At 45.3% G+C, this 57,671-nt stretch carries 44 protein-coding genes, 1 tRNA gene and 1 pseudogene (1 of these 46 only partly in view); 13 read left to right on the forward strand and 33 right to left on the reverse strand.

Annotated elements, in window-relative coordinates:
* A pseudogene (locus tag H8S64_RS19790) lies at positions 1-457 on the reverse strand (alpha-L-fucosidase) (its annotated part extends 977 nt beyond the left edge of the window); the annotation flags it as partial.
* 111 nt (positions 458-568) lie between these two features.
* On the opposite strand from H8S64_RS19790, the gene H8S64_RS19795 reads away from it, so the two are divergent.
* From H8S64_RS19795 to H8S64_RS19805, 3 genes are all read left to right on the forward strand, one after another.
* Entirely contained in the window at positions 569-1,627 is a 1,059-nt protein-coding gene (locus tag H8S64_RS19795; protein WP_186978412.1) for a class I fructose-bisphosphate aldolase, read from the forward strand.
* An 86-nt stretch (positions 1,628-1,713) separates the two neighbouring features.
* Positions 1,714-2,979: a putative DNA modification/repair radical SAM protein gene (locus tag H8S64_RS19800; protein WP_186978413.1), complete on the forward strand. Its 1,266-nt coding sequence runs from the start codon at positions 1,714-1,716 to the stop codon at positions 2,977-2,979.
* 122 nt (positions 2,980-3,101) lie between these two features.
* Positions 3,102-3,869: a TIGR03915 family putative DNA repair protein gene (locus tag H8S64_RS19805; RefSeq protein WP_186978414.1), complete on the forward strand. Its 768-nt coding sequence runs from the start codon at positions 3,102-3,104 to the stop codon at positions 3,867-3,869.
* A 157-nt stretch (positions 3,870-4,026) separates the two neighbouring features.
* Here H8S64_RS19805 and H8S64_RS19810 read toward each other — a convergent pair whose 3' ends face one another.
* The 17 genes from H8S64_RS19810 to H8S64_RS19890 all read right to left on the reverse strand — a co-directional run bounded on the left by H8S64_RS19810 (position 4,027) and on the right by H8S64_RS19890 (position 31,514).
* On the reverse strand, positions 4,027-5,220 hold the full coding sequence (locus H8S64_RS19810; protein WP_186978415.1) for a DUF4272 domain-containing protein: 1,194 nt from the start codon (positions 5,218-5,220) through the stop codon (positions 4,027-4,029).
* Positions 5,221-5,517: 297 nt separating this feature from the next.
* Positions 5,518-7,797, reverse strand: a complete 2,280-nt coding sequence (locus H8S64_RS19815) for a GH92 family glycosyl hydrolase (protein ID WP_186978416.1) — start codon at positions 7,795-7,797, stop codon at positions 5,518-5,520.
* Between the two features lie 45 nt (positions 7,798-7,842).
* Entirely contained in the window at positions 7,843-8,583 is a 741-nt protein-coding gene (locus H8S64_RS19820) for a basic secretory protein-like protein (protein WP_436231471.1), read from the reverse strand.
* A gap of 35 nt (positions 8,584-8,618) precedes the next feature.
* Positions 8,619-10,946, reverse strand: a complete 2,328-nt coding sequence (locus tag H8S64_RS19825; protein WP_186978418.1) for a GH92 family glycosyl hydrolase — start codon at positions 10,944-10,946, stop codon at positions 8,619-8,621.
* A 127-nt stretch (positions 10,947-11,073) separates the two neighbouring features.
* Positions 11,074-13,659: a zinc-dependent metalloprotease gene (locus tag H8S64_RS19830; RefSeq protein WP_186978419.1), complete on the reverse strand. Its 2,586-nt coding sequence runs from the start codon at positions 13,657-13,659 to the stop codon at positions 11,074-11,076.
* 32 nt (positions 13,660-13,691) lie between these two features.
* Complete coding sequence (locus H8S64_RS19835) at positions 13,692-16,301, reverse strand: zinc-dependent metalloprotease (RefSeq protein ID WP_186978420.1); 2,610 nt, start codon at positions 16,299-16,301, stop codon at positions 13,692-13,694.
* A gap of 202 nt (positions 16,302-16,503) precedes the next feature.
* Positions 16,504-18,033, reverse strand: a complete 1,530-nt coding sequence (locus H8S64_RS19840) for a PKD-like family lipoprotein (protein WP_176555139.1) — start codon at positions 18,031-18,033, stop codon at positions 16,504-16,506.
* Between the two features lie 20 nt (positions 18,034-18,053).
* Positions 18,054-18,737 (reverse strand): DUF4843 domain-containing protein, encoded by a 684-nt coding sequence (locus tag H8S64_RS19845; RefSeq protein ID WP_186978421.1) that lies wholly within the window; start codon positions 18,735-18,737, stop codon positions 18,054-18,056.
* A gap of 17 nt (positions 18,738-18,754) precedes the next feature.
* Positions 18,755-20,221 carry a RagB/SusD family nutrient uptake outer membrane protein gene (locus tag H8S64_RS19850; protein WP_186978422.1) on the reverse strand — a complete coding sequence of 489 codons (1,467 nt, stop codon included), beginning with the start codon at positions 20,219-20,221 and terminating at the stop codon, positions 18,755-18,757.
* A gap of 11 nt (positions 20,222-20,232) precedes the next feature.
* Positions 20,233-23,631, reverse strand: a complete 3,399-nt coding sequence (locus H8S64_RS19855) for a SusC/RagA family TonB-linked outer membrane protein (RefSeq protein ID WP_255469639.1) — start codon at positions 23,629-23,631, stop codon at positions 20,233-20,235.
* A gap of 99 nt (positions 23,632-23,730) precedes the next feature.
* A complete protein-coding gene (locus tag H8S64_RS19860) occupies positions 23,731-24,891 on the reverse strand; it encodes a FecR domain-containing protein (RefSeq protein WP_186978424.1) in 1,161 nt (386 codons plus the stop codon).
* Positions 24,892-24,983: 92 nt separating this feature from the next.
* A complete protein-coding gene (locus H8S64_RS19865) occupies positions 24,984-25,562 on the reverse strand; it encodes an RNA polymerase sigma-70 factor (RefSeq protein ID WP_186978425.1) in 579 nt (192 codons plus the stop codon).
* Between the two features lie 125 nt (positions 25,563-25,687).
* Positions 25,688-26,746: an ABC transporter permease gene (locus H8S64_RS19870; protein ID WP_186978503.1), complete on the reverse strand. Its 1,059-nt coding sequence runs from the start codon at positions 26,744-26,746 to the stop codon at positions 25,688-25,690.
* A gap of 15 nt (positions 26,747-26,761) precedes the next feature.
* A complete protein-coding gene (locus H8S64_RS19875) occupies positions 26,762-27,862 on the reverse strand; it encodes an ABC transporter permease (protein WP_186978426.1) in 1,101 nt (366 codons plus the stop codon).
* A 10-nt stretch (positions 27,863-27,872) separates the two neighbouring features.
* Positions 27,873-29,333, reverse strand: coding sequence for an ATP-binding cassette domain-containing protein (locus H8S64_RS19880; RefSeq protein ID WP_186978427.1), 1,461 nt, complete (start codon positions 29,331-29,333; stop codon positions 27,873-27,875).
* Between the two features lie 2 nt (positions 29,334-29,335).
* On the reverse strand, positions 29,336-30,226 hold the full coding sequence (locus H8S64_RS19885; protein ID WP_186978428.1) for an HlyD family secretion protein: 891 nt from the start codon (positions 30,224-30,226) through the stop codon (positions 29,336-29,338).
* A 31-nt stretch (positions 30,227-30,257) separates the two neighbouring features.
* Positions 30,258-31,514: a TolC family protein gene (locus tag H8S64_RS19890; RefSeq protein ID WP_186978429.1), complete on the reverse strand. Its 1,257-nt coding sequence runs from the start codon at positions 31,512-31,514 to the stop codon at positions 30,258-30,260.
* A 161-nt stretch (positions 31,515-31,675) separates the two neighbouring features.
* Here H8S64_RS19890 and H8S64_RS19895 point away from each other — a divergent pair, with 161 nt between their 5' ends.
* Positions 31,676-32,581 carry an AraC family transcriptional regulator gene (locus H8S64_RS19895; RefSeq protein WP_186978430.1) on the forward strand — a complete coding sequence of 302 codons (906 nt, stop codon included), beginning with the start codon at positions 31,676-31,678 and terminating at the stop codon, positions 32,579-32,581.
* Between the two features lie 322 nt (positions 32,582-32,903).
* Here H8S64_RS19895 and H8S64_RS19900 read toward each other — a convergent pair whose 3' ends face one another.
* The 4 genes from H8S64_RS19900 to H8S64_RS19915 form a co-directional block, all read right to left on the reverse strand.
* Positions 32,904-33,812, reverse strand: a complete 909-nt coding sequence (locus tag H8S64_RS19900) for an Rpn family recombination-promoting nuclease/putative transposase (protein ID WP_186978431.1) — start codon at positions 33,810-33,812, stop codon at positions 32,904-32,906.
* 76 nt (positions 33,813-33,888) lie between these two features.
* Positions 33,889-34,263 (reverse strand): VOC family protein, encoded by a 375-nt coding sequence (locus H8S64_RS19905; protein WP_099293854.1) that lies wholly within the window; start codon positions 34,261-34,263, stop codon positions 33,889-33,891.
* A gap of 66 nt (positions 34,264-34,329) precedes the next feature.
* The gene (locus H8S64_RS19910; protein ID WP_186978432.1) at positions 34,330-35,052 is read right to left on the reverse strand and encodes an MBL fold metallo-hydrolase; all 723 of its coding nucleotides are present in this window, start codon (positions 35,050-35,052) and stop codon (positions 34,330-34,332) included.
* A 27-nt stretch (positions 35,053-35,079) separates the two neighbouring features.
* Positions 35,080-36,354: a uracil-xanthine permease family protein gene (locus tag H8S64_RS19915; protein WP_186978433.1), complete on the reverse strand. Its 1,275-nt coding sequence runs from the start codon at positions 36,352-36,354 to the stop codon at positions 35,080-35,082.
* Positions 36,355-36,513: 159 nt separating this feature from the next.
* Between H8S64_RS19915 and H8S64_RS19920 the strand changes: the two genes are divergently transcribed.
* From H8S64_RS19920 to rsgA, 8 genes are all read left to right on the forward strand, one after another.
* Positions 36,514-36,660, forward strand: a complete 147-nt coding sequence (locus H8S64_RS19920) for a hypothetical protein (RefSeq protein ID WP_176555142.1) — start codon at positions 36,514-36,516, stop codon at positions 36,658-36,660.
* A gap of 10 nt (positions 36,661-36,670) precedes the next feature.
* Complete coding sequence (locus H8S64_RS19925; protein ID WP_186978434.1) at positions 36,671-37,033, forward strand: hypothetical protein; 363 nt, start codon at positions 36,671-36,673, stop codon at positions 37,031-37,033.
* 6 nt (positions 37,034-37,039) lie between these two features.
* Positions 37,040-37,582: an RNA polymerase sigma factor gene (locus H8S64_RS19930; RefSeq protein ID WP_186978435.1), complete on the forward strand. Its 543-nt coding sequence runs from the start codon at positions 37,040-37,042 to the stop codon at positions 37,580-37,582.
* Positions 37,583-37,714: 132 nt separating this feature from the next.
* Positions 37,715-38,350 (forward strand): flavodoxin family protein, encoded by a 636-nt coding sequence (locus H8S64_RS19935; RefSeq protein WP_186978436.1) that lies wholly within the window; start codon positions 37,715-37,717, stop codon positions 38,348-38,350.
* 2 nt (positions 38,351-38,352) lie between these two features.
* Entirely contained in the window at positions 38,353-39,087 is a 735-nt protein-coding gene (locus H8S64_RS19940; protein ID WP_186978437.1) for a class I SAM-dependent methyltransferase, read from the forward strand.
* Between the two features lie 73 nt (positions 39,088-39,160).
* Positions 39,161-40,087 carry a DUF1848 domain-containing protein gene (locus tag H8S64_RS19945; RefSeq protein WP_186978438.1) on the forward strand — a complete coding sequence of 309 codons (927 nt, stop codon included), beginning with the start codon at positions 39,161-39,163 and terminating at the stop codon, positions 40,085-40,087.
* Positions 40,088-40,433: 346 nt separating this feature from the next.
* Positions 40,434-41,213 carry a class I SAM-dependent methyltransferase gene (locus H8S64_RS19950; RefSeq protein ID WP_186978439.1) on the forward strand — a complete coding sequence of 260 codons (780 nt, stop codon included), beginning with the start codon at positions 40,434-40,436 and terminating at the stop codon, positions 41,211-41,213.
* Positions 41,210-42,220 (forward strand): ribosome small subunit-dependent GTPase A, encoded by a 1,011-nt coding sequence (gene rsgA / locus H8S64_RS19955; RefSeq protein ID WP_186978440.1) that lies wholly within the window; start codon positions 41,210-41,212, stop codon positions 42,218-42,220. The genes H8S64_RS19950 and rsgA overlap by 4 nt, the downstream gene beginning before the upstream one ends.
* Before the next feature lie 142 nt (positions 42,221-42,362).
* On the opposite strand, the gene H8S64_RS19960 is transcribed toward rsgA, so the two are convergent.
* From H8S64_RS19960 to H8S64_RS20005, 10 genes are all read right to left on the reverse strand, one after another.
* Positions 42,363-43,205, reverse strand: a complete 843-nt coding sequence (locus H8S64_RS19960) for an aldo/keto reductase (RefSeq protein ID WP_186978441.1) — start codon at positions 43,203-43,205, stop codon at positions 42,363-42,365.
* A 1,065-nt stretch (positions 43,206-44,270) separates the two neighbouring features.
* Positions 44,271-44,681 carry a hypothetical protein gene (locus tag H8S64_RS19965; protein ID WP_186978442.1) on the reverse strand — a complete coding sequence of 137 codons (411 nt, stop codon included), beginning with the start codon at positions 44,679-44,681 and terminating at the stop codon, positions 44,271-44,273.
* A 10-nt stretch (positions 44,682-44,691) separates the two neighbouring features.
* The gene (locus H8S64_RS19970) at positions 44,692-45,306 is read right to left on the reverse strand and encodes a fasciclin domain-containing protein (RefSeq protein ID WP_186978443.1); all 615 of its coding nucleotides are present in this window, start codon (positions 45,304-45,306) and stop codon (positions 44,692-44,694) included.
* A 7-nt stretch (positions 45,307-45,313) separates the two neighbouring features.
* A complete protein-coding gene (locus H8S64_RS19975; protein WP_186978444.1) occupies positions 45,314-46,837 on the reverse strand; it encodes a RagB/SusD family nutrient uptake outer membrane protein in 1,524 nt (507 codons plus the stop codon).
* 2 nt (positions 46,838-46,839) lie between these two features.
* Positions 46,840-50,160 carry a SusC/RagA family TonB-linked outer membrane protein gene (locus tag H8S64_RS19980; RefSeq protein ID WP_186978445.1) on the reverse strand — a complete coding sequence of 1,107 codons (3,321 nt, stop codon included), beginning with the start codon at positions 50,158-50,160 and terminating at the stop codon, positions 46,840-46,842.
* 85 nt (positions 50,161-50,245) lie between these two features.
* Positions 50,246-50,713 carry a hypothetical protein gene (locus H8S64_RS19985; RefSeq protein ID WP_186978446.1) on the reverse strand — a complete coding sequence of 156 codons (468 nt, stop codon included), beginning with the start codon at positions 50,711-50,713 and terminating at the stop codon, positions 50,246-50,248.
* A gap of 985 nt (positions 50,714-51,698) precedes the next feature.
* The gene (locus tag H8S64_RS19990) at positions 51,699-53,060 is read right to left on the reverse strand and encodes an ATP-binding protein (protein ID WP_186978447.1); all 1,362 of its coding nucleotides are present in this window, start codon (positions 53,058-53,060) and stop codon (positions 51,699-51,701) included.
* A 59-nt stretch (positions 53,061-53,119) separates the two neighbouring features.
* Entirely contained in the window at positions 53,120-53,629 is a 510-nt protein-coding gene (locus tag H8S64_RS19995; RefSeq protein WP_186978448.1) for a hypothetical protein, read from the reverse strand.
* 257 nt (positions 53,630-53,886) lie between these two features.
* Positions 53,887-54,804, reverse strand: coding sequence for a hypothetical protein (locus H8S64_RS20000; protein ID WP_186978449.1), 918 nt, complete (start codon positions 54,802-54,804; stop codon positions 53,887-53,889).
* A gap of 1,250 nt (positions 54,805-56,054) precedes the next feature.
* On the reverse strand, positions 56,055-56,414 hold the full coding sequence (locus H8S64_RS20005; RefSeq protein ID WP_186978450.1) for a winged helix-turn-helix transcriptional regulator: 360 nt from the start codon (positions 56,412-56,414) through the stop codon (positions 56,055-56,057).
* 223 nt (positions 56,415-56,637) lie between these two features.
* On the opposite strand from H8S64_RS20005, the gene H8S64_RS20010 reads away from it, so the two are divergent.
* Entirely contained in the window at positions 56,638-57,510 is an 873-nt protein-coding gene (locus tag H8S64_RS20010; RefSeq protein ID WP_255469643.1) for an arginase family protein, read from the forward strand.
* 62 nt (positions 57,511-57,572) lie between these two features.
* On the opposite strand, the gene H8S64_RS20015 is transcribed toward H8S64_RS20010, so the two are convergent.
* Positions 57,573-57,645, reverse strand: a tRNA-Lys gene (locus tag H8S64_RS20015).
* Between the last annotated feature and the right edge of the window lie 26 nt (positions 57,646-57,671).

The raw sequence follows: 57,671 nt of genomic DNA on the forward strand, positions 1-57,671 counted from the left end.
CACAGGCTTTCTTCACCTCTTTGACCACGTCCCCTTTTCCGTTTTTCCACGGGGAAGAAGCCACCGAATGTCGGGTTGTCTTCGTGGGCCACAAGCAAAAACCGTCATGATGTTTCGCGGTAATGATCACCAGTTTGAAGCCACCCGCTTTCAATACCCGCACCCATTGGTCCGCATCCAGAGCCACGGGATTAAACATCGCGGGGAACTCTTTACCGTCCCCCCACTCCTGTCCCGTGAAGGTATTCATCCCGAAATGGATAAAAGCGGTCATCTCTAATTGTTGCCACGCCAATTGCTTTTTCGAGGGAATCAGCCGTGACGCCATATCCACTTTCTCTTCCAAGGTTGCCTGCCCCGGGAAACATACCTGTTTCTCGTAAAACTTCCCTTTCTGCGCCCCCGCCGGTAAAATACACGTGCATAATAACACCCCCAGTATATAGAATGATTTCACCATGATTATCAATGTTAATTAATGAATGTAAAAATAAACTTTTTTTCTCATTCAGACAACATATTCTCCCACTTTTACGTTTCATAGGGAGTAACGTAAAAATTTTACCGTATGAACACAAACAAAATAACTGAAATCCTTGGAGATCAAAGTGAATTTCTTCTAAATCACTCTTGCAGGACAATTGACAAGTCATTGATTCACGCCCCGTCGCCAACCACAATCGACGATATATGGGTACCTTCCGACAGAAATACCCGCACGTTAAACAGCCTGCAATCCATTCTGGGACACGGACGTCTGGCAAACACGGGATACGTGTCCATTCTACCCGTGGATCAAGGCATCGAACATTCGGCAGGTGCATCATTTGCCCCGAACCCGCTCTACTTCGATCCCGAGAATATCATAAGACTCGCCATTGAAGGTGGCTGCAACGCAGTTGCTTCAACATATGGCGTACTCGGCTCGGTAGCCCGCAAATACGCTCACAAGATACCTTTTATCGTGAAAATCAACCACAACGAACTTCTGACTTACCCGAACCAATATGACCAAACCTTGTACGGCACGGTAGAAGAAGCTTGGAACATGGGTGCCGCCGCCGTGGGTGCCACGATATACTTCGGTTCCCCGGAAAGCAGGCGTCAGATACTGGAAATCTCGGAAGCCTTCGCTCACGCCCATGAATTAGGCATGACCACCATCCTCTGGTGTTACCTGCGAAACGAACACTTCAAGAAAGACGGCACGGATTATCACTCTGCGGCAGACCTTACCGGACAAGCCAATCATTTAGGAGCCACGATACAAGCCGACATCGTGAAACAGAAGCTCCCCACGGTCAACGGTGGCTTTACCGCTTTAAAATTCGGGAAAACGGACGAATGCGTATATTCCCGCCTCACGTCTTCCCACCCGATAGACTTGTGCCGTTATCAGGTAGCGAACAGCTACATGGGACGGGTCGGTTTAATCAATTCCGGCGGAGAATCCAAAGGTGCATCCGATCTGAAAGAAGCCGTGATAACAGCCGTCATTAACAAGCGAGCCGGCGGCATGGGACTTATCAGCGGTAGAAAGGCTTTCCAGAAACCGATGAAAGAGGGCGTAGAATTATTGAACGCCATTCAAGATGTGTATCTGGACAAAACGATTACTTTGGCATAGAAAAACTAAAAGATAAAATCCCTTTCATCCATCCGGACAAGTATTTTTTATTCTATCTTTGTGAGGAAGACTAAACCCCGTTCGACATGGATGAAAGTGTACTCAACAAGCTCAAAATCCTCGCTGAATCAGCGAAGTACGATGTTTCATGTGCATCCAGCGGAACTTCCCGTTCTCACAAAAAAGGACAAATCGGAAGTGCCGAGGGATGGGGTATATGCCATAGTTTCGCGGAAGACGGACGCTGTATTTCGTTGCTCAAAATCATGCTCACGAATAACTGCATATACGATTGTGCTTACTGTATAAACCGCAGGAGTAATGATTTGCCGCGGGCTACTTTTTCCGTGACGGAGTTGGTCAACTTGACGATAGAGTTTTATCGACGGAATTATATCGAGGGACTATTTCTCAGTTCCGGAGTCGTTCGTAACCCGGACTATACCATGGAACGATTGGTTCGGGTGGTGAAAGACCTCCGGCAAGTGTACAAATTCAACGGGTACATCCACATGAAAAGTATCCCCGGTGCCAGTCAGGAACTGGTGAACGAGGCGGGGTTATACGCCGACCGGATGAGTGTGAATATCGAGATTCCAAACGAGCAGAGCCTGCAACTTCTCGCCCCGGAAAAAGACTTCCAGAGCGTATTCACTCCCATGCGCTTTATTCAGCAAGGGATGTTGCAAAGTGCAGAGGACAGAAAGAAGTACCGACATGCACCCCGTTTTGTTCCGGCAGGACAGAGCACGCAAATGATCATCGGCGCCACACCCGACAAGGATAAAGATATACTCGGGCTTACTTCCGCCCTGTACAAGCGCCCCAGCATGAAACGGGTTTATTATTCGGGATTCGTGCCCGTCAACGCGTACGATCATCGGTTACCGGCTCTGAAACAGCCGCCCCTTGTTCGGGAAAACCGATTGTATCAAGCCGATTGGCTGCTTCGTTTCTACCATTTCAAGGTGGAAGAAATCGTGGATGATTCCTATCCCGATCTTGACTTGGAGATTGATCCCAAACTGGCATGGGCGTTACGTCATCCCGAAGCCTTTCCCGTGGACGTCAACCGGGCAGACTACGAGATGCTGCTCCGGGTCCCGGGGCTTGGCGTGAAGTCTGCTAAAATGATTGTCACGGCACGCCGTTATTCCCGTTTAGGGATGGCTCAACTCAAGCAGATAGGCGTCGTGTTGAAAAAAGCACAATATTTCATCACCTGCCACGAATTGCCAACCAAAACCGTCAATGAATTAAAACCGGAGAATGTTAGACGTATCCTAACCCAAAGGGCAACCCGGAAAATCGACGACGGGCAACTGATTATTCCATTCGACTTTGTCAATTGAAATCTTATTAATTTATGATTTATGGTTTACGATTAAAAAAACTTGGCAGATAGAAAAGGAAGAAGCGTTAGCTTGTGTGGCTGGAATCTTAAATCAAAAATCACTAAATCTAAAATTGACACATGGTTATTTTCATCTACGATAAGACATTTGAAGGGTTGCTGACCACGGTTTTTGACGCGTATAGTTACAAAAAGTATCCGGATGTCTTGCTCGGGGAAGGTGAAACGCTACCGCTATTTTATGACAAAAGTTTCACGGTAACGACGGACACGGAAAGGAGTGAACGGGTATGGAAAGGACTGCAAAAGAAATTGTCAGCCCCAGCCCTTTCTCAACTCACAACGTGCTGGTTATCGGAACTGCCGGGGATTGATCTTTTGTTATTCCGCTATATACGCAAGGCGATAGACGCACCGCGCTCCATTGAACTTAACTTCGGCGATCCGGATGTATTGGAACTGTCCAAAGTATTCAAGCAAGTGAAAAACGAACGCCTCCGGGTTATCCAGTTCCTGCGTTTCCAAAAAGCCGCGGACGGCACGTACTTCGCCGCCTTGAAACCCTTGTATAATGTTCTCTCGTTGGTTATCCCTTACTTGCAAGACCGTTTTGCCGACCAGCAATGGTTACTCTATGACCTAAAACGAGAGTACGGTTACTACTATGATCTAACCACGGTCACGGAAGTACATTTCGAACAAAAAGAGGGACATCTTCTCACCGGGTTCCTCGACGAGAGCATCATGGACCAAGACGAAAAGCTCTTTCAGCAACTTTGGCAAACCTACTTTAAAACGATCGCTATCAAAGAGCGCCTCAATCCGAAACTACACCGTCAGAATCTCCCCGTCCGCTTTTGGAAATACTTGACTGAAAAAAGAAAATAAACATCCAACACCTTAAACACCCAAAACGCTAATGGCAAGGGAACCATTCCAAGCCTTTTCCAGAAGTACTGTCGTTCATGAACCGTTGTTCAACCGCTCTTGAACCGTTTCCAAACGTCTATAAAACGACAGGACAACAAAATATGCTGGAAGTTTGTCAAGTTGTCGGTCGAATATCATCCCAATCCGCACCCCCATTCGCTCCTATCAACCAGTTAAACGCGTAATGACGTTCCATCACTATTCCACCGTCCAATGAAGCAGGCATTTCTTTCCCATTGATACGGGCATCCACGCATGCCCAATCATAACGCAATGTCAAGTCAGCCTCATCCAGAATCTCCTCTTTACCCCGTGTTTCGCCTAACCCTAAAATAGTCCCTTTCTCTTGGTTATCAAAGAAAAACCGGGCTATAAACGGGACATCACAAATCTCCGAGGGATAGGACAACTCCGCGCTCCCTAGTGCCCACAATAGCACGGCACAACACTCGTACCGCCACAAGAATTGAATACAGTCATGCTGTTCCGGTGAAGGATTTTCAAGATAAGTTTTCTCCAAGGGAGTCAGTTCGTCCATAATATGATAACTTTCATCTATTTTCTGCACGAAACTCAATCCTTCCTCTCGATCGGGATTCTCGGACAACATTACCTCCGAATACAATGCCACGGCAAACAACGCTGTCGCCCTATGGGCTATTTCTTCCGGGGTACGAATAACTGCTTCACTGTCCAATACCTCGCAAGGCAAATGCTCTATATAAGGTACACCTTCCTCTTCCAAACGGACAATAGAACGCTCTCTACGATACTGATCCACATCCGTGGGTGCCGAACGTCCGACTTCCAACAAATCGGAGTTTGCCACCGGACGAAAAGTCTCGTACTCACTCTCGCCTCGTGCCGAAAAAAGCAGTTTACCCTTACTGTCATACAGGCTCATGCTTGGGTAAAGCACGAAACCGTTTATATCTGCCGCAACATCAAAAATAGTATTCACGATATAATTCGTCCGCTCCCGATTATCATCAACCTCGAACTCTATACCCACGACACAATTGAAACAATTGACCTGACGAAGTACTTCTTCCTTGATAGCGGTCAATTCGGTTTCCGCCTGCGCAAAAAAATTCGCCATCCCGTTCGTGTGTTCTGCCACCCGCTCCGCCTCGTCCTTGGTCTGCATCATTGAACAACGAATCACCGAATCGTCCTGCAACACAAACATCCAGCGATTATTGTCGGGCGTGAACATTTTAGTTACCTCACGGAACCGCTTTTCCATAGATTGTGCCACCCGGTCGAAATCACCGATTACCGTGTAAAGAGTCAAATTTGCTTTCTCCATAAAATCGTTTTATAATTCATACAAATATAGAAACTCCTTTCGAGAAAGCAATATTCTCTATTTTCCGGGGCAAACGCGTCAAAACGCTTTTTGCCCCGCCCAGTTCATAAAGTTGAGCTTTCAGCTCATAAAGTTTATAAAGTTCATAAAGTAACGGGCGTCCTTCGGACAAGGTTTACCGGCAGCTATGCTGCCGTGGACAAAGCGCCCGTTAGGGGTCATAAACCTTATAAACTTTATAGACTTTATAAACTTTTGACTAAAAAGGCAAAAAGCGTTTTGACGCGTTTGCCCTGCCTATTTTTCCAAAGAAAAAGAGTAAGGGAAATCCGTATCACCGGTTCCTCTCGACTTATTCGGGCGTTCACTCATACGGAACTCTATCCGTCCGCCACCATGCAAGTCTTTATGTGTGACGTAATTCTTCGTGTAAACTCGTTTATTCAATTTCATCCGGTCGATATAGCGACGCATATCGTCTGTCCCCGGGGCAACAATCTCCATCTTTTTCCCGTTCTCGAAATGAATCGTAGCTTTCGGGAAAAGCGGTGTACCCAGCACGTATTGCTCCGAACCCGGACAGACGGGATAAAAACCAAGCGCCGAGAACACGTACCATGCCGATGTCTGCCCGTTATCCTCGTCCCCGCAATAACCGTCCGGTCCGGGCGTGTACATCCGGTTCATCACTTCCCGCAGCCAGTACTGCGCTTTCCAAGGTTGTCCGGCATAATTATACAAGTATATCATGTGCTGTATAGGTTGATTCCCATGAGCGTAATTCCCCATGTTCATGACGGTCATTTCCCGGATTTCATGAATTACTCCCCCGTAATAACTCTCGTCAAACAGGGGCGGCACGGCAAAAACAGAGTCCAGCATCTGCACGAAAGACTCTTTTCCTCCCATTAAATCAATCAACCCTTGAGGGTCGTGGAATACCGACCACGTGTAATGCCAACTATTCCCCTCCGTGAAAGCGTCACCCCATTTCAGGGGAGAGAAGGGCGTCATAAAAGTGCCATCCTGATTCTTTCCCCGCATTAACTTGGTTGCGGGGTCGAATAAATGTTTATAATTCATCGCCCGTCGGGCAAATCGTTCCACTTCCTCTGCCGGACGCTCTAACTTCTTTGCTAATTGACAAATACACCAATCATCATAAACATATTCCAATGTACGCGCGGCACTCTCGTTTATCCCCACGTCGTAAGGCACGTATCCCAATGTATTATAATACTCGTGTCCAAAACGTCCCGTGGAAGAGGTTTTCGGGTGCACGTGTTCCGTGCCGTGTATCAGCCCCTCGTACAGTGTTTTCACCTCAGCCACCCGCACGCCTTTCAAATAAGCATCCACGAGCACAGAAGCCGAATTATTCCCGACCATACATCCCCGGTGTCCCGGGCTTGCCCATTCCGGGAAAAAGCCGCTTTCCTTGTAAGTATTAATTAATCCCTCCTGTATTTCCTTGTTCCGGGAAGGATAAACCAGATTCAACAAGGGAAACAGACAACGGAATGTATCCCAAAATCCCGTATCCGTGTACAAATATCCCGGCAACACCTCTCCATTATATGGACTGTAATGCACCGTGTTGCCCTCCGCATCTATTTCATAAAACTTACGGGGAAAAAGTACCGAACGGTAGAGGCAAGAATAAAACACCCGGTATTGGTCCAACGAACCTCCTTCTACCTGAATAGCTCCTAACACTTTATTCCATGCCGCTTTACCCCGCCCGACCAAGGTTTCGAAATCGTCGTTTCCCAACTCTTTCAAGTTTATTTCAGCCTGTTCCGGGCTTATAAATGAAGATGCCACGCGGGCGTGAACCTTCTCCCCTTTTTTTGTCCGGAAGCCAATCACGCTTCCCACGTGATGGGATTGCTGTACTGAATCGTCACTCAATTTCCCGTCGACAAACGTGTGTTTATACTCGAATGGTTTATCAAATTCTATCACGAAGTAATTCTTGAAATTCTCCGGCACACCGCCACTATTTCGAGTAGTGTATCCCACGATCTTGTTATCTCCCTCGATACAGACAAATGAACCTCGGTCAAAAGCATCGACAACAATATACGAATGTTCGTTCTCCGGAAAAGTAAAGCGGAAAAGAGCCGCCCGTTCTGTCGTCGTGAACTCCGTCACCACATCGTGCTCGGCAAGATAAACCTTGTAATAATAAGGTTTCGCCACTTCCCCCTTATGCGAGAACCAACTGGCACGCCGCTCCTGCTCGAACTCCGGTTTCCCGACCACGGGCATCAGCGAGAATTGACCGTAATCATTAATCCATGGACTCGGCTGATGCGTCTGTTTGAATCCCCGTATCTTGTTTGCCGTGTAGACATAAGCCCAACCGTCGCCCATTTTCCCCGTCTGGGGCATCCAGAAATTCATTCCCCACGGACGGGCAATCGCCGGGTAAGTGTTCCCTGCCGACAACTCGAACGTGGACTGTGTACCCATAAGCGGATTCACGTACTCCACGGGCTCAAAAACAGTTTGAGCTCGCGCAGGAATACCCACGCCGAGCCACAAACAAACTAAAACACAAACATAATATCTCATAAACACAACGTATTATATTACACCTCCCCAGTTTCTTGTACGCCTCTACTTATCTCCCATCGCGATCATGTATTCTTCCCAAAGCCGGTCTATGTCATATCCCTCCCCGAAAGCATATTGAATCGCACCTTGAAAAGACCAAGGAATGACGTGCAAAGTACTGCGGTTAAATTTACGCAAAAAACCCGAATCTTTCGTCTGCGTCAACCAAGCCAAAAAGAAACCTGTCGTACGATACCCGTCCATGTAATGTCCTCCCTTAGGGCGGTCGTCCAAAGTGAAACCGCCATTCACGTAACGCACGGCATCCGCCATCCCCTCGATGAAAGCCCAAAAAGTCTTGTTTGTCCCGTAAGTTCCTATCCCTTGCGGTTCCAACTGAAACCCGTGTGTCAATTCATGCCAGAGTACTCCCCGATTTTCCCGCACCAACGCATCCATGTTTCCCTTGTAACTTTTCTCCACCCAATCCGTGCTGTAAGTAATCGTGATCGAGGGCGGATTACCGCTTTTCGCCGATATTCCGTCATAAGACTTTAATATATAAGTAATCCATCTCACTCCCGGAATACTATCCGCTGGTGAAAAATAGAGTGTATTCAATACTTGTCGGGCGCATTCCTGTATAAATTGTTCGGGATGGGGAACGATGCGGGCGTATAATTCAGCCCCTTCCGTTTCCGGCGACAAATTCCGGAACTCCACTTGTCCCACGTCATAGGCAGACCAATCCACAACTTCTCCCGCTTTCGGGCTATTCTTTTTGCATCCGCAGGAACTTGCCATTCCCAAGATACACCAACATATGATTATCTTTATATTCATCGTGTCAAGGAATAAGGTTTATTATCTTCCGTGTAAATCCTATTTCGGTTGGGACGATTACTCATCTCAAACTCCAACACCCCTCCCGCCATGATATCCCGTTGGGTTATATAAGCCTTATCATATGGTTTCCCGTTCAACCGGACAGCTTTCACGTATCGGTTTTTGTCATCCACTTTCGGCGCACGCACCTCAAACGTGTTGCCATTCTCCAAACGTATTTTCATGTAGGGCAGGTAAGGTGCACCCAACACGTATTGATCCGTCCCGGGACAGACAGGATAAAATCCTAAAGCCGAGAAGATATACCAAGCAGACATCTGACCGCAATCGTCGTTACCGCATAACCCGTCGATTTTATTCCTGTACATACGGTTCATCACTTCCCGCACCCGGAACTGCGTCTTCCAAGGTTGAGAAGTCCAAGCGTACAAATACAACACGTGATGGCTGGGTTCATTCCCGTGCACGTAATTCCCCATTAACCCCTCTTCCGTGATGTCCTCCGTATCGGCATAATATTTTTCCGGAAGATGCATCGTGAACAAGCTATCCAACCGTTCGGCAAAACGCTTTTCCCCTCCCGTCAAACGAATCAACCCGTTTACATCGTGCGGCACGTGCAACGAGTAATTCCACGAATTACCCTCGATAAATCCTTCACCATGCGTACCCAACGGATCGAACGGCTCTTTCCAGCTCCCGTCGGATAAGCGGGGACGTGCAAATCCCAAACGTTCGTCAAACAGATTACGGTAATTCATCGCCCGGCTTTCGTATTCGTGAGCCATATTCTCGTTCCCCGCCGCCTTCGCCGTCCGATATATCGCCCAATCGTCATACGCGTTCTCCAGCGTGATGGAAGCACCATTCCCGTCTTTATCCACGGGCACGTACCCCTTTTCCACGTATTCACGGGTATGTTGGTAATACGGAATATTCGAACTGTTCTTCATCGCCTCCAATACCAACGCCGTATCCAGCTCGATACCTTTCGCCACGGCATCCGCCACGACGGCAACCCCGTGATAAGCGATCATACACCAGTTCTCGTTACCCATATGCGACCACACGGGCAAAGCCTTGTGTACACTCTGCCGGTAATGCTCCAACATGGACATCACCATATCCCGGTTCCGCTCCCGGTTGATCACATTAAACAACGGGTGCAAAGCCCGATAGGTATCCCACAAAGAAAAAACGGTATAATTGGTAAAACCTTCCGCCTGATGAATCATGTGATCCACACCCCGGTACTGTCCATCCGCGTCCATGTAAACAGACGGATTTATCATCGTGTGGTACAACGAGGTATATAACATACACAACTCGTCATGACTTCCTCGAGCCTCAATCACCGAAAGCTCCTTGTTCCATTTCTCTCCGGCACGTGCCGCCAACGTTTCAAAGTCAACACCTGCCGCTTCCACCTGTAAGTTTTTCAACGCACCTTCCGTGCTCACGCACGAAAGAGCCACCTTAACCTCCAGTTCCGAGCTATCGTGTAAGTCGAAATCAAAATATGCCACAATGCCCCTACCGCCCATTTCCGGGAAATTGTGTTTCTCATCAAACCGACGCCAAAAACCTTTATAGTCCACCTCCTCGAAATTCTCGTGCCCGTAATTCCGTATCGGTTTGGAGAACGTTATCGCGAAATAGGTGTAATTCGTCCGAGCCCATCCCCTCGTGATCCGGTATCCTGTTAATAAGGTATCATTTTCCACCCGGAGATTCGCCCACAATACCTTCCCGTCATAATTATATATTCCGTGCAACAAATCCACTATCACATGACCTTCTTCCACTCCTGATGGGTAAGTATATTTGTGAATCCCCACCCGTTCAGTCGCTGTCAGCTGCACTTTCACGTCATAATCCTGCAACATCACCTCGTAATAGCCGGGTAAGGCTTTTTCCTGATCGTGCGAAAACCGGGAACGATACCCCTCTTCCGGCTGTTCCGCCGTACCGGGAATTAATTTCAATTCCCCGACTGTCGGCATCAAAAGCACATCACCTAAATCCGAATGTCCCGTCCCGCTCAAATGCGTGTGACTGAACCCGACAATCGTCGGATCATCATACTGGTATCCGGCACAATATCGATAAGTATCTTTCCGGTAAACGCCATCAATATTATGCGGCACGTTCTCCGTATCGGGACTTAACTGTACCGCACCATACGGAACGCAAGCCCCCGGGAAAGTATGTCCCATGCTTTTCGTCCCGATAAAAGGATTCACGTAATCCACCGGACTTTTCTTTTCTTCTTCATTTACCAGCATCGTTCCCAGACACAATAAAAGTACATTCAATTTCATCTTATCAGCATTAATTAAAATTTCCTGTTACCCGACTACTCTAAAAAGACACTCGAATACCCTCAAAGGGTGAAAAAAAGTTGCAATATTTCTGACATATTGCAACTCTCTTTTTAAACAATTTTCTCTAACGAATACCTTCTACATCCAAAGCCTGTCTGATTTTATAATGTAAATACTCGTAATAGTCCTTCATTTCTCCCGTGCTTGTTTTCATGGCATTATTCACCATACCATCGATTTTCAGCAACATTTGGTAAAAGACATGAGAACGTGACAATGTATTTACCTTAATCCCCTCTTGTGCATAGAATCCACTGATATTTTCTACTTGCATCCGCTCCATCTTTTCACAAAGAATAGGGTCATAAACTTGTCTGCCACTGCTTATTCCCTGTGCCAACGCTTTCGTGTGTGCATCCAGTTTCGCGGCATCTTCCGTTACCGTCGAAGAAGCAATCACAGCAGCCAAGAAAGCCATCTGGAAATCCCTTTCCAACGGATCCAATTTTCTACGTTTTATGGTACCCTCCCACACCATCCGGTACAATTCATCCATGTACTCGTCTGCGGTATATCCCCCGCTTGCCTTACGGGAACTCATAATAACCATATACCAACGAGAAAATAACAATCCAAAAATATCCATCCGTTTTTGCTGCACGGCGGAAGAGTTCACCCGCAGGTCATGTCTTAATTCTTGATTATCCAACCATTCCAAATCTTTAGCCTGTGCCAACAAGAAATTAATGGCTTCCCGTTGTTTGGCTTTAGGAACAACCGCATAATGCTGTACATTCTCATCGCTATTACCTTCGTTGATATACATACCGCCGATATAAGATGCAATCCGGTTCAACCCATCCATATACCGTCCTTGCATAAAACCATACAACTTATTCTGGAGTTCCAGTGTTTTATCCTCTTCGGCAAACCATTCACGACAATGAGCCATCGACTTTTTCAGATTCTTTATCAGATATTCCCCCGCTTTAACATGATCGTTCCCCAAATCCTCACTCAATATTCGGGGATCGTAAACATTCGAGGTAAAAGGGGTATGCCCGTATGTTTTAGCTATATCCAGACGGGATTCTTTAATCCAACGATCCAAAGTATCGCATTCCTCGTCCGCGTTCTTCACCCCTCGAATCGGTTTATACAACCATTCTATGGCGTAATAATCGTATTCCCCCAGCTTGTCTTGTACCAGCATCACGCCATTTTTCACGTCTTCTTCCTGAGCGACATAATTATACGGCACCATATCCATTATCGAGGGTGACAACCCGTGTTCTCTCGTGAAAGTCGCAGAACGCAACGAATCAACCGGGTAAACAGAAGATGCCCGCAAATTGGATCTCAATCCCAAACACGAACCGATCTCCCGAATCATCAGACTCTTTATCAATTGTCCCATCACCTCCTCTGACAAAACAGCTTTACGTGCTTCCGGGTCTGCCGCCATCGTGTATAGAAGCCTGTCCCGATGTAGTATGAACAAAAAATGATGATGTAAATACAACGACGCATTAAGAATCTCACCGCTCCGGTTATCCACCAGCATAGATTGTTGGGGACGATACATATTCGGAGAGGTCGGAGAATAACGAATCACAGAATGCTGAATATTCCCCGCATCAAAATCCGAAGTTCCGGGAAAAGGAACAGCACGCAGTACATTTTTAAACCCGATACGTTCGAAAGCCTTATTCCACTCTTCAATACCCGCACGAACATATTTCGTCCAACTTTCCGGCATCAACGTATCCAAGTAAAAAACGATCGGCTTTTTCGGTTCCACGACCTGCCCGGCCCAATAAGCGACCTCGTCACTCGGCTCCACTCGCCAACGTCTGGCTAGATGCTTCTTTGTCAATATTGATTTTTCTTTCCCGATTTCGGGAATTGTCACGAAACTTACCCCAATCCTAGAATCAGCATAACGAGGTGTCATTTTATCTTCGGGCAGAACCACCAACATTTTATTAAATGTTACGGAAACTTTTATATTCTGTCTTGTTACAGAGCCTACCACGATATGATCCACATCATACCCCGATTCACAAACCACGGTAACGCTCCGTCCATCCGCCTTGACCTCTTGAAACAAATTCCGGTTCGCTTTATACTTTTGATTCCGCCCGACGAATCCCCATACAGAATTGGCAGCCTGAGAGGAAAACGGATTCGTGAACGCCGTATGCTCCAAGAAAAAAGATGTCATATTCAACACCACGGCACGATTGTCCGGCGTGTAAGTCTCTATTTTAAACGTAGCGTACACCCCCGGCATAAAAGATTTCTCTAAAGCACTCTCCATGTTAGCATCTCCACTACCGTTACAGACAGGAGCACCTTGCCGCAAACGAGCCTGCACGTAATTTCCCTCTTTCGTGAACACGAACACTTGAGGAGTCCCGGCAAATTGCCCGACAACCCCCTCTCCGTTATCACTCGTGTTCTCTATCGACGAAGCAAATAACATATCCTTGCCCAACAAATCCAAGGGAAACTCCACGTATACATTTCCCCCCGCGTAATGAATCGTCATTACACCCTTTGCAGTCTTTACACTCTTACCATCAAAGAGTTTCTGATAAGCCGAATTTTTATTCTTACCCGTATCCTTCTTCTCCCGCACCATCCCGCTGCCCTCGAACGGACACAGAACTATCAAAAGAAGAAACACTATATATATGATATTTTTCATGACAACTAGTTTACTGTTAATAATCACCCGTCTCAGTTATTCTTAAAAACCTTCTCCAATTTATAAACCAACAACTGATAATGCAATCGAGTATCTTCTGTTGCCGTATTCATCCGGCTTTTCAATAAAGCCAAGGTCTTTTTCAACATCAAGAAACAATCCGTCCCGATAGAAACATTCGGTCTGTTCAAGTTCGTCGTTCTACCGAAACCGCTAATTTCCTCCGGAGCGAAACAACATCCCCTACGCGCGAACATACCCAGATATTCGTCAGGCAACTCGCCATAAATATTCCGGCTATTCTCTTGCACGTAATCCATAACCTCAATCATCCCGTCACGGGAGAACGCGAAAGGCGAGCCGCCCATTCCTTTCACTTCCACGCCGGAAGCAGACACCAAAAACGATAAATACTTGATTTGTAATCGTTTTTCAATCTCAGACAGAGAATTTCTCTTCTTGGTAGGAGCCATGATAAATTCATATAAATCATTCATATACTCCCGAGTAGAATAAGCCTCCTCTTTCGACTGTTCCATGCACACGGCTAACGCATTCAACCGGGACAATAGTCCCCTGAAAATAGCATTTTCCATATCTCCCGAAATATCGCTCATCAACGGTAGACCATCCTTGAAATCCTTCGCATCAATCCAAGCCATCTCTTTCAACTGATCCAACAAAAACACCAAAGCCTCCTTTTGTCTGGCTTTAGGAACTAAAGCATAAGCAGGTATCGGATCCCCGGCATATTTTTCATTCAAGTAAATACCGCCGATATTAAAAATAACATTATTCAAATACCTGAAATACTGCATTACAATCTCGTTATAAATCTGTTGGCGAAACGCATAATCTTTATCTTCTGCCCCTACCCATTCATTCAGGTTTGCCAAAATATATTTCAAATTCTTTATCCCATACGCAGATGATTTCATCGGATCATCTCCCAAGTCTTCCTCGAAAGAACTCGGATCCCAACGAGAATTTATCTGCTGTCTTCCATAGCGATATACAGGATCGCCCGCTTTCTCGCCAATCCAACGATCCAGAACAGGCACTTCCTCGTCCGTGGTCTTCTCGTCCAACAAAGGCGTGTACAACCATTTTATCGTGAAATAATCATACAAACCCAAATGAGGCGGCGTCAACTTCACACCCCTCTCCTTATCTCCCGGTTGTGCCACGTAATTGTTCCGGGCATAATCCATGATTGAATGAGTTGTCCCGTATTTTTGCGTGTAAGAAGGCGAACGCAAAGAATCTGTGGGGATTGCGGCAGAAGCACTCATGTTATGCATAAAACCCAGACAATGACCTACCTCGTGCGCAATAGCGTAACGGATGCTCTCACCCAATAATTCTTCCGGCAACTGCATCCGCCGCACGTCAGCATCCGCCTGAGCCGTCTGCACGAATCGCCAATTTTGAATCAATTGAGCTATATTGTGATAAAAATAAACCGAAGCATTGATAATCTCTCCCGTCCGGGGATCTGTCCACGAGGGTCCCATGGCGTTAGGTGTCCACGAGGGAGAATAGCGTACACAAGAATATTTCAGATTTTCCGGATCAAATTCCGGATCATTCTTCGGGAAATCCTTGGCTATAATCGCATTTTTCAAACCGATCTTTTCGAAGGCTTTCTGCCATTCTTCTACCCCTTGCTTGATGTATTTCTTCCAACTCTCCGGGAATGCGTTATCCACGTAAAACACAATCGATTTCTTCACATCCGTCAATTGTCCGGCACGATAAGCCGCCTCATCCACAGGTTCAAGTCGCCAACGATTAGCATAATAACGAAAATCGACACCACTCTTTTTTGAATTAAATTCATATTTTGCCTGATAGAATATAGCAATACGGGGATCCGCCATACGGGGACGCATCGGTTCTTCCGGCAACAAAATAAAGCTACGTGTCATCACCGCGGTAAAAGGCACTTTCTGAAACAATACCCGCTCTTGATTCCGCACGGTAACCAAATAACTCAAAGAAGAGCGTATGCTAAAATTATCCTCGAAAGCCTTAATTTCCCCGATAAATGAATTTTTCTTCACAAACTCCTTGTCCACGCGACGCCTGCCACTATTGATCGGTGCGAACTGGGAAAAGGGAGATAATCCCTCGTTATCACTCAATAAAAAATCGGTCAAATCCAGCACAACTGCCGTACTGTCTTCCGAGTACACCTTCACCGGAAGATTCAAAATAATAGCCGGCTTAAAACTCTCTTCCAAACGTTTCCTTATACCCTCCTCCGTGGTATAATATATCGCACTCACCTCCCGCAAGCTAATTATCGAGTCTTGGCGGGTAAACACCACGTGCAGCGGTTCTTTAGGTTTCTCTCCCACGCTCCCGAAATCATTATTCGTGATTTCGCTAATCGTCGAACCAAGCAACATCTCTTTCCCCAACAAATTCAACGGTAACTCGAAATAGATCTTCCCGTCCATTTTGTGCAACGTGATTAAACCTCGCTTTGTTTCGCACGACTTTCCCTTAAAAAAGCGTTGGTAAGCACTTTCCGTTTTTACCTCTTTAGTCGCTTGTTTCTTCTTCCGCCCTTTACCCTCTGCCGACACAACACTCAAAGAAAGAAATATAAATACAAATACAATTGATTTCAATATCATAACTTCAATATTTAAACATCCCAATTAATTTTTGATTCTCCCGTTTGTACCACAATTCCATTTATATTCCAAATCTCTTTCTATACAACAATCCCTTCCGATATAGAAATGCTATTCAGATAAAAAGTATAAATAACTGTGTTACAACAGCGGAGTAGTTTTCTAAAATCGGTTTACCCGATTTTAGAAAACTATACTGCAATTACATATCCCGACCTGATAATTTATACTTGTAAATCACATCGGCAATCCGACCGAAACCGCCCTGTTCATACAGCACGACAGGCTCACCCGCTTTCAATACTGAATCTTCAACGTTAAACAGGATGAACGTCCCGTCTTCCAGTCCTACCCCCAGCTCCTTATTCCCTTCGGCAGGGTGCATCGCCATAATGGCACGTCCGTTCAAAGAGGTATAATGATATGATTTCCCGGTACTCAGATCGTAATAATACAACTCGTCATTATTCACTCCCCCGGAGAAAAAAATGTAGGTACGATTTCTCAATATCCTGAAAATACTTCTATCCGTCACGTATCCATCCGTCTTGCCGGAGAACGTCTGACATTTATCCAACGCATCCAACGTAATTACCCCCAACGCGTTGGCTGCAATCCCGAATGTTTCCACTTTCCAATCGTCCCCGTCCCGTAAAATCAAGGCATACTTCGTACTTCCTTGCATGGTGCCACCGTAAGCCGCACCATATACCAACTCATAATCACCCAAATTATTCACCGGAATAAAACCGGCAGGATAAGTCCCCGTGTACTGCAACTCCCTGTACTCTTCTGCCGTCGTGTAATAGGCACTTCTCACGTGAATCAGCCGCCCGTTCAACTCGTCATACAAAAGAAAATGCTTGAGATACTGGTGTGCCGTTTCAATAATCTGTCCGATTTTATACCCTTTATTAATATATACCGGAACATTATTGTAAGCCGCGGAGTGATACCCCATACTCTTCGGGTCGTTGAAGAAACGGGTATAAATTTTCCCATCCTCACTCAACACGATATTCATGTAGAACGGGTAAAATGCGGATACCAATTTAAAATTCTCCGGGGGATTTCCTCCCACGAACTCCTCACGGGTCAATACCTCTTTCTCGTTCGTGTTACCATTCAATTCCACGGGTCCCTGCCCGCCATTCTGAATAACCAGCAACTCCGACCATTTACAATAATTAGTCGCATTCCAAAAGAAATGCTGAACCAATTTCACCGGTTCCGAACCCATATCCTCCCCGTTTGCCTCCCGGTACAAATCATAATAAGCATGATACTCTTCATCTTGGGAAACACTAGGTAAATTTATATGCCCCAGTTTTGATACCCCGCCTTCTTCATACAGGATAGAGAACCCCGATTGATACACCGTCGCCGCAACAATGGACATCGTGCCACTATACACTTTCCCATTACGGTTATCCTTCAAGGCTAACCGGCAGGCATACGTTTTTGCTTGCTCCGGGGTAAATTCCAAAACCCGCTCCGTGGAAACGACCTCATAATCAACCCGCCACTCGTACGAGAAATCCGTGGAGTCACCTTCACCAAACCGGATTTTAGGCTCAACCTTCACTTCATCATGCACAAAACAATTCACCGTGTAAGTTTCAAACGAAACCTTCGCGTCTCGTATCGCCTCGTATTTATAATTACCTTCGTCTTTGATACAGGAAAACAATCCTACCATCATCAACAAAGACAGATATATTACATTTTTCATTTTCATATTCTATCGATTTATTATCCAATTACTGTTACCGTCATGGCTTTACCATCTACATCCAGCACGACTTCATCCTTGTCTTCCATCTCACGCAAATAATACTTTAACTGTAACGCATAAGCCCTTCTCGTTGAAGCATCCAGATTAGTCCAATCTCCCTCCCCGGTCACCTTAATCAACAATTGATACTTCGGAATCGAATAAGTACCGAGAAAAGACTTCTCTACATCCCCATCCCACCATTCCGGTATCGACACCTCACTACTCAAATTAATAATCTTGTATTGATAACTGTATTCCCCCGCTAAAACATCCGCCCCGTTCCCCCGGATAGCCAACACGATTCGCACGCGAGCATCCCCGGGGTTATTCAATACCAACGAAATCGTGTCTTTCACGTGTTCCTTACGAAAAACATAATACTCCGGAAGTACGATATGTTCATCCGTTGCCGTGGACAAGTCTTTATCCAGCTCGACAACAAACGACCGGTCTTCCAAAAACAGATTTCCCAGCATTTCCACTTCTACCGGAATCTCAATCTGCTCCGCATTCCCGTAAAAGAAAAACGAAATATCCATCGAATCCCGGTAAGTATCCGAAAACTGGATATAATTCACGGTATCATACATCGGAATATTCTCCTTTGAACACGCTCCCAACAGGAATACACTTAAAATAAATACATATATCTTTTTCATAACTCGTCTTTTAAAATCTAAAACACCTTTTCATCGTCCGGCAAAGGCAACACGAACGAATTTCCCAACGTGACAGATTCACTTCCGCTCAACACCGGATGGTTCAAACGTTTAAACATAAAAAAAGTCTGTCCTTCAGCGAGATACTCTTTCATTCCTTCCCAGATTAACTCCTCCTTGAAAGTGCTGGCGGACACGCTTTCCGGGATATTACGCTTACACCCGCGTCCTCCCCGCACCTCCTCCAGATACTTCACGGCAGCAGCATTACCGGCAGCAGAACCATACGTTGTTTCTGCAAGGATATAGCATATTTCACTAAATCTCAACGCCGGAATCAAAGCATATTGCACTCTCACAAAGTTTTCCGATGCACCCAAATCCAACCACTTCTGTGAACGATTCGCATCAATAGTCCAATCGACAAGGTATTGGCGATAATCATCCCCGTCGCCCCTGTCCCCGAACAGACTGCCGGCATTCTTCAACAACATCTTGGGCTTACCGGTCGCCTCCGTGAAATCCTCCACATCTTCCGTCAATTTTTTATTATAAAATGCAAACAGAATATCATTGTACGCTTTCACGTATTTATTCACGCCGGAAACATTCAAATCCGACGATGAAGTAAAATAAATATCCCACGAATCCTCCTTAGCTTCTACTAACTCATACACGTGCAACGCATACCGGTTAGCCTCTTCATTCTCACCCGCGTACAAGCACAAACGCGCTAATGTCCCGCACACGGCCAAATAATTCATTCGGGTTCCCCGGAAACTGAAAAAACGGTTTCCGGAATCCTCCGCGACAAAACGATTGGCATACGCCATCTCATCGTCCAAAGTATCATTCTGCACCACAAGATCCTTTGCCTTCAACAAATCCTCCTTGGCAAGGCGAAGTACCTCTGAAGTCGGCAAAGCGGATTCATAATGCGTCGGGTAAACCGTCACGTAAGGAATATACGCCCCGTTGTCGCCGGTCGCCGGAGCCGGGGCAAACATACGCAACAAATCCAAGTGCAGGTATCCCCTCAACGCCAAGGCTTCGCCATATATCAAATTTCGTTCGCGTTCACCCAAAGGAAAGAAAGAGGCATCCTTAGCTTCTATCTCCGCAATTAATTTATTGCAATTCGCGATAGCATTATATCCACCCTTCCAGATCTTTGAGATAACATCTTTGACATCCTTTGAATTATAATCATAAACAACTGCCGCTTTATAAGCATCATTTTGGCTGACATCCCCAGCCTCGTAAGTTTGTGACAACACGCTGAGAAATCCCCATGAAAGCTCCCGTCCGTACATTTCCGGTTCGGACAACTTATAATACACTCCGTTCAAAGCACTTCGGAATCCCGTGTAATCCTTAAATGTCTTCTCGTCACTCGCCTGATTATCCGACTCCACGTCCAACCAACTATTACACGCCGCTAACCCGAACAGCATCAACAACAACAAGTAATTATATCGTATCATAATCATCTATTTTAAAAACTTGCATTTAAGGTCAAATTAAAAGTTCTGGCAAAGGGATAAGACAACCCCCGCTCCTGTTTCACGCTCGAAATCGTGAATATATCCTTCATGTTAAATGATAACCGCAACATACTCATCCGCATTTTCTTCAATAAGTCTTTATCGAAATCATACCCTATCGTGAGTGAATTAAAGTTCAACATATTGTAATCCTGCACGAAACGAGAGGTTGGCAAAGTCACGTTATTCCGGTCTTTAATTGACTTCAAACGTGTCAACTCCCCGGGCTTTGCCCATCGCTCCGTGAGAACACGCTTGTCCGCGTTCGTTTCGTACAACTTCACGTTCTCCACCTTATCGACCAAAGTCTGGTTATACACTTGTCCCCCGAATTCATACATAAACGTGGCAAATAACGTGAACCGCTTCCACTGCAAATTCACCCCGAAAGAACCCGTTGCATCCGGTTCCGTGTCACCTAAAATAGACTGTTGGCTGGATGTCCACTCCTGAATGACCTGACCACTCCGGTCAAGAAACAACTCGCTCCCGTTACTCGGGTTTATTCCCAAAGAACGCATCCCGTAAATAGCCGTCAAAGAACCTCCTTCCTCGTATTTCAGTAAAGGTTTGCTATACTTCAAATCCTGTTTGTTGAAAACGTTATCAAAGTATTCATCAAATTTCTCGTTTACCCGTTCATTATACGCCTTCAAGGATTCAGAAATCTTCAATATTTTGTTCCGGTTATGTGCCAGATTCCCGAACACAGCAACCATCCAATCTTTATTCTGGAGAATATTAAAACGGACATCCAATTCGAATCCCTTATTCTCCACCTCACCCATATTATCCTTGTAAGAAGTAAAACCGGTATGGGTAGGAATCGTCACATCCGTGATCAAATCCTTGGTCTTTTTATTATACCACGTAAACTTCGTATAAATCGCGTCATTCAAGAAACCCAACTCCAATTTCAAATCACGGGAAAAAGTCCGCTCCCATTTCAAATTCTCATTTCCCATATAGTGTAAGTAAATACCGCCACCCGTGGAATAATACGAATTCGTAACATCATAAGTATGCTTGGCAGCGTAAGCGGGGAAATTGGTTTTTCCCAACACTCCCATGGTCCCCGTGATCTTCAACAAGCTCACCACATCCTGCGCTTTCATAAACTCGTAATTATGCACGTTCAACCCGACACCCCCGGAATAAAACGGAGCATATTTCTTGTCTGCCCCGAACTCGGACGAACCGTCCAGACGCCACGAGGCATCAAGTAAATAAATATCGTTATACGTGTAGTTTAATGAAACAAACGCCCCGAACAGCCGCTTTTTATTATCCGAATACGTGGGTACATCATCCACGTTCTCCGCAAAAGCCGGGGTATTCAATTCACCCGAAGGAAATCCCAAATATTTCTCCACCGAACTATTCGTACTCTCCGTGTTCGTGTTCAATCCCAACGAAAAATTCATATTATGCTTCTTTATCGCCTGCACGTAATTCAACACGAAATTGGTATTCCATTTCACAAGTTTCCTCTTACTCAAATTCAACGAACCTTTCTTGTCATCATCCACGTTGTAAAACGAAGAAGAAAGCGGGTCTTTAAAAACTTTTGTTTCAGTATCGGTCAAAGTTACCGCTACCTGTCCTTTAAAATAAAGACTCTTCGTGATATACCAGTTCAAACTCAAATTATTCGTCAAATCCTGTATTTTACTCTTATCAAAACTTTTCAACATTTTCGCCTCGTACAACGGATTTTTCGTGCCACTCATACCCCCATGCCAAAGTCTTGTCTGCTCGACATAATTTCCATCCGCATCCTTCAACTCATCATACGGCAACTTCTTCGTGTAATCATTGAAATTTCCATAAGGAGAATTTTCTGATTTCGTGACCGTATAAGCAATCTGATTCTTCAACTGCATCCCGCCGATACGGTAATCCAAGTAAAATCCAGCTCCCAAGCGCTCTCGGAAAGATCCTTTCATCACTCCATTCTGGTTATCGTAATTCAGATCCACGTTAAAACGCATATTCTCGGAACCACCCTGAATGGCAAGACTATGTTTATGATTAAATTCGTTCTGCAAAGGTTGTGACAACCAGTCCGTGTTTACCCCCCGAATAATGTTCGACAACTTCGCCTCGTACTCGCTTAAAAGAGTATAAGACGAATTAATGTTGGAAGTCGGTTCATAATACCCTGCCAACCGCTCAGCCTCAAGCAACTCTTTAGCGTTCATTAAATTATAATCCGACAAATCCGGAGCGGTAAGCGCACCCGTGAAATTATACATCACGTTCAACTGTCCCGGTTTCGGCGCCACCGTTTCAATCACCACCACACCGTTAGCCGCACGGGAACCGTAAATAGCCGTAGCCGCGGCATCCTTCAATATCGTGATACTCTCTATACGGTTCGGGTCAAAATCATACACCTTTTGCACCGTCACCTCGAAACCGTCCATAATAAAAATAGGTGAATTGGGATTATTACTCAAAGCCGATTCGGAAAGGCTCTCCTTATCCAAATCCATCACCCCGATACCGGAACGTCCCCGGATATAAAACTCCGGCAATGTATTCGGGTCTGCTCCCATTTCGTTATTTTTCATGATACGCAATGAAGGATCAAACACCTGCAACACATCGATCACGTTGGTCGGCGATACCTTGAACAACTCCTCTTTATCCACCCTTACCGCGTTTCCGGTAAAACTAGACTTTTTCACGTTAGCGTATCCCGTCACGACCACCTCTTCCATTTGTTTCACGTCAGGTTTCATCTTCACGGTCACCTCCCGCGTGCTATCCGTTACCACAACTTCCTGAGTTTCGAAACCGATAAAAGAGAATACCAAAGTTATGGGTAATTTCATCGTCAACGCACTTTTGAATTTTCCATCCGCATCACTGACGAAACCCGTACTTGTTCCCTTGAGCATAATCGTTACTCCCGGCAACGGCTCGTTCAGGTCATCGTACACCACACCGCGCACTTCCGGCACTTTCGTGTCTTTCTTTACTTCCCGAATTTCCAAAATCAACACGAAATTCTCCTTCTCCTCGTACCGCACCTGCTTCCCCGCAAACACCTGTTTCAACGCTTCGTCAATAGTGGCATTCACTAACTTCACGTTCACCTTTTCATTCATATCCACCTGCACATTACTGTAAAAGAAATCCTTCCCGAACTCTTTTCCCAACATACGCAGCACCTGATTGATCGGAGTATCCTTCACTTCCAAAGAAACCCTACGTTCCTGCCCATGTGCCACCTGCACGCCGCACACGATACTCAACAAACAAAAAAAACTAGCCAAACGCATCATCGATAACATTTTTTTTCGTCCTAACCGCGTAAACCGGTTAGGCTCTCGATTATTTTCCATATATTTGCATTTAAGGTTATACATAGCTTTGTTCTCTCTCAAACAGTAACAAAGCAATTACCACTCAAAACCGGGGAAGTCTAGCCACTTCCTCGATTTTTATTTTCCAGATATTATAATATTTTCTCCTTTCACGCTAAACCGCACAAAACTCGTTGCCTCAATCATCTCGATCAAATCGCTCAACGGTCTAAATTTCAACATCGCCCCGGAAAAACGAATATCTTTCAAATCATCATCATCAAAAGATATTTTCACGTCATACCAGCGGGAAACCTGCCGGGCGATATCTTCCAAACGGGAATTATCAAAACTAAACTTCCCGTTCACCCAAGACGTGACATACGACACATCGACATCCTGCACCTCAATTTTTCCACCCGCAGTCAACGCCTGTTGTCCCGGTTCCAGTACCACCGACTCTCCCCCGCGGGCATCCACCCGCACCGCCCCGTTCACGAGCGTCATCACGGCATCACGATCTTCCTCGTAAGCTGAAACGTTGAACTCCGTACCCAACACGCGTACGTCGGCACGTTCCGTTGTCACGTAAAACGGTCTTGATGAATCTTTCTTCACCTTAAAATAAGCCTCTCCCACCAATCGTACCCTTCTCTCCCCCGCAGCAAAGCGTTCCGGTATTTCCAGCGAAGAAGCGGAATTCAACCAAACAACCGACCCGTCTTCCAACACCATTCGATACTCCCCTCCATTCGGGATCACCAATTTATGCACCCGCCGTTCCAATCCTTCATCATTATTCCCTCCCTCGTAACGCAACACCCGGTTGGAATCCACCCGCACTACCGCTCCCCCGTCCCCAGTCAGCAAAGTATCTTTCATCGTTTCGTCGATTGCCACTTGTACCCCGTTCGCCCACACGATATACGCCTGTTCTTTCCCGGGCACCGCCACTTTCGCAAAAATACGATGTTCCTCCTCTTTATTTTTCCCATCATTCCACAACAAGTAGCTCCCCACGCTCACGAGTAAAATACCGACCGCAACATAACGCATCCACCCCGCAACAAACCGCACCCGTCGTTTTTTATGCTTCTTAACCGACTGCAAACGTCCTTGCACATCCGGGTGAAATTCTTCCCGCAACACGGACAACCGCTGCCGCACCGCTTCAAATTCCCGCAAGATTCGTTCGTGAACCTCCGACTCTGCCAACCACCCGGACAATTCCTTCTCCTCCACAGCAGAAAGCTCCCCGTCAATCTTTTTAACCAATAATTCTTCTATTCTCTCGTTCATAAAATAACAAGCTGATTTATATTCTTCGTGAGAGGACGCACAAGAATAAAAAAAGGGTGAAAAGAAAACAGAATATTTTTCAAGAAAATAAATTACCGCCCATTAAACCCCTCACCCACATAAAAATAATAGAATAAAACAGAAATCTCTCCCGACGTAAATTTCTTTCTCAACTCCCGGTAAGCAATCTTCATTTGCGTTTTGACCGTATTGACCGAAATATCCAGTTTCTCTGCCGCCTCCGCGTACTTCATATCTTCGAGTACGACCAATTTTAAAACAACACGGCATTGCTCCGGCAAACTTTCCACGGCATCCCACACGTATTTCCAATCCTCCGCCAAAATCTCTTCTGTTTCCATCTCCGACAACGCCTCCAACCCCACGTGAGGTCTTTGACGGCGCGCATAACTGACACAACCGTTTCGCACCGCCACGTAAAGATAACTATCCAGTGAAATATCGCTGCTAATCTTCAAGTTATTCTCCCATATCCGGACAAAAACATCCTGCACGATATCCTCCGCCACGTCATATGATCCCACGAAAGCCCGTGCAAAACGGCACAAGTCCTCGTAACGGGTTGTAAACAGGTAATCAAAAGCCGGTTCGTACCCCTTTTTCAAATCTTGTACCAACTGATTTACATCATATTTTACTCGCTCCGTCATACTAGCTATCTAAATTCCACATTACAAATGTAAAGAAATATATTATTCCCGAACACATTTATTTCCGAATAAAACTTATTCGTTCCTAATAATTCTGTAAAATGTAATCTCATTTCCTATTTTCGCTACCGCTGTTTCCGGTAGCTCAATATAGCCCAATAGTATAACACCGCAGCGAATGCAGCCAACGTCCCCAACTGGGGCATGATGTTCTGGATGCCGCTTCCCTTGAGGTAAACCATACGCATGATTTCCATGAAGTAACGCAATGGATTGGCATAAGTGATGTATCGCGCCCAACGGGGCATACTGCTGATCGGGGTAAACAAACCGCTCATCAGTATAAAAATAAGCATACAGAACCACATGACGAACATCGCTTGTTGCATGGTCGCCGAATAATTGGAGATCACCAGCCCGAAACCGGAGACGACCAGCACGAAAACGAGGGTGGCTATATATATCGTAAAGATACTTCCTTCCGGCGTGAGCCCGTACACCAGCCAAGCCAACAACATACAAAGATTCAGTACCAGAAAACCGATTACCCAGTATGGCAATAATTTGCCCAGCGTGAACGTGAAGCGACTGACCGGGGTAACATTGATTTGTTCTATTGTCCCGACCTCCTTTTCACTCACCACGTTCAACGCCGGAAGAAACCCGCAAAGCATGACGAGTACCATGGTCATGAGCGCAGGCACCATGAAAACCTTGTAATTCAAGTGCTGATTAAATTGATAGCGCACGGAAGCCGTATTATCCGCCGGCGATAGAATCCGCATCAGATAAGAACTTCCCAAGCTGCCTTTCGAGCCGTTCACGGCATTAATAACGACCGAAGCCGAGGTCGCTCGCCCGTTCACTTGCTCCTTCTCGAAACCACGCGGGATTTCCAGTAACACATCCGCCTTTCCCCTTTCGATAACGTCAAGCCCTTCACGATAAGCGGGCGATAATTCGGTCAACTTGAAATAACGGGACGCCTCGATACGATGTACCAACCGTCGCAACGAGGGACTGTGGTCATTGTCGACAACGGCAATACGCAGGTCTTCGATCTCCAACGTTGCCGCCCAAGGCAGCACGAGCATCATCACGCAAGGAAATATCAGGATGAGGCGGGGTAGAAAACTATTCCGCTTCAACTGTTTGAACTCTTTCTCGATAAGGTAACGTAGTATCATTGCATTTCCTCCTTATTCTAAACGATTCTTGAACGAACGGGTGGTAATACCGATCAGTACCACTGCCATAATTAACAGTATGGCGGTTTCCTGCCACACGTAACCGAAGGGGACACCTTCTATCATCAGCTTGCGCACGAGGTCAACATACCAGCGCACCGGGATAAGACAGGCTATACCTTGCAAGATTCCGGGCATACTCTCGATCGGGAAGATAATGCCGGACAATATAATGGAAGGAATCATCAGCACCATTCCCGACGCCAGCATGGCGGCTACCTGCGTGCGAGTGATACTGGATATAAGCAAGCCGAGCGACAGCGACACGAAAATAAACAATAGCGACACACCTAACAGGCTGACAAGACCTCCCGCTATCGGGACATCCAGCACGAAAACGGATAACAGCAAGATCGTTGTCAAATTCAATATCGAAAGCATGAAGTAGGGTACCGCTTTTGAAAGAATGACAAAAAGCGGATTCATGGGTGACACGAGGAGAATCTCCATGGTGCCCGTTTCTTTCTCCCGGACAATCGAGATCGAGGTCATCATGGCACAAATAAGCATCAGAATCAACCCCATCACACCCGGCACGAAATTATAAGCACTGCGCATCTGCGGGTTGAACAGCAACTTGTTATGTATGACTAAAGAGGGTTGTATCATCCCCGTTTGCAAGAGTTCCGCCCGCGCACCGGCAATGACACCACCGGCATAACTGCCGCGCATCACCGCCAAGTTAGGGTCAGTGGCATCGACGATAATCTGTATATTCTCGCTATCGAAACGTTGCCGTTGCAATTGGGCGGGAAAAACAACACCCAGTTCAATCTCGTTCCGGCGGAACAACCGATTCAGCTCGTCCGCGGAATGCACCACGTGTTTCACGGTAAAATACTCACTGGCGTCAATCCGGTCGATAATATGCCGTGTATCGGCGTCAACCGAGGAAGTAAGGATTCCCGTCTGCACGTTTTTCACCTCGGTAGAGATAGCGAAACCAAAGAGGATAATCTGCACGATAGGCATACCGACAAGAATAAGCATCGTGCGCCTGTCCCGCGAGATATAGTAAAATTCCTTTTTGACAAAAGCGATAAACTGTTTCATAATCACTATATTAATCGGATGAACGGGTTGCATAACGTGCCAACTGGCGGAACACCTCATCCATGTCCTTGGCATGATAACGTGCCTTCAAGGCTTCCGGCGTGTCGAGCGCCTTGATCTGTCCGTCGACCATCATGGAAATACGGTCACAATACTCCGCCTCGTCCATGTAATGCGTGGTGACGAATATCGTGATACCCCGATCGGCAGCTTGATAGATCAATTCCCAGAACTGCCTGCGCGTGGCGGGGTCAACCCCACCGGTCGGCTCATCGAGGAACACCACCCGCGGTTCATGAAAGATCGACACGGAGAAAGCCAAGCGCTGTTTCCATCCCAACGGGAGTTGCTTCACCAAGGTTTCCCGCTCCCCGTGCAAACCGATACGTTTTAACATCTGTTCGGTACGAGGTGCTATTTCACTCTCGGGAACCCCGTAAATACCCGCGAAAAGACGCACGTTCTCCCATACTTTCAAATCCTCGTAAAGGGAAAACTTCTGGCTCATGTAGCCGATATGTTTTTTCACATCCTCGCTTCGCGTACTCACGTCGTACCCCATCACCTCGACTCTCCCCGCCGTGGGCTTGCTCAGACCACAGAGCACACGCATGGCGGTAGTCTTCCCCGCCCCGTTCGCCCCCAGAAAACCGAAAATCTCACCTCGTTTTACCTCGAACGAAATATGGTCTACCGCCGTGAAAGTTCCAAACCGTTTGACCAGATTCTCCACCCGGATAACAGGCTGTTCTTCCTGCCGGGAAGTATCCCGTTCCAGTCCCGGCGGGCAAAGGATTGCTTTAAACTGTTCCAGAATGACTTCCGGCGTGTCGATTCCTTTGATACTTCCTTCCTGTATAAAGGCGATACGGTCGCACAACTTCGCCTCGTCCATAAAAGGCGTCGACACCACTATCGTGACACCCCGCTCCTGCAAGCGGCGGAGCATCTGCCAAAACTCCTTGCGCGACACGGGGTCTACCCCCGTGGTAGGCTCGTCGAGGAAAAGTACGGCGGGGTCATGTATCAATGCGCAACACAAGGCAAGCTTCTGCTTCATCCCTCCCGACAAAGCCCCCGCCCGACGGTCTTTGAAAGGGGCTATCTGGTCGTAAATCTCCTTTATCCGGTCGTAATTGGCTTCAACGGTCGTGTTGAATACTGTGGCGAAAAACGTCAGATTCTCTTCTACCGTCAATTCCGGGTAAAGCGAAAATTTCCCCGGCATATACCCCACGCTCCGCCGGATTGCCCGGTAGTCGCCGACCACGTCATAACCGTTGATTCGCCCCTCCCCCTCGTCCGCCAGTAATAAAGTGGTAAGTACACGAAAAAGCGTGGTTTTTCCCGAACCGTCCGGTCCGATAAGCCCGAACACTTCCCCCCGCTTCACGCTGAAGGAAACATCCCGCAGGGCTTCCACTTCGCCGTACCGTTTACCGACGTGACTGACTTCTACCAGATATTCCATAATCAGAACTTTACTTCACCGTACATACCGATCTTTATCGTCCCCTCGTTACGAACGGCGATCTTTACCGCGTACACTTGGTTCGCCCGTTCGTCCTTGGTCAATATCGTTTTCGGCGTAAACTCCGCCTCATCGGCTATCCACGTGACGGTACCCGTGTATTCCTTCCGGTTCTCCCCGCCGAAATCGGCAAAGACTTTCACCTCGTCCCCCAGCTTGACGGTTGAAAGTTGGGCAGAAGTGATATAGGCACGCAAGTACATATTCCCCACATCCGCGATCTTGAAAAGCGGTTTCCCCGTCGTTGCCAATTCGCCCGGCTCGGCGTATTTACTCAACACCGTACCGCTGATAGGCGCGAGAATATGGCATTTCCGTAACTGGTCTTCGACTTGTGCAACTTGAATCGCCACCGAGGAACTCTGCTCGTTCAGGCTTGCCGTGCTGTTTTGTAACGAGGAAACCTGCGCGTCCAATTGCCGTTGCAATACCGAAAGTTGCGAATCCCAATCATCCAACTGCTTTTGATTGGCGGCATTCGCTTTCAACAGGTTCTCCACCCGTGCCCGCTCGCGCTCGGCAGTCGCTATCTGTTCCCTCGTGGCGGCTATCTGCTTCTGAATATCGGGACGCTGTTTCTCGACCGATTTCATACTTGCCAAGAGTTGCAGTTTCTTTAAATAGAGTTGTACCGTATCTATCAAACCCACCTCCGCTCCCCGCGTGAGGCGGGTTCCCTCCTCCGCGTCCAGAAAGAACAACTTGCCGTTAGCTTCCGCCGACACGATGATTTCAGTCGCTTCAAAAGTTCCGGTGGCATCGTATTCCCCGGAAGTACGACAAGCGGATAAGCCTACTAATGTTGCCAATGCAAAAAGATATAATGGTTTCATACACGTCATATTTTTAAATTCTTTATTTTCATTATTCATTCACCAAATGTTTCTGCCGGTACATATCCATGAGTAACTGTATCTCGTGCAACGCTTTATTCCGGCGAGCCATGCTCTCGTTCGTCAATTCGCGCAGCATTTCCGTCACGGTCAACGTCCCGTTCGCCACCTTGGCTTCCGCCGCCTCGCGAATATTCGTCCGCAGACGGATGATCTCGTTATCGTCTTTCATCTGTTGTCGCAAAGCGCTGATATTCCCGTCCTCCTCCGCGACTTGAAGCCGCGTGTTAAAAAGGAACAAATCCCGGTTGCTCTGTACTTGTTGCCGCTCGGTATCCAATTTGCGTTTATCGTTCTTCAGCGTGTACAGGCTACCAAAATTCCAACTCAAACGTGCCCCTACGATATAATAAGGTTCAAAGGAATTCTTCAACATATCCAGCCCCGGATTACCGTAAGCCCCTTGGGCGAAAAGACCGAGCCGGGGATGATACCCCGCCTTCAAGGATTGCCGACGGACATCCAACGTGTATTCCTGTGCCTCGTACAAACGAAGTTCAGGGCGGTTAATACGTCCCGAGGTATCCAGTGCCGGTGTACCGGGCTTAACGAGTCGGGTACCTGTCGTCAACTCCTCGCCGATCAGCAAGGACAACATACGCGTGTAGGCTTTTCGACTGGCCTCCAACCCGGCACGCCGCTGACGATTATCGAGTATCTCCACCTGCACGGCATCCACGTCGGCATTGTTCGCAATCCCGTTATCCCGATAAGCCATGATATTCTTCAAATTACGTTGCAAATCCTCGTTCAGCAAGGTATTCTGCTCCAACTGCTCGTCCAGCAACAAAATAGCGAAATACACTTGGTTGACCCGTTCATTCAAGTCGTACATACTCACGTCCAACTGACTCTTTGCCTCGTTTGACGATGCCTCGGTCTGCCGCTTCCGGTGGTGGATAAGCCCTCCGTCCCAGATGTTCTGTTTCACCTCGACCATTATCTGATACTGATCTTTCGGCAAAGACTTTATAGAAACCCCGGGTAAATCGACAGGCAATTCAGTAACATCACTCTGGTAAGAAACTTTGCCACTAAGGGTTACTTGAGGCAAATTCCCTTTCGCAACATTTGCCAGACTGTAATTTTCGGACAACTCGATCAACTTGTACTGGCGGGCAAGCGGGTAGTTGACCTGAGCCTTCCGCCGGCACTCGTCGAGAGTCAGTTGCCCGAAAACATTCGTTCCCCAACCGACAAACAGTGCAAGAAAAAACACACGTATCATGTTATATTTATTTAAAATTATTTCTACGACAAAGATATATACTCTATATCCGATTCTAAGGTTCTGTTCATCTCGAATAATGTTCTATTTGTTCGATTTTCCATTAATTTCAGGGTATACTAGAACAAAATATTATCTTTGCGGGAAATATTCTCTAAACTATGAAAGCAAAAGGATTGCTGGCACTCGCCTTAAAACAGGTGCATGAATTCCCGATTGAACCTTGTAACGTATCTCGTTTCATTTCCGGAGAATTCGGACTCGTGCGCTCGATCACCGGTTTGAAAGGTCTGGAAGGCACGCTTATCGTTCCCGGACAACCGTACAGGCTGACGGAAGGACGTATCGTGCACCTCCGTTCCGGTCATGTCCGCGTGTATGCCAACCTGCGGGAAGTCATGCTAGAGGCACATCAACTGGTGGTCGCTTCACCCGGCACGGTACTTCAATTCAGCGACCTCTCGCCGGACTGCGACCTGTCTATGCTGGGATTCGCCAATAGCTACATGGAAGGATGGCAAAAAGAAGAACTGTTGACGAGTTATTTACACGGGCGGCTTTACCTTCGCCTGCCTCTGGAAGCAACCGACGAACAACGACTGGAAAACATATTCTCACTACTATGGGATGTCGTGCATGACACCCCTTTCCCGAAAAAGATCGTCCAAAGCCTTATATCGACCCTGTTTCACCAAATTACTTATTTCCAAGAAAAAAACCGTTCCGCCGATCAACATAAATGCACACGTCAAGAAGAAGTGTTCAACCGATTTCTCGATCTCGTGAACAAGCACGCCGTCAGCGAGCGCAACGTGGCGTTCTATGCCGACCACCTGTACCTCACGCCGCGTTACTTGAGCACGTTGATCCGCCAAGCGAGCAACCGCACGATCATGGAATGGATAAATGAAGCTATCATCCAAGAGGCAAAACTAATGTTGCGCCATAGTGATAACCCCGTGTACCAGATAGCCAACGACTTGAACTTCCCAAACGCCTCGTTTTTCTGCAAATTCTTCCGGCGTATGGTGGGAAAAACGCCCCTAGAATACCGAACGGAGGTATAATACCCTCGTCATCCTCCAAGAAGACCAAATTTTCCATCTCTCCTCACCCCTTACCACACGGGCGATACAGTACTGTCACCCCCCTCGTTAACCTGCCCTTGAATTGCCGCTAACCCGACAAGGCGGCTTAACGGCATGATAACAGCACCTTCCCGGCATTTCCCCGGGAAGACAACTCGGAATTCTCGGCGAACGATTATTTCACGTGCGAGATCATTTCAATTTTTCCACGGGAATACATTTCAGACAATACCCATTCTTCCACCTCAAGGCAAAAATACCTCGATGAATATTACCGGGGTTCCCTATAATTACAGAAGAATTATAATCCAGCGATATCCTCCAAGATCAAGCCTGTGGCTTTAGCAATAACCTCCGGGGCAATTCCAAGAGATTTCATATTCCTGACAATCTCTTGCTTTTCCTCTTTGCGTCCTTCGGTCAGTCCTTTTTCACGCCCCTCTGCAAGCCCTTTCTCTATTCCTTCAGCAAGTCCTTTCTCTAATCCGGCGGCTATTCCTCTTTGTTCCGCACTATAAAACAGCGTTTTCTCCACGCTGATAATATCCCAGAATTTTTCGTAACCTAATAACTGCGCCGGGGTAAACGCTGACTTTTCCAGCGCATCCACCGCTTTTTTCACTTCCGGATTTTCCAGAAGTTCCGCAGGCACTTCAAGAGTTTGCTCGTCAATCTCTGTCAGATAACGCAACCAAAGCACCTGCATCTTTTTTTCGGCGTATGAATGAGGGGTAAATTTAGGCAATTCCACGAAAATAAGCTGTAGCCCGTCGATCACCTTATTGGAATTTTCAACATGAACCATCTTGTAATGGTGATAATACCCTTCCAAGTCCGGCTCAAAAATTTCATTTACCAGATTCAATGAATACACGGGTTGCAATAAATGATAGTTCTCACCACTATCCATTTGTCGCACGTAAGCCTTTGAAGCATTAAACAACACCCGCAACTTGAACTCGGGAGACCAAATCATCTGCATTTCCACGATAAACTGCCGTCCCTGCTGATCCTTGCAACGTACATCCACGATACTGTTCTTACGCAAAGGATTCTCCGGCACCATCTCCGCGGGCAAATACTCGATATCGGTAATATCTTGACCGGGAGCAAGCGGAAGCAAAGCATTGAGTAAACTCATCACCAAATCGGGATGCTCGCCGAACACCCGTTTAAAAGTCAGGTCTGCCTTAGGATTCAAGTATCTCATAACGAATCTGTTTTTATTATCCAATAGAACAAAGATAACAATTTTTACAGACTTCCGGTTGAATCATCACAAAATCTTATTCCGGCAGTATCTCGATCCAATACCCGTCGGGATCAGCAATAAAATAAAGTCCCATATCGGTATTCTCGTAACACACGCAATCCATTTGCTTGTGGTACGCCCGTACCTCATCGTAATCGCCGGGAACACGCATACAAAGGTGAAATTCCCCCTCCCCCAAGTCGTAGGGTTCTTTCCGATCCCGCATCCACGTCAATTCCAACAGGAACCCGGTCTTTTCCTCACCCATATACACAAGAATAAAGGAACCGTCTTTGGCTTCCATCCGGCGGACTTCCTTTAATCCCAAGGCTTTCTCGTAAAAACGAATGCTTCTGTTCAAATCAAGCACGTTAAAATTGAAATGGTCAAACCGACTTTTAATCTCCATAATACAACAATTTAAAATTTAAAAATTCATACAATCACAGAATCGGCAATCGTAAATCGCCCAATCTTAAATCATAAAGTCCTCTCCTTTATACTCCAAACTCACGAAACGAACGCCTCGTTCCCCGGCATATTCCCGGAAAGCATTCGCTTTATCGTAAACGTCGTCAAAATGCATCGGAACAAACGTTCCCACGCGGAACCGATCTATAAATTGCTTCGCCCCCAACATATAGTCCTCCCCCAAACGGGGATCAACAGGGAACATAACCAAGTCCATGCTGTCCGTTCTCCGCGCGAGCGTATCGAGTTCAGCCAGATACGCGCTTTCCGCTTCCCGCACTTCTTCCCCGGTCGACTCCTCTTTCCAATGCCAATTATTCAAATCCCCGGCATGAAAAACCGTCTTCCCGCGTAAGCGCAGCAAGAATGAAATCCCGGCATCCGTGGAACCGAACGCCTCTATTTCCAGTATCCCGTCTGTCCACACGTTACCCTTCTCGATATAACAGGCATCCCATAAACCGACATGTCCCACTTCAAGAATATCTTTAGAGAAAATATATTGAATATCAGGTCGTGAATGTTTCCAAGTCAACACTTCCGGGTTAAAATGATCGGCATGAACATGGGATGCCAAAACGTAGAGTTTACCCGGACGTCCCAACAACTCCCCGTGCACGACACCCGTCAACGGCGGGTTTGCCGAATCCTTATAATAATCGATAATCACGGTAACACCCTCGTCCAAAAGAGCAAACCCGCTATGATAGATATAAATTCCTTTCATACAAATCTTCTTTTTCCCGTGTATACGTCACGCCCCTTGCACAGGTTTGCTCTTTCTAAAGATCAGATGCTCCAGAATCAACACGGACACGACTCCCATCACGAAACCGTTTCCCACGATCGGGCGAAACAAAGAAGGTATAAGATTCACCACTTCCGAGGGAGCGAAAGACAGCAACAACGCCACCATCAGGGGCAAGCCGACCACCACGCCGCTATCGAAATCCGTGATCGCCCGTTCACGTACCAACATTTGCATCCCCGCCGCCAACTGCGTCGCCATCAAGTAAAGCAATATCGCCCCCATGACCACCCCCGGCAACGTTACCAACAACCCGACCACAGCCGGAAAAAAAGCACACGCTATCAAACCGATACCCGCCGGGATCAAGGTATAGCGAGAGGCACACCCCGTGGCGGCGATCACTCCCGGGCTCATGGAATAATCCACGGGACCGATCACCCCGAACAATCCCGACAACACGTTAGTGAGCCCGACAACCCCCACGCCCCGGGTTGTACGTTTATTCAGGTTATCGGCTTGCAACATATATCCCACGGCTTGAATTGAACCCAACTCGTTCACGATAAGTGCCACGTAACAGAACAAAAACGAAAATATCGTCCCCGCCTCGAAATCCAGTGAAAAATTAAACAGAGATACTTGGCTTTCTGCCCCCGTCGAGGGTAACATGGGAAAACCATTCACCAGATAATACACCAGCGCCCCTCCGGCTATCCCCCACAACACCGTGGTAGACTTCCATATCCCCCGTAAAAACTTATTCCCGATAACCAGCGCAAACACGATGAGCAAAGTGAAAAACAAATTGAACAACCCGTGCGCCGTATCTCCCATGACAAGGTTCAAAATAACGGGAGTCAACGTGAAAGCAATCAATATCAGAATGACCGTGACAACGCGAGGCGTGAAAATAAACTGTAATTTTCCCAACCAACCACTGTACGCCAATACCGTCAACACCAGTCCCCCGACCAGAATCCCCGTGTATATGGCGGAAATTCCCGCTGAAACAGTAGCAAGAATCCCAATCAACAACACGGATGCCGGACCGATAACCAACGGCAACCGATGCCCCCACAACACTTGCACGACCATCGCCACGCCCATGATCCCGAACAACTTTTGCAGGTAGAAAGTCTGTTCCGCCACGTCCGTGTAATGCAGCTTCGAAACGATAATTCCCATGATCACCACGCAAGGCAGAGAAACGATCCACCATTGCAACCCGTACATCAACATGGGCAACAGCCCCGGTTTATCATTCAATTCGTATTTCATCTCATCTCGTATTTACACGTGTAAAAATAGTACATTACAAGAGATTTTACACCTTTCACGAAAAAAAGATGACTTATTTTAAAATATTCTTTCCTCTCGTTCGTCTATAACAATAGAAAGGATTGCAATCCGAGAGTAACTATAAAAAAAGAAACGAACATGAGAAACCATAATAAAGTAATAATCCGGGAAGTAAGGGCGGTGATACCGTTTATCGTCACGCTTGGCGTCATCGCCCTACTCACTTTATCCGTCCACTTTTTACAGGACTTCACGAAAATATATTACATTTATACAACCTATTAAATCGAATACCATGAAAAACAATAAACACAGAAAAGGCTTACACGTGCTGTTTATGCTCTTTGCCCTCGCCGCTATTCCGGCCATCATCATGCTGCTGTGGAACTGGCTGATTCCCTCTATCATCGGTTGGTCTGCCATCAGCTACTGGCAAGCCCTCGGACTCTTCATCCTGAGCAGGCTATTTTTTGGGGGCTTCGGTCGTCACGGTTTCGGGCACCACGGATTCGGGATGCCGCACGGCGAGCATCCTCATCTTTTCCGGGAAAAATTCAAAAACATGTCACCGGAAGAACGCCGCAATTTCATTCGTCGACGTTTCGACCGCTTTCCCGACCAGCCGGAAGACAATGCCCGTCCCTCCGAGGAAAAATAAATACCCATGGACGTAACGACCATTTTCAAGAACTACCAGTCGCGACTGAAAGGTTATATTGCCCAACGGGTTTCTTCGCGGGAAGACCGTGAAGACATACTACAAGATGTCTTCTATAAATTACTCCAAACGGATCCCGCGGAGCCTCCCATTCGGCAGATATCGGCATGGCTTTATTCCGTGGCACGCAACCTCATTATCGACAAGAATCGGAAGCACAAAGAAGAACAAATACCGCTTCTGCCGCGATATGACGATGAAACGCTCGTGTTGAAAGAAATGTCGGAATTCCTGTTCGACGCCGACACCTCGCCGGAAAAAGAATACACCCGTTCCCTCGTCTGGGAAGAACTGGACAAAGCCTTGGCAGAACTACCCGAGGAACAACGCACCGTGTTTGAACTGACCGAATTACAGGGCTTCTCGTTCAAAGAGATTTCCGCATCGACAGGCATCCCCGTGAACACGCTTATTTCCCGCAAACGCTACGCGGTGCTGTACTTGAGAGAACAACTATACGAACTATACGAGGAATTGCTACAGGAATAATCTCCCCCGCCCTTTCGAATTATGTTTTAACAATTGCTATGAATCTTCACCAAAAAGATGTATGTTTGTCATAGCAACCAACATTTCACGTGAACACACGTAAAAGACAAACAAACAACAAAACTCGAACAAATGAAAGTAATCGCTATTAACGGAAGTCCTCACCCGCAAGGAAATACTTTTCAAGCTTTAAAAGTCATAGGAGAAGAATTGAAAAACGAGAATATCGAATTTGAAATACTTCAAGTCGGAAGCCAGAAGATACACGGTTGCATGGGATGCAATATGTGCTTCAAGAATCATAACGAACGATGCGTCATTACCACGGACACGCTTAACGACTTGCTGCAAAAGATAAAAGATGTCGATGGGCTGATTCTCGGTTCTCCCGTTCATTATTCTGGTATCGCCGGAACAATGAAATGCTTCCTCGACCGCACCTTTTACGTTGCCGGGGCAAACGGTAATTGGTTCCGCCATAAAGTAGGGACTGCCATCGTTGCCGTTCGCCGTTCGGGCGGTTCTGCCACGCTGGACGGGCTGAATCATTACCTCACGTATTCCGAAATGCTCGTGCCGACCTCCAATTACTGGAATATTATCCACGGGTTGAAAGCCGGAGAAGTCATTCAAGACAACGAAGGGCTACAAATCATGCGGACACTAGGGAGAAATATGGCTTGGTTGATGAAAATGAGAGAGCAGACGAAAGACACGCTCACTCCACCCGAAGGGGAGAAAAAGATCATGACTAATTTCATCCGGTAAGCATGAAAGAAAACAAATACGACAACGACAAATTCTTCAATCAATACAGCCAAATGTCCCGTTCCGTGTACGGACTGAAAGGCGCCGGAGAATGGCACGCACTGCAAAAAATGTTACCCGATTTCAAGGGGAAACGGGTATTAGACCTCGGATGCGGTTTCGGGTGGCATTGCCGATACGCCGTTGAACACGGGGCATCCCATGTACTCGGCATCGACCTCTCGGAAAAAATGCTGGAAGAAGCCCGCGAACGGAACAACTCCCCTCGTGTCGAGTACCGCCGCATGGCTATCGAGGATTACGATTACCCTCCTGAGACCCACGACATCGTTATCAGTTCCCTCGCATTCCATTATCTGGAATCCTTTCAGGATATTTGCGAGAAAGTACACCGTTGCCTTATCCCCGGCGGCACATTCGTGTTCTCCGTCGAACACCCCGTGTTCACCGCCCACGGAAGTCAGGATTGGTACCACGACCAAGAGAGGAACAAACTTCACTGGCCGGTAGACCGCTATTTCACGGAAGGGAAACGAGAAGCAATTTTCCTTGGCGAAGAAGTCGTCAAATACCACAAAACTCTAACAACATACGTGAATGGACTGATTCAAAACGGTTTCATAATCACGGGACTCGTCGAACCGGAACCGGACGAAGCCCTTTTGGATAGCATACCGGAAATGCGTGACGAATTGCGCCGCCCCATGATGCTGCTCGTGTCCGCCGTGAAGAAGTAATCCCGAAAGACCTTTTTAGATTATTTATACCGGAAAGATTGCACCACCCGATGAAAAATAGTAATTTTACTATATGATCATCAGTGCCAGCAGAAGAACAGACATCCCCTCTTTTTACTCGGAATGGTTTGTCAACCGAGTAAAGGAAGGGTACATACTCGTTCCAAACCCTTTTAACCCGAAACAGATCAGCCAAGTACGGCTCACGCCGGATGTCGTCGACTGTATGGTTTTCTGGACGAAGAATGCCGCCCCGATGCTCGATAAACTGGACGCCTTAAAGGATTTCAAGTATTATTTCCAATTCACGCTCAACCCTTACGGGAAAGAGATTGAAGGAAACCTTCCCACCTTGGAACGGAGAATCGACACATTCAAACGCCTTGCCGAAAAGATCGGCAAAGAAAAAGTGATATGGCGGTACGATCCCATATTGACGAACTCCAAGTATAACACGCGATTCCACGAAGAAGCATTCGCATCTATCGCCTCGCGACTGAAAGACCACACGGAAAGATGCATGCTCGGCTTTATCGATCACTACACCCACGTCCGGCAAGCCGTCACGCGACATGACATTCACCCCCTATCCATGGAAGAAATCCGGGAAATGGCAGCCTCTTTCGTGCAGACAATCCCCGACACGATACACCTCGACACGTGTACCGTGAAAGTCGATCTTCGGGACATGGGCATTCCCGCCGGAATGTGCATCGACAAAGAACTGATAGAAAGGATTATCGGTTACCCGATCACGGCAAGAAAGGACAAGAATCAACGGGATATATGCCAATGTATCGAGAGCATCGACATCGGCACATATGACTCCTGCCTCAACGGTTGCATATACTGTTACGCCAACACGGGCAAAGGGAAACTGTCACGCAACACGGAACGGCACGACAAACATTCGCCCAAACTCGTCGGACACGTTCTGGAAGACGACGTGATAAAAGAGCGGGAAATGAAAAGCCTGCGAAGCGACCCCACGTTATTTTAACGCCTCTCTTCAAATCCGGTCACAATCCCGACACCCCTTCCCCAGCACGGGCGAAACACTCGTTTCCGCGTTATATTTCCATTTTATTACAGTTTTAGCTTGCAACGAACCTAAATTCCGCGTATATTTGTAACACTAAAAATTATTTGATGTTTAATAGTTTATTTATTATTTCGGATTTGGTATTGTAAACAATCTGTATTTCCCGTACAGGTTGTCCCCTTCGTTTATTCTCGAGTAATTCCATTCGAGTATATTATCTATTGTATTAATTAAGTTTTTAACCCGTATATAATAATGACAGCATTAATTATGCTTTCGCTTGTATACCGTATACGTTAAGAAAATGAGTAACGAAAATAAAACAATTCACGAATTCGATTTCAATTTAATCTGCGAATATTTCCTAAGTACAGAACGTCAAGGACCCGGAAGTCCCGAAGCAACCCTTAAAGCGCTGGGCTTTATAGACAATCTTTCCGATCAATCCCGCATCGCCGATTTGGGTTGCGGCACGGGTGGTCAGACAATGGTATTGGCTCAGCACGCCCCGGGACACATTACAGGCCTTGACTTCTTCCCGGGATTCATTGACCGGTTCAACCATAACGCCGGAAAATTGAATCTTCAGCATCGAGTAAAAGGAATCGTCGGCTCGATGGACAACCTTCCTTTCAGAGAGGAAGAACTTGACTTAATCTGGTCGGAAGGAGCTATCTATAACATCGGGTTTGAACGAGGACTGAACGAGTGGCGCAAATATTTGAAAACAGGGGGATACATCGCCGTTTCCGAAAGCGCATGGTTTACCGAAGAACGCCCCGCAGAAATTCACGATTTCTGGATGGAAGCCTACCCGGAGATAGACACGATTCCCCATCAAGTAGCCCGAATACAGAAAGCAGGGTATCTTCTCGTCGCTTCCTTCATTCTGCCTACAACTTGCTGGACAGATCATTATTATGCCCCACTGGTAAAAGCAAGAGAAAAATTCACGGCCAAATACCCGGGAAATAAAACCGCCGAAGAACTCATCACCTCCTCGCACCACGAAGAGGAACTATACCGCAAGTATAAAGAATTCTACGGTTATGTATTTTACATCGCGAAAAAAATAAAACAATGAATAATCTAAATACTTACGCCACTCTGCCACGAGGGCGAGTGGCTATCGTACACCGCACTTGTTATGAAGTGATTTCCGAAAACGGGATATTTCAATGTGAACTAACGGGAAACATGATGTTCGGCAAATCGGACTTTGAACTGCCTTGCACGGGTGATTGGGTAATTTTCCAACCATTCGATGAAAACAAAGGAATAATCGTCGATATGTTACCCCGCGAGCGAACACTGTATCGCAAGAAAGTCGGGACAGTCGCCGCCAAACAAACCATTGCCGCACATGTTGACAAGGCATTTATCGTGCAGAGTCTTGACGGCAACTTCAACCTCCGCAGGGTTGAACGCTTCATGATTCAAATACTGGAAGAAAACATCAAACCCGTGCTGGTACTCAACAAAGCCGATTTAGGTTTTGACAGACGGGAAGTGGAAGAAGCGTTGAAGCACAGCGCCTGCCGGATGCCCGTGTTTTTCACGAGCATTCATCATCCCGAAACTATACTCCGGTTACGGGAATCCATAAAAGAAGGCGAAACAGTGGTATTTGTCGGCTCTTCGGGAGTCGGGAAAAGTTCCTTGATTAACGCCCTTAGCGAGAAATCGGTATTGCTCACGTCCGACGTAAGCCAATCCACCGGAAAAGGACGCCACACGTCCACACGCCGCGAAATGCTATTGCTGGACGGCTCGGGCATACTGATTGACACACCCGGTGTTCGGGAATTCGGGTTGGCAATTGACAATCCCGATTCTTTAGCGGAAATGCTGGACATTTCGGACTATGCCGAATCGTGTCGTTTCAAGGATTGCACGCACACGAACGAACCCGGCTGCGCGGTTCTGGAAGCAATAAACAACGGTATATTAGATATCGAGGTATACAAAAGCTACATGAAACTCCGGCGAGAAGCATGGCATTTCTCTACTTCCGAGCACGAAAAGCGTAAAAAAGACAAAACCTTTTCAAAACTCGTGGACGAGGTAAAGAAGCGGAAAGAGAATCGCTGATCTCGGCTTCAAGAGGTTGCCCCGAAAGTCCCGTTTGTACCCCGGGAGCAAAGCGAAAGATCTCCTAAAAGTCACTGTTGGCAAGAGATCTTTCGCTTCACCCGGGAACACGGAAATAAATGAACGGACTTGACGGGCAACCTTACTTGCCTATATTTATCAGGAATCGAACCGTTTCCGGATCATAATGCGAGAAGAACAGACTTTCACCCTTGTCCAACAACCCGATAGCCGTCATATCCTCCCCTGTCAACTCGAAATCGAACACGTTGAAATTCTCCTCCATTCTTTCCCGGTGAGTGGACTTCGGGATCACGATAATACCACGCTGTATCAAAAATCGCAAAGCAACCTGTGCCACCGACTTGCCGTACTTGGCTCCGATCGTTCCCAACGTTTCGTTCGTGAAAAAATCATTCCGCCCCTCGGCAAACGGTCCCCACGACATCACCCGTGTCCCGTACTCCTTCATAATCTCCAATAGCTTCACCTGTTGATTGAACACGTGCGTTTCCACTTGATTCACGACAGGCTTAACCTCAAAGAACTCCGCCAAATCAACAAACCGATCAGGATAGAAATTGCTGACGCCAATGGCTCGTGTTTTTCCCGCTTTATAAGCTTCCTCCATAGCCCGGTAAGTTCCATAATAATCCCCGAACGGCTGATGAATCAGCAACAAGTCTACATAATCCGTCCGCAGCTTCCGCAAAGACTCGTCAATAGATGTCTTCGCCCTCTCGTACCCGGAGTTCGAAATCCATACTTTCGTGGTAATAAACAGCTCTTCACGGGGCACGCCACATGCACGAATGGCATTCCCCACTCCCTCCTCGTTATAGTAAGCCTGTGCCGTATCAATAGAACGGTACCCTGCGGCGATAGCATCCGACACACAACGCTCGCACTCCTCCGGGGTCACTTGATAAACCCCGTAACCCAAGATCGGCATTTCCACGCCATTGTTCAGTTTCACGTATTCCATAATTGTACCTGTTTAATGATTAATAAAATATTACCGGTTACAAAGGTAACCCGTCACATGCGAAAAGCCGGTATACCGATTACTTGTTTTGTAACCATTATTACAGATCTCCGCCGTTTCACTAGGGCATTGCTATACATTTGACTAAAAGGCTTTTCGCCCTTTTAGTTAAAAGTTTATAAAGTCTATAAAGTTCATAAGGTTTATAGACCCTAGCGGGCGCATTGTCCACGGCAGCATGGCTGCCGGTAAACCTTGTCCGAAGGACGCCCGTTACTTTATGAACTTTATAAACTTTAGGAGCGAAAAGCTCATTATGAACCGGACGAAAAGCGTCTTGACGCATTTGCCCTGTGTTTGCCCTGCAATCAATCCATCATATTTTGGAAAAAGAATTATCTTTATCGCTGAACAAGAAATGAAGCCGCCTCCGGGAGAGGGGCAGCTTCTGGAATGGACTTAAAGCGAGAAGGAGCTAAAATTTCCCTCGCCATTAAGTTTCTTGACAGGGGGAGCGCGGGTTCCCCCTCTGTTTTTGATCTAATTTTTTTGTAAACTACCAATTATTATAATCATCAGATCAAGTTGTCCTAAGTTCAAATACCCGCGATCAAGTATATAACTCATCCATCACATTTCTAAAGAAAACAGCCGGGTTGTAACTAATGTGTAAAAGAGGAAGGCGTATCCCCTCGTGCGCGTTTCCGGCTGCTTTCAGGTTAGCACCGGAATAAAAATCCCGGCGCTGTATATCAGCAATCCGGGAGATTTATAAAATCGGACCGGACTGCTCTTCGTGACGAAGGCCTAGCAAACCTTTGGATACGAAAAGCAAAGCCCGACCCGACTATGTATATACTATACGTAATCGAGTACGAAGGCGTTGCAATCACCGTGATCCAATAGAAAAGTTGCTAGTTTTCGTCCACAGTGCATACTTGCACGCTATCAACATAACGGAACGCGTAGCGTTCCTTATTGCAAAGATGGAAAATAATTATCTCATAAACAAAAAAATGTCTAAAAATATTTTCAACCTGATGCAATATAGCGTGCTTCTAGTCATTATTCCACGATAACCGTGAAGGCTGAATCAATCATGTAGTCATGATCTTGGTTCTTGATCTTGACGCTTAAAACATACCGCCCGTTTGGAACTGTATGATTACACGGGAGTTCAATCACCCCCGTGGGCTTTATCGTGAATTGGTTCATGATTTCCGGTTGTTCCCCGTTAATACTCCATATCTGAAAGTAAATAGGTAATGTACCTTCCACGCCGTCCATCGCATTCGATTGCCACGGTATTTTGTGCTTGATTTGATAAGCGTCCTCATCCTCGTCCAATTTTGCTTTCACCACGAGCGAATCAGGCGAATACAGGGCATTTGCCACGTTCAAGTACCCGATAGCGATATCTTTTTGACAACCGATAGCCAAAAGAAAAATGAATAATGATAATATAACTGTTTTCATGGTTCTGATTTTATAATTTCGTGAACATACAAGTCGCGTCAAGCGAGTGAACCACCCCGTTGTTCATCTCGATATTGCACGAGGCAACCGTACCTATATAACCTTCCGGGGCTTGAAACGCCAACTTTTCCGCCCCGATGTCGGGAATGTCATAAAAGGAAGAGGTAATCCTGTACACTCTCAAATCTATACCCGACAAGGCTTGCACCATTGTCCCGCCCGTTCGAGTACCTTTCACCTCGTGCTCAAATTCTTCCAAAAACTTTTTCCCGTGTATCATGTACGAGAGAAGCATCTCTCGGCACTCGTCGGCGGGAATATCTGTAACCTTCTCGTACAAACGCTCCCAATCATCACCAAGCGTCTGAAATAGATATTGATTAATTGAATGATTGGTCGGGGCAAAAATAGTAATCTCGTCTTTGTTCGTCCCGTCAAAATATCCTATCATGTTCGCGTGTTTGATCATCACGACAAGGGAATCCCAATTCGCGTGGTCGGTTTGAAAATACTCCCAAACCGTGCAATCGTGCTTTCGCTCGTGTATGCCGGAATCTATATAATTATCTTTATCACAACATACCATTAGCGAGGCAATAGTTAATACAAGTAATACGTTTTTCATAGCTTTGTTATTTATGTGGATAACCGTTTCTTTTCCAGTATGTAGTTTGTATCATGCGGGTGTTGTTGCTAAACGCGATAGAACCGACGGGAAGAAATAAAGCCCCGTCCGCCACGTCTTGGTCTGTCAAGGTTTTAAATTTGCCTCTCAGTTTCTCCCGGAACATACCGTTTCTCACCATGTCGAAATATCTCGTGTTAATACCTTCAAGAAACAATTCCCTGTCCCTCTCGTCTTGAATGGCTTCTCTCAGGCTGCCCTCGCTTTCATCGTAAACACTGGTATTGGCTCTTTGACGGATAACATTCAAATCCGCTTCCGCGCCTATTCTGTCACCCGTTTTTTCTTTCAATTCCGCGCGCAACAAAATAATGTCGGCAAGACGAATGACGATCTCGTTATCAAGGTAGCTTTTTAGACGTCCTACTTGCGTTCCATCCGTGTATTTGCTATAATGACGTAACTTTTGAATATATGCCGCCCCCTGCGTGATCGAGGTACTTTGCGAGTTGTAATAATCCAGTTCATAAAAGTATTCTTTCCGGCGATCGTCGTTCACGTCCGGGTAAAGCGCGTAAACCGTCGTGTTATTTATTCTTAGATTCCTTCGTGTGGTCTGCGGGGTAGAAAGGGGAACGACCGGGAATGACTGACAATAAGCCGCCAAGCGAGAACCGGATGTCACGAAATCGAAATCCGTGTCCCTGTAATCCAGTTCAAAAATTCCCTCGCTGCTATTGCCAAGCATCACAGTTTCGCAAACATCATGAATATTTCCCGCCAATTGATAATACTTGTAAGATAATACCGTGTCGCACTCCGCTAGCGCGAGTTGATTCAATTCCGGTTCTTTATTTAACGTTGCTTTCCACGCGTAAAGGTGAGCCAGTATAGCGTGAGCCGTCCCCCGTGAGGCGATTTGTTTGCTCGTGATCATTTCGCCATTCACGTCTTCCAGAGCGTCCGCGTGAGGCAACAACTTTGCCGCTTCCCGCAAATCCGTTATACATTGCCCGGCGATCTCCTGCCATGCAGTCCGTCCTATTTCTCCCGTGTCCTCTGAATCTAGAATCAAGGGAGCATCCCCCCATACACGAATTATATAGAAATACATGTAGGCTCTTGACACTAAAGCTTGCCCCATGTAATAATTATACCTCTCTTCCGCGAGGTTCCCCTTTTTTAGATTGTAAATAATTTCATTCGCGAAAGTGACAACCTTGTATTCCGGTCGCCAATCCAGTTGTGCTCTATCTAACGCCCAACTCTTTGAAAGTTCATTGTTGCTCGGGTTCTGCCATGTCGCGAGGTTGTCAAATATTAAACCGCGATCCCGGTATTGCACGATGATAGTACCGTGGGCGGCTCTTAAAAGAGAGTGTAAACCCATTGTCGCGGCTTGAAAGTCTTGATCGGTTTTCCAAAAGTTATTGTTCGTGACCGAAATTTCCGGCTCTTCCGTTAAAAAGCTACCAGAACAGGAGTTCAAGATAAACACGAACGGGATGAATATGTAAAGAATTGATTTCATGCTTATAGGTTTAAGGTTAATCCAAATGTTAGCCGTGTTGACAAGGGATAATTCCCAAGCCCGTCGATACCCGTCACGGTATCCACGCTCTCCGGGTCTGCACCTTTATAATTGGTAATCGTGAAAAGATTTTCACCCGTCGCGAATACCCGTACACCAAACCCGATGAACTTTTTCACGCGTTGGGGTAACGTGTAGCCAATCGTCAATGTCTTTAACTTGATATAACTCACGTTTTGAACGTTGGCTTCTATCGCCGTGCCAAAATTATTCAATCCCGTTTCCAGCCTGTTCACAGGATAATCGGTATTGTCACCCGGTTTCTGCCAAAAACTGATATTCTTTATATCGGCGAAAACGGGCTTGGCGATATCTTTCACGGTCATACCCGTGGTTGTACCCACGGACGCACCCGTGCCTTTATTTAGAATATGCCTTCCAATCACGTAATTAAAGAGTATATTTACATCAAATCCCTTGTAATTTAACGTGTTGATAATACCGCCTGACGCGAGAGGAAGCGGGGAGCCGCAAAATACCCGATCATCGTAATTTATTTGCCCGTCCCCGCTGTTATCAAGTACAACACGATCCCCGGCACGATAGAATTGTTGCCCCGTTCCGAGGGGGGTGTCTTTCCCAGCGATGAAATTGTGCGGCACGTCTTGATCGTCTTGATAATATCCCGCGGTTTGATAGGCGTAAATCCCGTTTAGAGGTTTGCCCATGATATTCAGGTTATCGAAGGAAGAGTAATTCGTGAAATCCCTCTCGTCTTGACTTTTTTCCAACCTGTTCCAGTTGCGAGCGATGTTAAATTCCAAGTTCCAGTTAAAATTTTCACGCCGTAACACGTTCCATTTGATATCCAGTTCCACGCCTTGATTACTGATACAATAGGCGTTTTGCCACTGTTGTATATAACCGGAATAGTTACCCGGTAAAACGATAAGATACAACAATTTATCCGTGTACCTGTAATAATAATCCAGTGTCACGGCAAGACGATGATTAAATAAATCCATGTCGATACCTAAATCGTATTGATCTGTTTTCTCCCATGTTAAGCCTTGATTCATCAGTCCCATGCCAAAGTCAGGCAACACGGTCGGGTAGCCGAGAAACGGGTCACTGGCTTCTAGCAGACCTAAAGCGATGTAAGGTTGGTCGAATTGTCGCCCCGATTTGCCCCAACTGGCACGTAGTTTGCAATAATCCAACACCCCGCGGCTCCAGTCCATGAATTTTTCATCCGATACAGTCCAACCTAAAGCGATGGACGGGAAACTACCCCAACGTACATTTTCCCCGAATTTGGAACTACCGTCCCGCCTGAACGTGAACGAGAAAAGATACTTTTGTAAGTAGTTATAATTCACCCGACCAAAAATTCCCATGAGCGTGCTACGTTCCATGCTTGTCATGAAATCTTTCAGTTGCCGTTTATTCTCGGTATCGTAAGCGTTACCCGCCCACGGTACATACCGGATCAAGTTAGACGGCGCGGCTTTTCCCCATCCTCCCATATCGTCTTTCTGGTCCATCTGGTACGATAACCCCGCGAGTAGATCAATATTGTGTTTGTCGCGGAAACCACGCTTGTAAGTGATTAAATTTTCATTCAGAAGCATTTGTGTCCGGTTATGCTGCCCGTTGGAATAGGTTTCATTGTACTCGTCCAAGTTGGACGGCATGAACAAATTTTGATATTGAAGGGATATATCCGCGGCAACAGAGGATTTCAACGTCAAACCTTTCACTATCTCGTAACTCAAGTCAAAAGAACCTCTAAGCCGATAGGCTTCGTTTTTCTCCTTGATCTCGTCATACCGCTTGATCGCTTCTTGAAAAGCTTTCGAGCCGGGACCGGGGAAAACGGTAGAATATTCTAGCAATTGCGACGGGATTTGTTCTAACTCCACCCCCTGACTAAAACCGCTCACGAGCATATCGTATGACGAGCGATCTCGTCCCGTTCGAGCGATATACATCCTAAAATTAGCTTCCAACCTGTTAAACGGGCGTAAGTTGAAATTACCGATCAAGTTTACCCGGTTGAAGCCCGTGTTCTTTAAAACACCCTTCTCCGTGTAATACCCCAAACCTATGTTATAAGAGAAAGTACTGTATCCTTTGCTTAACTGTATATTCGCGTCCGTGACTTTTCCCGTTCTAAAGTAGTACTTGAAAAGATTCGTGGAATTGTTATAGAACGGGTTCAAGCTATCTTGGTAAATCGGCACGTTCGCGCCATAACCTTGATTCCAAAAATAATTGTAATCTAACCCTTCATTATAAGATTCATAATAATTATCAACGTATTGGTACGTGTTTGTTTCGGGATTGTAATACGCTTGCGCGAAATTATTGAGTGCGGCTAAACGAAGTCTTCTTTCCGCCTTTCCTCCCGTTAGTTCGGGAAGCTTGGGGTTGAAAGAATACGTTTGTGACACGTTCACGCTGAATTTAGCACTTTGATTCAAACCTCCCTTTTTTGTTGTCACGAGAATAACTCCATTCGCGGCACGGGAACCGTAAATGGAAGCGGAAGCCGCGTCTTTCAGCACCTGCACGCTTTCAATCGTGGAAGGGTCAATATCCGCCAACGTGTTCGAGCCTGTAATGGGAGAAGTAAATGACAACAAGGGTACACCGTCCACCACCCACAGGGGTTCGCTACCCCGCCGGGTACTCTCGATACTCAAACTGTTAAATCCCCGGATCGTGATTGATGTTCCACCGCCACCCGGTGCCCCCGTCATGTTCGTGACGTTCATCCCTGCCACTCGCCCCTGCAATAAATTCGCAATCGAGGGAGAGGGAATATCTTTAATATCCGAGGCTTTGACGGTTGACATCGCCCCGATCACGTCCCTCTTGTTTTGCGTACCGTAGGCTATCACGGTAACTTCATCCAGTTTAGAAACTTTTTCTTTGAGTGTTACAGTTAGCGTTTGACCGCTCGCGAAGCTTTTCTTCACGCTCTCGTACCCGATAAAAGAGAATACTAGTGTTCCTTTTGCCTTTGGGAGCGTGAACGAGAACGTCCCGTCAACTCTCGTGACCGTACCCACGGATGTGCTGTCTAACAAGATAGTGACCCCCGGAAGGGGTATGCCTTTTTCATCTATTACCTTCCCTTCCACGGGATAATTGGGGATTGAATCCCGCGTGTTTCCCGCGAGCGCGAAAAAGGGCAAGTTGCTCAGTAACAGTAATGCTATTACAGTTACAAACAAGTGATGAACTTGCCGACCTTCTCGCGATTTAGGCTTTAATAAAAGCTTTCCCGCGTTAGTTTTTTTCTTCGATTTTTTTTTCATAACTTTGATTGTTAGTTAATTTTTTAAATTAATTAGTACAAGGGGTGATATTCAGTGTTTTCCAGACGGAGAATACACCCCTTATCTATTTTTCCACTGCCACGCGATTCAATTCTTGTTGTTTCATCTCGGCTTGCAGCTTCTCCTCGAATTGTTCCGGGAAATAAACATGTATCACCCGATCCAATGATCTCAAGTGCCGCACGTTATACGTGCAATAACAAGCGATAATGTCCGAGAATTTCATTAATCGTGTCATGAACTGGCTATACGCACACAAATGCTCGTTCATCTGGTGTTTCTTTTTCCTCATTCCCTCTTTCTCCACGAAATAAAACCCGTACACTTCTTGTAATTCCAAAAGATTCATTCCCAAATCTTGGTGATGCAAATACCCCAAAAGCTTGTTCATTCTTTTTAAACGGTTGTGCAAAATCCATAATTTCTCGCACTCCCCACTTTCCAAACGTGCAGAGTGACAAAGTAACATGGCTTCATTCAAGAAGAATTGTTTTAATTCTTCGTCACTCATAATTTCATGGTCTTCTTCCATTTCATTAATTTTTAGTTAGGTTACAATTTTATCAAACTCGAAACGCTCAAACTTCTTAATTACAGCAATTTAAACATAAAGCGCATCGAAAAAATTAAGCAATACACTAGAGCACAAGATAAATGCACTCCAAAGTCTTTTACCAGAAGATTTTTCAGATTTTCTATAAATTAATATGGCGGCTCATCCATAACCACGGCTATTTCATTTTGCCCAATCCCCCAAACAAAAAATAATACAATAAAAAAAGCGAGGATTGTAAATTCTATCTCAATAGAGGCATCGCCAAACGCCCAAACGTAAATAGACAACAACCCACGCTAACCAGCGTGAATTCGAAGTCTAATCTTACGTTATAAATTTTGGCGATTTTCTATTGAAGATTAGAACAAACTCACAATATTTTCACGCAGACTCTTCCGCATATAGTCCTTCAACTTTTGCAAATATACAATATTTTTTGCAAAAATCAAGCACTTTATATCTTTTCAGCTATGTTCCCATAAATTTCTTCGTTTCAAACAGGCAAAAAGAAACGGTTCCGCCTTTCCCGTTGTCTAACACCTCAAGGGCTGTGGGTGCATTAACACTCCATCACGGGGGTTCGGAACCGCCATATGGAGATAACAGGCATAAAAAATCCTGTCACGCTGTGGCAGGTTTCCCTACCCTTGAGTATGTTAGACAATTACAAATATACAAACATTTTCACAAGAAACAAACAATTTCCAACTATTTAGTCCTATTTCAACAAAACACTACTCTTGATTCAAACCTAATGACCTAAAAACGGTACCCAACCTGCACGAAACAGGGTATCAAAATACCTTTCACTGTTTTCCTCCTCTGTTCGTGATAAATTACTGCCCTATTCATTTGCCCAATGAAAAACATATATTCTTTGCTTGACAACCTCAGGTTCAGCCTCCTCAAGAATAATTGTAAATTCTAAAATCTTTACAAAACCTTCTCTACTCATATTTCATTAATTATTAATGAATACCCAACAACCAAATTTACGTCCTCCAATACGTTTTAAAAGCCCTAACTCTTGTAACCGGGCGAGATTATATTTTATTCCATTCTCTGTTATATCGGGTATATGTTCAGTTAATTCCTTTCTGCTCGCTTGAGGATGCTCTTTCAAATATTCAATAATAGCTACTTGGGCTTCTGTTAGTTCTATCAATTCCTTTTGGGTAGTCTTTTGGGTAGTCTTTTGGGTAGTCTTTTGGTAGTTCTCATTGAAATGAAAAATCGTCCATAAACCACCACCATCATATTGAAATTCGGGTGCAGGATACCCATTTATTTTACAAGCAACAATAATGCGTTCTATTCCCCGTCCCCATGCTTCAATTTCTCCCGCACGAAAAAATATGTTTGCTATGTCCGGATTATAAGGGCGACTACGATGTTTACCCAACAAATTGTTTATCGTCCAGCCTTCAGGCAATATTCCACAATTCCAAATCTCCAACCTATCATCATACACCCCGATTTGTATCGGCGTGAGCGATTCATATGATTTATGTACAACTGAATTTAAAAGTGCTTCGCGTAAAGCCTCACGTGGCATCGGCAAAGTCTCTATCCGATGAATGCCCTCATAGCTTATCATGGCTCGAAGATATTTTGTTGTCAATATATCCATTACTGTTCCCACTTGTTGGAATAGATTTCCGTGTACTTCATCTTGATATATCAACTCGGCATCTTCTTTGAAATAACCTATTTTAATAAAAGCCCCCGTAACAAACCGCTCCGGATCGGGATGAAAGACCAGTGCTGCTGCCCGTTTTAGATAACCGCCTTCAACAAGACGAAGTTTATCAATAAGCCCTTTGTTATCGTCTTGCAAATCAACCTCCTCCATGCGTCCACTTCGCTTGGCATATTTGCGAAACATATCGAATGTAACATTATCCAAATCCTCCACTTTCAGATACGGCACAGGCACTCCATCCCAAGTACGTCCCTGCTTGCGAAGCATAAAGCGATCAAGTGCTGCACCCTTCAGTTCCTGATTGGTTGCACCACTCCGCAAATAATAATGCCCATGATAACTAATAGGATAAGGATAGGCTTCAGCAACTATTTCAACATATTCTTTGTCATCGTACGTCAAACGATTCACATCAACAAGAATACCCATCAAGTCACGTACTTTGTTTGGAATATCTTCCATCAATTTCTTTACATCCGCAACTCCGCACACTTCACCGTTATCACGTACACCAACATACAATCTACCACCCCGCGCATTGGCAAAACCGCAAATCCACTTCAAATACTCGTCACGCCAATTTTCCTTAAATTCTATATTCTGAGATTCTGTAATCACCATATTATAACAATTTTCAAATTAAACACTTACCAATTTGATTATAACACAATTTAATCCTATTAATGAATCAATTCATGATATTGCGAATTCTCAATATAGTGTAAATATTCTATTACAGACTGCAACTTCCCTCTCATACTTTTATCAACCGTACATATTAAAGTCAATTGAATAATGAGTTTTATTGTATTTTCAGGAACTTCATGCCCATAAGTGTATATGTTACCATTGTTTAGTTCCGACAAAGGCTTCTTGAGCATAATCTTTGTAGGCTCATATCCATATACACTATATTGCCCATTCTTACATTTTTTGAATTCCCACATATAAGTGTATGAATTGCCAAAACATCCCTCTGTATACTCTGAGACCACGTTGCGAACTTTATATAAAAGCACTAGGTATTTGATTAAGCGGATTATGAGATACAATCCAACAGAAACAATAAGCCAAATCCACAAAGGGAGTCGAATATTCCACAAAAATCTTTCTGTAATAGCATAAATCACACCAGATGCTATTATACTGCTAATAATCCCAATAATGATACCTTTTATTGTCTCTTTCATTGTCGTAATTAATAATAATTATACAATCTCAACTTTAATCTTATAGTCTACAACCAACACCAACTCTCGTTATACTTGCTTTAATGCTAGTGCAAAATAATTTCAGTTACAATCGGAAGAATCTCTTTTTTGATGCTGTTCTCTTCCAATTCATTGGCTTTCCTCTCTAAATTTTCGTATACCGGAAGCCCTTCTCTTCGTGAGGTTTCCATTGCTTTGTATAGGTTGCTCAATCGAAACATAGGCTTATATAGCCATTATTTCAAAATATTATTTATATCATAATCAAATTCTTGTAGTTTTAATGCGCTGTCAATTATAAAATCTATACAAAACCTACAATCTACACCTTTTAAAATATTTCTCCTCTCATAATATTCTTGCGGCATTGCCTCATAATCCCTACCCCCATCTTTCCACCACACATGAATTTCTGGAGTTATCGTTTCAAAATACGTGTATCTCCTATAATCAATTCCAAGAGCAGTTATCTTTAAAACCTCACGTACTTTATTCATAGTTTTAGTCACCTGTTCAAACCATCTTGCTCCAGATCTATCATCCGAGCCAACCAATTTTTGATAGTCTTCTCCTATTTCATCTCCAATATTCAATAAACTATTTATACTATATTGCTTCCGCTTATTTAATTCATAAGTAGACAACAATTCCATAAATGCGATTCTACAATTTACTATGCAATCGTAAAGATTTCCTTCATTGTAATTTGATTCGGCCATGTCAATATACATCTTGACATTCTCATAGGAAACAAGATTCGATATAGAAACATCCTTAAATTCAATTTTAAACTGAATTGGAGTATTTTGTTCCAAAAAGTCCGTCATTGTACTACGACTTATCTCTATATCAAACTTTGAGGGGAACTGCCCTTTATGTTTTATACTCACGCGCCTGTCTTTTAATGCTCTCATTGATTCTTTAAGAGTCAATTCTGGATACTTGTCCCAATAACTCATAAAATTAACCTCATCTTTCTTTCCTTTATTCTCAGCAACAAGCAACAAGAACATTTCCGCACAGTCATGGAATGCCAAAATAGAGAATCCTGCAATTGTTTCTACTTGCATAGATTGTTGTACTCCTATATTATATAGATATTTTATAATCGCAAGTCGCCGTATAATAATATCCTTATTCAAATTATTTTCCATATTCAAAATTATTTTTGTTCTATCTTGATTCTTCTTTTATATAACTATCTCTCATTTCCATTCCACCTACACTCAATGCTCGTATTTCCTGTTATTTTCGTTCAGTACAACAATTAATACTTCCACGTAGATAAAACCGTAGAAGTGGTAGACCATTGTATTCAGTTCACAATCTATTTCACAATTTAATCCTTTTAGATTCAAACTTACATAAAAATCTTTGATTTTTACGCCTATAAGATAAAAAAACTCCCTCGCTTCAACCTTATCCCATACTCGAAGTACAATTTTTTCGTATCTTTAGACTATTCTGAAGTCTGTGATAAATTGGCTCTAATGAGCAAGAGAGAATAACCTTCTTATCTGTAAAGATAATTCATTTGCAGATAATCCAGAAATTTCTCCCTCACTTTTTGATATAATTCTTCATAAGGGAGGATTTATATATACAGTTTATTGTAAGGTCATTATCTTGGTGGTAGTGATACCCCGTTTTGCAAATCGCCTAATATTTCAAACTGCATTGAATCTTGCATGAGTTTTAAAACTCGAAAAGAAAATTAATATTAAAACAAAGGTGTAGAGTTGCCGAGTTTAAGAGATTTCTCAATTCGAAGCATTAAAAATATGCGACAATTTTATGAAGAATGCCCTGCCTGATATGGAAGAATTTAAAAAGCTATTATAACCAGAAGATTGCACTTCTATTGTGAATCTTCACATAACGACCTAAAAACGGTATCTAACCCGTGCGAAACAGAATCAAAATACTTTTCACTGTTTTCCACCTCTGTTCGTGATAAATTACTGCCCTATTCAGTTATTTAACAAGAATCAATAATGAATATTCCATATATTTTGTTATTATCAAATTTTATTTAATTACAATTAAACTTCTATTTTTCTACCTTTGAAATAGGAGATGAATAGGAGTTGAATGGGAGTTGAATAGGAGTTGAATAGGAGATGCTATAAACTAACTATAATACATATATATCATATATACTTATTATTTAACTTATTTTAGCCCGAACACGAGAGAAAAAAGTTCAATCTCCCCACCATTCCATTTTGACAATCGCCCAATATAACGAGAATGTCGAACTTCCTCCATCTACTTTAAAAATTTTTTCAGGGAAATAAATCAAAAGTATAAACAAGAGTTACAAACACGCTTTTGATTGACTGATAAACTTTTGGATAAATGCTTCCACAATCATAATCAGGCACCCCGACACAAGTTTCGCAAATTAGAAGCCCCCCTCTGCCTCAAGAATCTTTTTCATCGTCGGGCGGAAAAAATCCCCCCATTCTTCCAGCTTGTCAATGACAGGGATAAGTGTTTTGCCCGTCGACGTGAGCGAATATTCGGAATGAGGCGGAAGTACGGCATATATTTTCTTCTCGATAATGCCGTACTTTTCAAGTTCCTTCAATTGTTGATTAATCACGCGGGGATTGGCATCCGGGAACAACCGATGCAATTCGCTGGGACGTTTGGCTCCCTTGTCCAATTCTATAATAATACAGCTTTTCCACTTTCCTCCCATGACTTCCATGGCTATTTTTATCCCGCAGTCGATATCAAAAGGTATTTTTCTCTCGTACATAATTTCTTTTTACCACAAAAATAATCATCTATAACGAATAAATAATATATATACATTCATTTATTGTATACGGGTAAATTTATCAGTACATGAATAATTTAGCAGTACTTGTCAAATAATCGGCAACCCTCTATCTTTGTTTCAAAAGATAAAGCACATGAGAAAACTTTTATTATCAGCAGTATCACTCGTCGGAATTATCTCCGTAACTAATAGTCAGAATATGAAAAGCAAAACATCTACACTCCGTTTAATCTATCCCCAATGGCAAGGTGGAATTGTTGACCGTTGGATGCCCGACATTCCCGCGGAGGATGCTTCAAGAGGGTATTATCTGGGCGCACGGTTATTGAACCTGTTAGCACCCGAGAGTTCTCAAAAGACCGTGGAAGTACCGATCTCGCAGGATATCAACGACCGGGAAGTAGAGAAAGGCATCAGTGCCCGACAAATCATATTGAAACAGACCAAAGCCGCCCTCGAAAAGGTACGTGAAAATAATCCCGACAGGATCGTGACTCTTGGCGGAGAATGTTCGGTAAGCGTAGTTCCGTTCACGTATTTAGCGGGAAAATATTCCGATGATGTTGCCGTCGTCTGGATTGACGCACACCCGGATGTAAACTTACCCTATGACGAATACAAAGGTTATCACGCCATGGCGCTGACGGCCTGCCTCGGAATGGGCGACGAGGAAATCATCGGTACATTGCCCGGTAAATTTGACACCTCGAAAGCGTTGATCGTCGGCGTTCGTTCATGGGATAAAGGTATGCAGGAACGGCAAAAGGAACTAGGAATAAAAGGACTCTCCCCCGGTGAAGTGGCAGATAACAGCCTCGCAATCATGGAATGGCTGAAAGCAAGCGGAGTATCTAAAGTAGCCGTCCACTTCGATCTGGATGTACTGGATCCCGCTGAAATCATCGCAGGCGTGGGAGTAGAACCTAACGGAATGAAAATAAAGGAAGTCGTCCGGGTAATAAACGATATCGCCGCCGAATACGATTTGGTCGGCCTTACCGTGGCAGAACCTATGCCGCGTATCGCAATCAAAATCAAAAATATGCTGAATCAGCTACCGTTACTGAAATAGTAACCGATATAGTACTAAACAAAAACAAAGCTCTCTAAATTATTGTTTTAGAAAGCTTTCCGTGATCCAGCTGGGACTCGAACCCAGGACCCCAACATTAAAAGTGTTGTGCTCTACCGGCTGAGCTACTGAATCCTTCAATTGTGTTTCTCAATTGCGGA

The sequence above is a fragment of the Butyricimonas hominis genome (genome assembly GCF_014287455.1).
Classification (GTDB): domain Bacteria; phylum Bacteroidota; class Bacteroidia; order Bacteroidales; family Marinifilaceae; genus Butyricimonas; species Butyricimonas muris.

Bases quoted from the DNA above. Each gene is read 5' to 3' on its own strand.
- H8S64_RS19820 (WP_436231471.1), bottom strand. From the start codon at position 8,583: ATGGCAAGTTCCTGCGGATGCAAAAAGAATAGCCCGAAAGCGGGAGAA.
- H8S64_RS19825 (WP_186978418.1), bottom strand. From the start codon at position 10,946: ATGAAATTGAATGTACTTTTATTGTGTCTGGGAACGATGCTGGTAAAT.
- H8S64_RS19990 (WP_186978447.1), bottom strand. From the start codon at position 53,060: ATGGTGATTACAGAATCTCAGAATATAGAATTTAAGGAAAATTGGCGT.
- H8S64_RS19995 (WP_186978448.1), bottom strand. From the start codon at position 53,629: ATGAAAGAGACAATAAAAGGTATCATTATTGGGATTATTAGCAGTATA.
- H8S64_RS19800 (WP_186978413.1), top strand. From the start codon at position 1,714: ATGGATGAAAGTGTACTCAACAAGCTCAAAATCCTCGCTGAATCAGCG.
- H8S64_RS19840 (WP_176555139.1), bottom strand. From the start codon at position 18,033: ATGAAAAATGTAATATATCTGTCTTTGTTGATGATGGTAGGATTGTTT.
- H8S64_RS19845 (WP_186978421.1), bottom strand. From the start codon at position 18,737: ATGAAAAAGATATATGTATTTATTTTAAGTGTATTCCTGTTGGGAGCG.
- H8S64_RS19815 (WP_186978416.1), bottom strand. From the start codon at position 7,797: ATGAGATATTATGTTTGTGTTTTAGTTTGTTTGTGGCTCGGCGTGGGT.
- H8S64_RS19975 (WP_186978444.1), bottom strand. From the start codon at position 46,837: ATGAAATCAATTCTTTACATATTCATCCCGTTCGTGTTTATCTTGAAC.
- H8S64_RS19925 (WP_186978434.1), top strand. From the start codon at position 36,671: ATGAAAAACAATAAACACAGAAAAGGCTTACACGTGCTGTTTATGCTC.
- H8S64_RS19895 (WP_186978430.1), top strand. From the start codon at position 31,676: ATGAAAGCAAAAGGATTGCTGGCACTCGCCTTAAAACAGGTGCATGAA.
- rsgA (WP_186978440.1), top strand. From the start codon at position 41,210: ATGAATAATCTAAATACTTACGCCACTCTGCCACGAGGGCGAGTGGCT.
- H8S64_RS19890 (WP_186978429.1), bottom strand. From the start codon at position 31,514: ATGATACGTGTGTTTTTTCTTGCACTGTTTGTCGGTTGGGGAACGAAT.
- H8S64_RS19985 (WP_186978446.1), bottom strand. From the start codon at position 50,713: ATGGAAGAAGACCATGAAATTATGAGTGACGAAGAATTAAAACAATTC.
- H8S64_RS19805 (WP_186978414.1), top strand. From the start codon at position 3,102: ATGGTTATTTTCATCTACGATAAGACATTTGAAGGGTTGCTGACCACG.
- H8S64_RS19980 (WP_186978445.1), bottom strand. From the start codon at position 50,160: ATGAAAAAAAAATCGAAGAAAAAAACTAACGCGGGAAAGCTTTTATTA.
- H8S64_RS19960 (WP_186978441.1), bottom strand. From the start codon at position 43,205: ATGGAATACGTGAAACTGAACAATGGCGTGGAAATGCCGATCTTGGGT.
- H8S64_RS19930 (WP_186978435.1), top strand. From the start codon at position 37,040: ATGGACGTAACGACCATTTTCAAGAACTACCAGTCGCGACTGAAAGGT.
- H8S64_RS19875 (WP_186978426.1), bottom strand. From the start codon at position 27,862: ATGAAACAGTTTATCGCTTTTGTCAAAAAGGAATTTTACTATATCTCG.
- H8S64_RS19865 (WP_186978425.1), bottom strand. From the start codon at position 25,562: ATGACGGAGCGAGTAAAATATGATGTAAATCAGTTGGTACAAGATTTG.
- H8S64_RS19920 (WP_176555142.1), top strand. From the start codon at position 36,514: ATGAGAAACCATAATAAAGTAATAATCCGGGAAGTAAGGGCGGTGATA.
- H8S64_RS19860 (WP_186978424.1), bottom strand. From the start codon at position 24,891: ATGAACGAGAGAATAGAAGAATTATTGGTTAAAAAGATTGACGGGGAG.
- H8S64_RS19810 (WP_186978415.1), bottom strand. From the start codon at position 5,220: ATGGAGAAAGCAAATTTGACTCTTTACACGGTAATCGGTGATTTCGAC.
- H8S64_RS19835 (WP_186978420.1), bottom strand. From the start codon at position 16,301: ATGATATTGAAATCAATTGTATTTGTATTTATATTTCTTTCTTTGAGT.
- H8S64_RS20005 (WP_186978450.1), bottom strand. From the start codon at position 56,414: ATGTACGAGAGAAAAATACCTTTTGATATCGACTGCGGGATAAAAATA.
- H8S64_RS19965 (WP_186978442.1), bottom strand. From the start codon at position 44,681: ATGAAAACAGTTATATTATCATTATTCATTTTTCTTTTGGCTATCGGT.
- H8S64_RS19855 (WP_255469639.1), bottom strand. From the start codon at position 23,631: ATGGAAAATAATCGAGAGCCTAACCGGTTTACGCGGTTAGGACGAAAA.
- H8S64_RS19970 (WP_186978443.1), bottom strand. From the start codon at position 45,306: ATGAAAAACGTATTACTTGTATTAACTATTGCCTCGCTAATGGTATGT.
- H8S64_RS19795 (WP_186978412.1), top strand. From the start codon at position 569: ATGAACACAAACAAAATAACTGAAATCCTTGGAGATCAAAGTGAATTT.
- H8S64_RS19915 (WP_186978433.1), bottom strand. From the start codon at position 36,354: ATGAAATACGAATTGAATGATAAACCGGGGCTGTTGCCCATGTTGATG.
- H8S64_RS20010 (WP_255469643.1), top strand. From the start codon at position 56,638: ATGAAAAGCAAAACATCTACACTCCGTTTAATCTATCCCCAATGGCAA.
- H8S64_RS19830 (WP_186978419.1), bottom strand. From the start codon at position 13,659: ATGAAAAATATCATATATATAGTGTTTCTTCTTTTGATAGTTCTGTGT.
- H8S64_RS19885 (WP_186978428.1), bottom strand. From the start codon at position 30,226: ATGAAACCATTATATCTTTTTGCATTGGCAACATTAGTAGGCTTATCC.
- H8S64_RS19935 (WP_186978436.1), top strand. From the start codon at position 37,715: ATGAAAGTAATCGCTATTAACGGAAGTCCTCACCCGCAAGGAAATACT.
- H8S64_RS19900 (WP_186978431.1), bottom strand. From the start codon at position 33,812: ATGAGATACTTGAATCCTAAGGCAGACCTGACTTTTAAACGGGTGTTC.
- H8S64_RS19950 (WP_186978439.1), top strand. From the start codon at position 40,434: ATGAGTAACGAAAATAAAACAATTCACGAATTCGATTTCAATTTAATC.
- H8S64_RS19905 (WP_099293854.1), bottom strand. From the start codon at position 34,263: ATGGAGATTAAAAGTCGGTTTGACCATTTCAATTTTAACGTGCTTGAT.
- H8S64_RS19945 (WP_186978438.1), top strand. From the start codon at position 39,161: ATGATCATCAGTGCCAGCAGAAGAACAGACATCCCCTCTTTTTACTCG.
- H8S64_RS19940 (WP_186978437.1), top strand. From the start codon at position 38,353: ATGAAAGAAAACAAATACGACAACGACAAATTCTTCAATCAATACAGC.
- H8S64_RS19850 (WP_186978422.1), bottom strand. From the start codon at position 20,221: ATGATACGATATAATTACTTGTTGTTGTTGATGCTGTTCGGGTTAGCG.
- H8S64_RS19880 (WP_186978427.1), bottom strand. From the start codon at position 29,333: ATGGAATATCTGGTAGAAGTCAGTCACGTCGGTAAACGGTACGGCGAA.
- H8S64_RS19910 (WP_186978432.1), bottom strand. From the start codon at position 35,052: ATGAAAGGAATTTATATCTATCATAGCGGGTTTGCTCTTTTGGACGAG.
- H8S64_RS20000 (WP_186978449.1), bottom strand. From the start codon at position 54,804: ATGGAAAATAATTTGAATAAGGATATTATTATACGGCGACTTGCGATT.